Here is a 57671-nt window from a genome sequence, read left to right as displayed (position 1 = left end):
CGCAGGAACGAAACCGGGATCATTTTTCAATTCTTTCACCTTCTTCCTTATTTAAGCGCATTGGAAAATGTGGCTTTACCTCTTTATATCTCAGGCTTGGGAAAATCCAAAGCAAGAGAGATCGCAAAAGAAGCATTGGAGAAAGTGGATCTTACCCATAGATTCAAACATAAACCGGACGAACTTTCCGGTGGAGAACAACAGAGGGTAGCGATCGCAAGAGCACTCGCAAAACGCCCGAGCATTGTTTTGGCGGATGAGCCTACAGGGAATTTAGATACTTACCACGCTCATAAAATTTTAGAACTTCTATTAGAGCTGCAAGAGAAGGAAAAATTTTCTTTGTTCATTGTAACTCACGATAGAGAGATCGGAGAAAAAGGAAAGATCCGACTCAAGATGAAGGACGGATTGATCTTGCCGGAACAAAATCCTGCCTTGGGTCTTGTATGAATTTATACTTTTTATTCTTATACGAATATTTTAAGACACATCTTCCCAGATTCATATTCGCACTTTTAGGAATTTCCTTGGGTGTAGGTCTATTTCTCTCCACTACTAGTAATGCACACAAGGCGGAAAGATCACTTATCGATTTTTCTATGGGATACTTAAAGGGAGATTTTAATTTAAAAGTTTCTCCGAGTAGACCCGGACAAAGTTTGGATTGGCAAATTCTTTCCGAGATACATTCCCATCCGGATCTTAGGGATATTTCCGCAGTCAGACCCAGGATCCAACAAGAAGGGATTTCATCGGACAACCTCAGGGTTCTCTATATGGGAATGGATCTAACCAAAGAATATCTGGGGATCCCTTTAAAAGAAGACATAGATTCAGACACATCCGGTCCATTAGAAAAAACATATGTATCCAAGTCATTAGCGGAAAAATTCAGAGGTGCTCCATTCACACTGTTGCTAAACGGAAAAAACTGGGAGTTTAAAGATTATATCCCGGTGGATATGGAAGGTGGTTTTTTGATCATAGAAGATATTTCTTTGATACAAGAAAAATTCTCCGATATAAGCGGAGCAGATTATCTTCTTTTAAAATCTTCGAATCCTGATCTTTCTCAAACAAAAGAAAATTTACAAAAGATCTTAGGTGCTAACGTCAAAATTGAAACTTCAGAAGAGATCCAGGAAAAATCCGCAAACGCTCTTCGTTCTTTTCAATTAAATCTTCTTATCATTTCTTTCATCTCACTTCTGATCGCATTCTTTATGGTTTCTAATACTATGACCGGCTTGTATTTAAGTAGAGAAAGAGAATTGGGAATCTTAAGAACGTTAGGATTGGATGTAAAATCTTCTATTTTTCTTTTTTTAAGCCAATCAGTTCTGTTAGGAAGTATTGGTACAGTTTTAGGGATCATATTCGGTATATTCTTTTCCAATTTGGATTTTTTCCGCCCTGAATCCGGACTCGTAGATAAAAATCTATTATCAACTTATAGTTCTATTTCTCTTTTTGACTTAGGTCTTGCTGCGGGCCTTGGGATCCTGGGTTCAGTTATTTCCTCCGTATATCCTGCGATCCGAGCAGGAAAGGTCCCTCCCCTTTCTATCCTGAGAGATTCTCAGAAAGAAAAAAGACAGATCCCGAATTCAAGACTGGCGATCTATGGTGGGATCATATTTTTCGCCTCTTTAGGAATTTCTAATCTTCCTTCTCCTTGGAAACTTCCTCTACCAGGTTTACTTGGTGTTGGCGGTGTAACGATTGGGATCACATTCGCTTTTCCTTATTTACTTTCCTTATTCAGTTCGGCTGTTTCTAAAATTTTAGACAGAAGTGATAAAAGTTTTCCTTTTTTCAGAATAGGTTTGGAAGAATTAAAAGAAAATCCAGGAAGGAATACTTTGACGGCAGCAACCGTGATGCTTGCGGTGTCTTTGGTTTTATGCCTCACCATTCTGACGGACAGTTATAAAAAATCTCTAAACGATTGGGTGGATTCGGAATATCCTTCCGATTTTACGATCATCAATGATCGATTCTTTCATTCAGGTATACATGGTGGAGTTCCTAAAGATCTTCCGGAAAAGATCAGAGAATTAGGCGTAAGTTCTTATCTGGACGGATTTTTAGTGAATACTTCTTTTGAAACGGATAAAGGAAATTTTATCATTCACGCTTACGATTTTTCGGTATATCAGGACAAACCCGAAAGAATAGAGAATGAAGTAAAAGAAGAAACGGATGTTTTAATTTCTTCCAATATGGCCCATTTGAAAAATCTGAAAGTGGGAGATGTATTGGTTTCCCAAACTCCTTTCGGTAAAAAGAATTTTCATATCAAAGGGATCAAAGAACATTTCTTCTCGGAAAAAGGAACGGTGATGATGGATATCCGTTCTTATGAAAAAAACTTCGAATTTAAGACCATAAACTCTATTAAACTTTTCTTAAAAAAGGAATATTCCGATGCCTCGGGTATTGAATATTCCAAAAAGAAAATTATGGATTTTCTAAAATCTAATGCTGAATATAAAGATTTGATCTTACTCGATTCGGCGCAACTGAGAGAAATTTATTTATATGAGATCAATAAAGTATTCAGAGTTTTAGATTCTCTCAAGGCGACTGCAATTTTGATCTCAGTCATTTCTCTACTTTCTTCGTTAGTCCATACATTGTATGATAAACGTAGGATCTTGGGTCTTCTAAAATATTTGGGAGCTTCTCAGGGCCAGCTTGGAATTATCCTCAAAACCGAGTCGGTTTATCTGACAGGATTCGGAGCGTTCTTCGGGATTATTTCCTCTCTCATCATGTCTCCAATCATTCTTTACGTAGTGAATAAGAACGCGTTCGGCTGGACCCTAACCTTCTCCTTCTTGCCAGAAACCCCGATCCTTATCCTAATTTTTGCACCGATCTTAGGTTGGATTTCCGCAATTTATCCTCTGCGTTTATTGAGAAAAATGAGCTTCCAGCTCAGTCCGGAATGAGGAAAACTATCTTGATTCCTAACTAGCCCGGAAGTAAGTTATTCCTTCAATGGCTACTCAGCTGGAAATCGCTCTGGAACTTGCCGAAGAGATCAAAAAGATCAACGAGCAAGAAGACAATCGTATCCCTTCCTCCGATTCTTTTTTGAAAGATATGATCGCATTTTTTTCCAGAGATGCACATGAAATCCGCCAGGTCCTGGAAATGCTCCGGGAAGCTAGATATATTTTCATCATCAAGATCGTTCTTCCGGAACAATCCAAGAACGCGAGGGACCAAGACCAGGGAGTGGATGCTTATATCTATGCGGATCTAAAGATCGTAACCGAACTGAAAGGTTTCGCGGAGAAAAAATTGGAGAAGGCCTATGAGGCCACTTATTATAAAAGAAAATCTCCCTTCCAGATCACTAGAGAATTATTTCCTAAGATCAAAGAGCATAATAATACCCCTTTGGGAAGATATATCAATATTGCAGTGATGTTGGAAGAATACCAAAGGGTTCTTACCGCCGCTCCTAACGACTACGACGACAATAGACGCAGGAATTTATTATCCGAATTATTGGAAAGAAGTGGGGCTCCTGTTGCAGTCGCGAGAGATATTCCGGATTATGAGATCACTTCTTTGGGCGGGGGTGGCGGTTCTCCTTTAGGTTTTAAAAGAGCGGCTGACGCAGTTGCATCTAACGAGGTTGCTTTTAATCCGAAAAGCCCTTGGTCCAGACTTACTTCTAAATTTTCCGTGGAATTTTTAGTTCGTATCCATTTGAGAAAATACGAATTCGATACGGTGCGCAAACTGATCTTAGGCGGAAAATTAGTAAGCTTTGATGATCTAAAATATGTGAGAGATAGTGTCCAGACAATGGAGAACCATGTACATCTGGATCCAATCTTACAAAATTTTACGGAAGAGATGACTGAACTTAGAAGACTCGCTCAGAAAAAAATGAATATCCTGAAAGGTATCACCAATTCAGGATCTATCCAAAATTAAACCCACTCGAAATATCGAGCGATAAAAACTAGCAACAATACTACTAAGATAAAGATATATCGTCTTCTTGCAGAATATCCAGTGTCCATTCTATCCTTAGGAAAATAGATCAGGAACAAAAGTGCATTTGCTACAAAAACTATAAATAGAGCGTCTTGTTTTTCTTTCCAATATCCGCTGCCGAAAGCAATTGCCGCTCCGATAGAAGGTAAGAACGCAATTAAAGATTTCCAACTCAAAACCTTAGTATCTTCTTCAAAAACTTTCGCCTTTTTGCCGGACTTCTTCTCCAATTCACTTAAGAACTGATCCATATTTTCTATATTTAATATAGGGATATAAGTCCCTTGTTTGGAGATGAGTAAAATCCTTTCGTAACCGCGAAATCTATCTTTCTCGATACTTTCCAGATCTCGAAATTCGAACTCCATACATTGGCCTTTTGCGTTCCATTGTTTTAAGGAAGAAGAGTCCAATTCTACTTTTGCACCTTCCAATACTTTCAACTGTCTTCTATAATTTTTCAAAAGAAGAAGGATCAGAACCCCGCTCAAGAGTAGATACATGGAAAGAAATGCGGATCTTTTATCCAATTCTACCTGGACAAAACTAACTCCAATGAATATTACAAAAACCGAAAGCACAAGTCCTGTGCGGATCAGTAGTTTTTTCTTAAAAACGGGAGAATCGTATTTGAATACGGACATTAGTCTAAATTTCCGAATTCGGATTTTTTAAACAAAGGGAAAACCTTGATCCCTTCTTCTTCTATCGCTTTTCTTCCGCCTTCTTCTCTGTCCAAAATACAGATACACGCCTTTACTTCTAATCCGGCATCTCTCAAACTTTTGATAGCTTGCAGGGTAGAACCTCCCGTTGTGAGCACATCATCCACTACCACACAGGATTTAACCGCGTTTACTCCGCCTTCTACCAGATTTTTGGTTCCATGGTCCTTGGCTTGTTTTCTTACGATCAATGGAAAGACGTTCTTAGATTGTTTGCGATATTCTAAAGCAATCCCGAAACAGATAGGATCCGCTCCCATTGTAAGACCACCGAAGGCTTCTTCCTCGTCCAGACCGGATTCCGGGAGATGTTTTTCCACAATATACTTACAAAGTAATTCTAATCTTTGAGGATGGAGAGTGATTTCCTTACAATTAAAATAGTGTCTGGATTTTCTACCACTGGCCAGGGTAAACGGTTCCTCTCGGAAACGATAGGCGTGGGTTTGAATAAGTTGAAACAATTCTTCCCTCAAAGCGGATCTCCCTCGGGCATTGCCCGGAACTCCATAATAGTAGGAACTCCTCAGGAAAAAACAGATTTTTGAGCTTTATTGTGGCTATACGGAAAAATTCTAAATTTTTGGATTTTTTCGCAACCTGGGTCCCCGATTTCGCTCTTATCATAAAAACCAAGACGGGAAAGCCGACATGGAACAAACGAAAAAGAAATACGCGTTGAAGACCACAATCTTCTTAATAGCGACTCCGATCATCGGGGTCATTGGGACGGGTGCCTTATTATTTACCAGAGGCATTCCATTAAACACATGGCTTGTGTATCTATTTATGACCGCAGCTACCGGACTTGCGATCACCGGGGGATACCACCGTTTGTTTTCGCATAGAGCTTACAAAGCTTCTTTGCCGGTAAAACTTTTTTATCTTCTCTTCGGAGCGGCTGCGTTCCAACAATCAGTGATCGAATGGAGTTCCGATCATAGAATTCACCACAGATTCGTAGATAAGGAAGAAGATCCTTATGCGATCACAAAAGGATTCTGGTATGCTCATATTCTTTGGTTATTCGAGAATAGGGACCACAGAACTCCTGTTAATGTGAACGATCTTTACGAAGACAAATGGGTAAAATTCCAAGACGATCATTATTATCCGATCGCAATCTTCATGGGATTTCTATTCCCTACTCTTCTTTGTGCTCTTTGGGGAGATGCGTTAGGTGGGTTACTATTAGCAGGTTCTTTAAGAATTGCCGTTAACCACCATATGACATTCTTCATCAATTCTTTGGCTCACTATAAAGGAGATCAACCCTTCTCCGATAAACATACCGCTAAAGACAATTGGCTTATCGCATTATTCACTTTTGGAGAAGGATATCATAACTTCCACCACGAGTTCCAAGCTGATTACAGAAACGGTATTCGTTGGTTCGATTACGATCCGACTAAATGGTTGATCAATACTTTCGCATTCTTTGGTTTAGCAAGCGATAGAAAGACTATCTCTGAAGAACAGATCCTGCGTAAAAAAATGGTGATGGAAGAGAAAGCTTTACGTGACAAACTAGAAGCCAAATCTCAAACATTAAACCAAGGATTCGAAGAAAGATTAGAGGCTCTGCGTAATTCCGTTCAGGAAAGCCAAGCCAGAATGATCAATTTGAAATCTGTGAAAGAAGAAGCAGGCAAAAAGGCCGTCAAAGAAGCCGAGTCCGAATACAAAGTGGCATTAAACACTTGGAAAAGATTCGTTTCCGGAGATCTAGCGCCGGTCTGATATTATTCCCAGTACCTGATCCATTGCCCTCCTTCCGGAGGGCTTTTTTCATCCCACTCCATTCAGCTTGTTGGATCTCCTAACCGAGAAACATCCACTTCTACCTTCAATTTATGTTTTCCTCCTCCAAATAAGATCCCTTTCAAAGGAGAAACATCCGAAAAATCGCGACCCAAAGAAGTATGAATATATTCGTCTGTGATCGCTTTTCCGTTTGTAGGATCAAAATCAAACCAACCTTCTCCCGGGCAATACACTGAGATCCAAGCATGAGTAGCATCACTTCCTCTCAACTTAGGTTTTCCAGGAGGAGGATAAGTTTCAATATAGCCGGATACATATTTGCAAGGAAGACCCAATGAACGGAAGGCGGCCAAGGAAAGATGAGTGAAGTCCTGACAAACTCCCTCTTTTTTTTCCAAGACCTCGTCCAAAGGAGTATAAATATTCGTACTTCCCGCCTTGAACTTAAAATCTTCTCGGAATCGTTTTACATATTCCAAAACGGATTCCAAATAAGGGCGATCCATTGGCAGATATTTTTCTAAAAAATTCTTATAGGAAACGGAACGGGTGACAAAAGCGGAATCTCCTACAAATTCCATCGCTTCCAAATCTTCTTTTTCCGTAACAGTTTTCAATTTCTTTAATACTTCAGAAGCAGTGATCGCAGCCTGGCCTTTTTTCTTCTCCAGTTCAGAAGTGAAAACTTTCGCTTCGGCAGTCACAGAGAGGATATTATGAGGCGTTTCTACTGCGAAAGAATATACAGTATTTCCAAAGTAGTCGGTTCTGAATTCGGTATATTTAGGCTTAGGAAGTATTTCTATTCTAAACTCTCTACATATCTGCCTTTCATTAGATGTAGGACAAAGATGTGCCAAATTCAAACAATGAGAAACTTCCTTCTCATAAGTGTAATGGGTCAGGTGACGAACTGAATACTCAGCCATAAGGTCCTCCCACTCTGACTTGGTTTTCCACGTAGCGGAAGTATTTAGCGGCAACTGCGTCCGACACTGACTTTAATTGGGCGAGAATATCTTCCAACCACCTGCGAAGTCCACCTGCTGGATCCGCATATTCGAAAATACGTTTTGCATCTTCTTCCCCAAATCGAACTAAAACATCAGTGAGTCTCTGTATCTCTTCCGAGATCTCTTCGTCTTTTCCGGAAGAGGAGAATAGAGTATTTTCCCTTAATTTTTCCAATTGGAAAGCAAGTGAGCGAGGATTACTTTCGTCGAAGATAAGAATGTCCACAACTGACTCTGCTTCTATTCTATATTTATAACGTCTTCTGTAAGTGATCCGAATGTCGTTCACATTCAAAAGACTCTCGAACATACTTTTATTATATATAGAAGATCTTTCTATCGTAGCGAGTATAAGTCTCGCGAGAAACTGTGCCCTCTCCAATCTTTTCCCCATATCCAGGAAGAAGTAACCTGTCTCACGGCTCATACTTTCATTTGCAAGTCCGGAGAGAGAAGCAAACAGGTTTACCAATTTTTGTAGGTATTCCAACACTTCATCATAACTAGAATTTCCAGGAGCTTCCGATTCAAATCTAGAAATCAAATAACGTGTATCATCCGAGATCCTGTCTCGGACCGCCTTAGTAGTGCCTACAAAGAAGTTCAGATCGTGACGGATACTTCCGGAAGAATAAGGAGAAGTTGCCAATTGGAATATCTTCTCCCGAACCGAATCCAAAGAATCCAAAGAATCCAATCCGTTCGTTTCGAAAAATCCAAGGCTGTATCCGGAAAGTTGATCCAAGATCCCAAGTAACATCGAGAATTGTTCTTTCTCGTAAGACTCTTCCGCTTCCAAGATCTTGTGCACAGTTTCTCTGAGAAGCCTGGACATATTTTCAGCCCGTTCCGCGTAACGTCCCATCCAGAACATATTGTCTGCGACCCTACTCGGTATCCCGAAACCTTTTCTTTTGATCGGCATCCTTCCGATCTGTCCAGGAAGAAGACTGAATTCCTTCTTCTCTTCAGACGCTAAGATCCAAAGATCTTTGGAAATAGCACCTCTTTGGTTGGTAATGATAAGTTCGTCCGCCTTAGGAGAAACTCGCACAAGTCCTCCAGGCATACATGTATATCCGTTCTCGGAAAGACAGGTAAAAGTTCTCAAGACTGACTTACCGATCAGTAGTTCTTCCGAATCCCCTGAAAAAATAGGACTAGTAGAGCCGGCGAGTATTTCTTGTGCCACATAACGTTCCGGCCTTGTTTCTACCTTCGTTCTTAACTCCATCATTTCCTTTTCTTTCAAAGTAGAAAGGAAAACGGAAGGATCTAAAGGAGAACGAATTGCAGGCTTGATCGTATATTTATGAGGATTAGAGAACACTTCTTTGCGGGATTTTTCGTCTCCCATCCAAAGAGTAGGAACATTCGGAAGGATTAGATCCTCGCCCAAATAAAATTTACATAAGTTAGAAAGATACGCGTGAATGGCACGGTTCTCCAAAAAGCCGGAGCCGATAGGATTTGCTACGGTGACATTCCCTGCTCTCACGGCACCCAAGATGCCCGGAACTCCTAAAAGAGAATCCCCCTTTAATTCGAGAGGATCCATATACCAATCGTCTACACGACGGAAGATCACATCCACTTGTTGCAAACCTTCTATCGTTTTCAAAAATACCTTATTGTCCCTAACTGTCAGATCCTCTGCTTGGGCCAAAATATATCCCAGGTAACCTGCAAGATATGCATGCTCGAAATAAGTTTCGTTTCCGGGGCCTGGAGTAAGTAGAATGGTAAGTGGTTCTCTATCTTTATTCGAAGAAAATGAATTTAATGTTCTTCTTAAAGCTCTAAAATATAAGGCAACCCTATGTACTTGAGAGTCTCGATATAGAGAAGGAAAAATACGAGAGAGGACGATCCGATTTTCTAAAGCGTATCCGGAGCCGGAAGGAGCTTGGACTCGATCTCCTATCACATAAAAATTACCCTGACTGTCCCTGCTGATATCCGTAGCCAAGAATGCTAAACGGAAATTTGTAAAATCATAAACAGGAGCGCAGGCTCTTAAAAATCCACCTGATTGGAATAAGACTTCGTGGGGGATCTTTTTTTCGTATAAGGATCTTTTAGGACCGTAAACATCCTTTAGAATTTCGTTAAGTAGTTCGGATCTTTGGGAGAGACCTCTTTCGATCCCGTCCCATTCTTTGCTATCCATGAGAAGAGGAAAAAGATCAAGCCCCCATGCCCTTTCTCTTTCGTCTCCGTAAACATTATACGTTACACCGCTTTCCTTCAGGATCCGGAGACTATCTTCTTTGCGTCTTCTTAATTCGGCTCCGCCTAGATGATTTAAAGTGCGAAGTAAAAATTCATATTTTTCCCTGGACTTTCCGTCAGGGAGGCATAGCTCGTCATAGACTCCAGGAGCAGGTTTATATCCGGAGAGAAGATTTGCAGCTTGGGAAGTTCTCTGATTCATCTTCCGAGAGACATTTTCATCTCCCGTCCGATTTTAATCCAGCTTTAAAGTAGCTCCGATATTGATTTGTCTGTATGGTCCTTGTTGGATCCCAACAGGAAGTCTTCCGGAAATATATACTCTATCTTCTAAATTTTTTCCGTTTACGAAGATGGACCATCTTCCTCCGGGTGCTTCATACCCGAAGTCAGCATTCCAAATTCCATAAGCGGGAACCACACCTTGGCTTCCATCAGTACTTTGGTTTTTAGTATTCTGCAAATCAGAATATTGTTTATCAAAATACTGATATTCCACTCTGGCGTAAAATCCGGATGGGCTCTTCACTCCGATCGCACCTATAAAAACATTCATCGGAACGTAAGGCAGATAATTTCCGTTTGTGTTTACCTTAATCAGATTCCCTGCGGAGTTAATCGCATACAAAGGTTGATTCGTGATACTTACGGTACCGTCAGCATTTTGTATCGTGCCAACTGGAACGTAAGTGGTAGAGATCGCTTTCGTATAAGAATAAGTAAACTCTAGAGGGATTTCCCATTTAGACTCTGCAAATTTCCCGAAGTCGAAAACAAAATTACTTTCAACACCTCTGTTTACAGACCTTCCTGCGTTGATCGGAACTGCTCCCAATCCGGAACCTGCTTCGTTTGTATTCACAATTTGATTCGAAAAATATAATGCATATGTACTGACTTGAGTGTAGAAGTAGCGGGTAATATTTCCCCTAAAACCTGTCTCATAGTTATTGGATCTTTCAGCGCTGAGTTTATAACCTAAACCTAAAGCAGGGTTTTGAACGGTAGAGAATGTAGGAGGAGAAAATGCGGTATGTGCACCTGCAAACCAGATAAACTTCTCCGTAATATCAAACGTAAGACCTATCCCGGGCAGAACCACTTTAGTATAGGTTTCGTTTGCATCATTTACTAAGATGGATTGCCCAACTGTATTTGCGTATCCCTTAGTCACATCATCCGCAGTCGCAAGTCTTCTATGAGTATAAACACCTTGGAAGATATGTTCGTAACGAACTCCGGGGATCACCTTGAACTTATCAGTAACCTTGATAGAATCTTGCACATACAAAGCATACGCTCTTGCATTACGATTCTGCTGTTGGGTGGTAAGTCCTTTTGTAAGAGTTGGATAAGGAAATACATTATTCGCAGCATTAACCGATTCGTAATGCATTCTTGCACCGAAAGCGATCTCATGATCCAAACCGAATGTATTAAATTTACCTTCTACCTTTGTTTCCAGACCTCCTGTCTTAAAGAAAGAATGTCTGTTCGGAGTGGAATTTAACATGTAAATCACATCTCCCGGTTGGTTCCCTATAATATCCGGAGCATAAACTCCGACCGCATTTTCAGGAGGTCTTGCAGGAAAACCGAATTCTGTCAGATTATTATAAGAATATGATTCTTGGCGAAATAAGAAACCGACATTTGTCCAATACGCTCTTGTGATCATCTTCCAATTTTCATTAAAAGTATGATCGTGACCTATAACTGCAGCTTGCCTATCGATGGACTTTTGGTCGTATCTAGCGGGATTAATCCTTGGATTTTTCCAATACAAACCTTGGGTCAGTCCTAAATAAGTGGATTGAGCCTCTTGTTGGTAGGATTGGTATTTTAGAAAAACTGAATCCTTCTCCCCTAATTTCTGGATCAACTTTAAGTTTAAGTCGTTTACTCTGAAACCTTGGTAATCCCTAAAACCATTTCCTTGGTTCCGCATATATGAAATATCATAACCGGTATTCGTAGTCTGATTGGTTCCACCGTATTGCAAAAGGCTGGAGGCATAACCGTTCATTCCTCCGATCACCTTGGCATTAAACGTAGGTTTTTCAGGAGGTTTACGGGTCACATAGTTGACTATACCACCAAGGGTCGTCGGTCCAAAAAGAATGGAGCCTGAACCTTTTACAACCTCTACCCTTTCCATTCTATCAATATGAGGTACAAAATAACTTTCAGGTTGTCCATAAGGACTCAAAGAAGTGAAAACTCCGTCTTCTAAGATCAAAGTTTTCCGAGATTCTTCGTTACTAACACCTCTGAATGCAATATTCGGAGTAAGTCCCACTGCATCTTGGTAACGGATGGTGGCCCCGGGAACTCTACGCAGAGCTTCCATAGAATCGATTGGATTTGTTTCTTTTAGGATCTTCTTACCGATCACATTCGCGGAACCGGGGATCTTCTTGATATCATCATCCTTGGCACCGATCACATTGATCTGACCGCTTTCTAAAAACCTTCTTTTCTTTTCCGCTATAGTTTCCTCTTGTTTAGAAGCTTCCTGTTCGGTCTCGGAAGAAGTTCCGTTTGTCCCGGTATTTCCGTTAGGCTGGGAGAAAAGGAAAGAATTAGAAAAGATTAAAATACATATAATAAGAGAAGAACGGAATCGTTTTTGAGACATTAATCTCCGTCCCCTCCTGGTCCACCGGAAATGGGACTCGAACCTGTAAGAGCCGCTAACTCAGTATTCAAAATAGTTAATAGTTCGCCTAACTCTTCGATACAAGCTGCGATTGCAGTAAAATTCGCGGCGTTAGAGCTTCCCCAGGCAGTAGTAGGATCGGCAGGAGAAAGAGAAGGAGTAATATCTCCTAAGTGTTCTTCCAGTTCCGCCATCTCTCCTTTGATCTCTGCATCCAAGTCAGGACTATAGAACTTTACATAATCCGAAAGTCCTGCACCGGTCCCATTCCCGGTATAGATCGCTTTAAAAGTACTGAAATTATCTATCAAACTCTGGAAAGATTGGCCTGAAAATCTGAACTCTGCACGATCCGTCTTAGGAACAGAACCATTCCCTCCGCCGGAAAGTCCTGCGGGAATTTCTAATTTTCCATCCTTCATGATGGTCAGAAGCTGGACCGCTCCTGCAAAAACAGCGTCTAACGCGGTATCCGACGTAGGAAATGTAGCAGAAGTTCCGTTACCTGCAGTCGCAAGCTGTGTACCCAAAGGATTTGTTCCGCTTACATCCCAAGCGTCAGTCACATTCTTCACATGCACACTGTAATTAGTTACTAAAGCTCTAAGAAGAGCGGACCTTCCGTTAGGAGCGTTTGTAAAATCAGAACAGCTGGGAGCGGTTCCACGATTCACACCGGCTTGGCTAAAAAGAAGATATTCGATCGCGCCAATACCTTTGGCATCGTTATCAAATCCGGCTATATAAGTTTGAGCATCCAAAAAATCTCCGGAAGGATCAAAAGCATCCAATTCATCCAAATCGCCCGAGCTTGGTGGAGCCTCTGTAAGATAATCGATCAAGAAAGGATCCATTTTGGAAAAAGAAGAAAGAGTCGTTCCAAAACGAAAAGGTTCCACTTTTTTAAGATCTCTTACATGATTAATCCAAGCGGTTTGCGCACTCGCAAGAGTATCCGAAGAGCATACACTGTCCGTCGTAGCCACAAGAGAAAGGCGGCTCGTTTCCAAATTCGCGAAGAGAGGAGGAATGATATTATTTCCTAAATTCTGCAAAAGAGATCTAGGATCGAATGAATTGAACATTCGGTAGAGATACCCGTTCGTATTTGCAGCACCCGACGCGGAGTTTTTATGTGAACAGGAAATAAGAATAGAAAGTAAGGAAATACTTAGAATGATCCAAACAGAGTGGATCAGCATTTTAATCCGGAAAAACCTGCCGAATCGTCTGCTTCTAACAGAATTGTCTTGTCGCATAGTTCCCTCGAAACTGGGCTTCTTTATCTTGAGAATCAGAATTATTTTTCTATGGCAGGACGCAACTGTTTTTGAGATCTGTTCTCACAAACTGAGTTTGATAAATGTTAAGTTATTCGATCCAACGAAGGTCCATTGTATAACCGTTCGTATGTTTCAATCGTTTAGGCTCGGAACCATCAAGGGCAGAATGGCCATCCGCTAAAAATCTAGAGATCCTACGAGACTCCGCTTCATATGAATTCACAGGAAAAGTATCGTAAGCTCTTCCACCAGGATGAGAAACATAATAACGACAACCGCCCAATGGACGAGAAGACCATTTGTCCCAAACATCAAACACTAAAGGAGTGTGAACCGGAAGATTTGGATGCAAAGTGAATACCGGATTCCAAGCCTTGAAACGAATTCCGGAAACAGCTTCCCCTTTTTTGCCGGTATTACGAAGAGGAACCTCGTAACCATTGCAGCTTAGAAGATAACGATCACTCCAACCTTCTACCTTTACTTGCAATCTTTCTAATGCAGAATCCACTGATCTGGAAGTTCCGAAAGAAGAAGATTCTTCTCCTAAGACATTCCAAGGCTCTAAGGCCATTCTAAGTTCCAAGAATACTTCTTCTCTTTGAGTTTTACCATACACTGGAAAACGGAATTCGAAAAATGGTAGGAACTCCTCTTCTTGGAATGCAAATCCGTTCGCTTTTAGATCTTTCAGAACATCTTTAAAATCGCTCCAAACAAAATGAGGAAGAAGAAAACGATCATGTAGCTCGGTTCCCCAATGGATCGGAGCCTGCACATAAGGTTTCTCCCAAAATTTGCAAAGCAAAGATAAGACCAGAACTTGCTGTACAACACTCATCTTATAATGAGGAGGCATTTCGAATCCTCTTAACTCCACAAGTCCCAAACGAGAACCCGAAGGTGGATAAAGTTTATCGATAGAAATTTCCGCTCTATGAGTATTACCCGTCAGATCCACAAGTAGATTTCGGAAAAGACGATCCACAAGCCAAGGATGGTGTTCTTTAATTTTATCTAATTGAGCAGAAGCTAATTCGTATTCGTATAATATTTCATCCCTTCCCTCATCCAAACGAGGAGCCTGAGAAGTAGGACCGATAAATAAACCTGAAAAAAGATAGGAAAGAGAAGGATGATGTTGCCAATAACTCACCAAGCTACGCAGAAGGTCCGGTCTTCGCAGGAATGGACTGTCTTCGGGCGACATAGCGCCCACGGTGATATGATTTCCCCCACCCGTTCCTGTATGTCTTCCATCGATCAGGAATTTTTCCGCACTTAAGCCGACTTCCTTTGCTTCTTCGTATAAGATACGAGTCTTCTCTTCCAGCTCTTGGAAATTAGAAGAAGGGTGTAAATTTACTTCTAAAACTCCAGGATCTGGCGTAATCCGAAATAGACCTAATCTAGAATCAGAAGGAGGTTCATATCCTTCTAAAACGATCTGAACTCCCGATTTTTCGGAGGCAAATTCCAAAGAAGAAATTAGATCCAACCAAGGTTCCAAACCCTCTACCGGAGGTAAGAATACATGGATGGAGCCAAGTCTTGGCTCAATGACCAAAGTGGTACGGATCGGAAGATCTTTTCCTGCCGGAAAAAATTTGGATTCTTTAGAAGATCTTTTATCTAAGATCGAATCTAAATTTTTTCGAGGACTTAATTTTTTACTCTTAGATAGATCCGTAAGAACTGCATTCGCCCTGAAATTTTCGGAGATAGAAGAAAAAGGCAGTCTAAAACCGGCGGGACTGTCTCCTGGGATCAAATACAATCTTTCTCTTTTATATTTCCATTCGGAACTTTCCCATTCCGATCTTGCATAATTAAATTGTAATGGAATAGCAATCGCTTTTTTAAGTTTAAAGTCTCTATCTACAAGTGAGAGAACCTTCTTCCTTTCCAAAGCCTCGAAAGAAAAATCCTCCGGATTAAAATCTTCGCCTTTAGGGTCTTTCCATTCGGGAAGCTGACCTTCTTTCCATAAATAATAAAAACCGTCCTCGTATAAAGGAACAATATGTTTGGGTGAAATCCCTAAGGTTTTACAAACTTCTTCCGCGAATACATCCGAGGATCTTAAGTCCTGATCCAAATCCCGTTTTTCTTTTTCCGAGGAAGAAGAGAATAATCCTTCGTTTTTCCATAAAGGTTCTCCGTCCTTTCTCCAGAAAACATTCAAAGACCAACGAGGCAGAGGTTCTCCAGGATACCATTTACCTTGCGTGACCTGGACCAAAGAACCGTGTGAAAATTTTTTACTAAGCCTAGTAAGAAGAGTTTCGCCTAACTCTAGTTTTTCTTGTCCAAGAGCAAGAGTATCCCATTGAGGATCCTGCCTGGAAGTATCCGAAATAAAAGTGGGCTCTCCACCGATAGATACACGAATATCATTTTTTCTGCATCTAGCATCCAGATCTTTTCCGAGTTTTAGAACTCTATCCCAAGCCGAGTCCGTATAAGGTTTAGTGACGCGAGGAGATTCTTGGAATCGTTTTACTTCCATTCTGAATCCAAACTTCGACTCTGCGGGATCTGAATATCCAAACACTGGAGAGGCGCTTCCTGGCTCAGGAACAGCTGCTAAAGGAATATGACCTTCTCCCGCAAATAATCCGGAAGTAGGATCCAAACCCACCCAGCCCGCGCCTGGTAGGAACACCTCCGCCCAAGCATGAAGGTCGGTAAAATCTTCCTTAGCACCGGAAGGTCCGTGGATCGAGACCTCGTCGGGTTTCAATTGTATTAGATAACCGGAAACAAATCTGGATGCGAGACCGATATGCCTTAAGATCTGAACGAGTAAAAATGCGGAGTCTCTGCAAGAACCGGATCTTCTTTCTAAGGTTTCCGTGCAAGTTTGGACACCTGGCTCCATTCGTATCACATAGGAAATGTCCTGATACACTCTTTGGTTGAGGCCCACCAAAAAATCCACGGTACGTTTTGATCTTAAGATTCCGTCCTTTCTTAAACTTGAAATATAATTAGCGAGTGCGTTACTCCCATCGGTTGCGCTCAAGTAAGGAAGAAGTTCCTTTCTCAGAGCATCCGAATAAATAAAAGGAGCCTCTTCCGCATCAGGTTCCAGGAAAAAATCGAACGGATTGATAACTTGTATCTCCGCTACCAGATCCACTAGTATTTTTAATTTTTCAGTTTTCTTAGGAAATACTAATCTTGCTTGGTAATTCCCGAACGGATCTTGTTGCCAGTTCAAAAATTGTTCGGAAGGTTCCACCAAAAGAGAATAAGAAACAATCCTAGTCCTAGAATGAGGAGCAGGTCTCAATCGAATGATATGAGGAGATAACGCAACCGGCCTATCGTATTCGTAAGAAGTTTCGTGAGTGAGAGAGACGAGTAAAGACATGATCAATTCCTAAAATAGGTCTCGTCCAATTGAGCGGCGATCCCGTTCAATCTCACTTGCAATTGATCCAAATACTCATGCATTCCTGAAGAAAAAATTTCGTCTATCGAGGCGTAATTCATCTCCGAAAGTAGAACGCCTACTCTCTTCTCCGTTTCGTCACCATAAGTGTCTCTATCCGTTCCGCTTAAAATTTTCAAACTATCGAACGCTTTAGAAAGACAAAAACGTATCGCTCTCGGGAAAATTTTATCCAAGATCAAGAACTCCGCTATATTCTTAGGAGTGATCCTAGTATAAAAACGGTTAAACATCTCATGAGCGCTTGCGGATTTTAAAAGAGAAAGCCATTGGATCAGATCCAATGTGGATCCGACTTCTTCTCTAGCGGGAAGAAGTATAAAATATTTCATGTCCAAGATACGAGTAGTCTTGTCCGCTCTTTCCAATAATCTTCCGAGCAACGCAAAATGCCAAACCTCGTCATGAGAGATTGTGGCTTCTTGGCAACCGTAGAATAATAAACACTGATTTCGGATCGCTTTGAAAAATTCAGCAATACCAGGCATATCGGATTCTTCAAATTTTCTTTTGGATTTAATAGTAAGATAGAATTCGTTGATCACTTCCCACATAGGAGTGGAAATATTTTCTCGGATGGTCCTTGCATTCTCCCTGGCTCGGATCAAACAATTCATGATAGAATTCGGATTTTCAGTATCCAAACTCATGAAGTGGATCACATTCTCTTTGCTAGGAGTATTATACTTTTTGGAAAACAATTCATTGTCTCCGGTGGTATAAACCAAAGGCATCCATTGTCTGTTGGAGTCCTCGTTCAAATCTAAGGAAAGTTGAAAATTCACATCCAAAAAGCGTGAATAATTCTCGGCCCTTTCCATATAACGATTCATCCAGTATACGGATTCAGCGACTCGGCTTAGCATTAGGAAACCTCTCTAGTTTTGTGATATTTTTCGGTTCCGCTTGGGCATTTTCCCCTGATTGTATTTCTTCTACTTTTTTGATATTAACCCATCACCCAAGTATCTTTAGAACCGCCACCTTGGGAAGAATTCACTACTAAGGAACCTCTTCTCAATGCGACTCTGGTTAAGCCACCGGGCATCACGTAGATCTCTTCTCCGTATAAGATAAAAGGTCTAAGATCCACATGTCTTCCTTCTAACTTATCCTCTATCAATGTAGGGATCCTGGATAAACTTAAAACAGGTTGAGCAATATAATTTCGAGGATCCGCTTTAACTTTTCCTACAAATTCCTCTTTTTCTTTTTCGCTCGCAACAGGCCCTATGATCATTCCGTATCCACCTGCTCCGTTAGCCGCTTTTACAACTAGATTCCCAATATTCTCGCAGACATATTTCAGGTCCTTCTCCCTAGAACATAGATACGTAGGAACGTTAGGAATAATTGGCTCTTCTCCCAGATAATACTTAATAAAATCAGGAACATAAGAATAGATGACCTTATCGTCGGCCACTCCTGTGCCTGGAGCGTTCGCAAGCGCAACATTACCTTTTTTAAATACTTCGAATATACCGGGAACACCCAAAAGAGAATCTTTACGGAAGGCTTTAGGATCCATGAATGTATCGTCGATCCTTCTATAAAGAACATCCACCTGCTTCAGGCCTTTGGTGGTTCTCATATATAATTTATTATCTCTTACGGTGAGATCCGTTCCTTCTACCAAAGGAACTCCCATACGAGAAGCAAGAAAACTATGCTCGTAGTATGCGGAGTTATAGATCCCAGGAGTTAAAACTCCGATATTCGGATTCGGTTTGTCGGAAAGATGTTCGAGCATCCCGCGAAGCCTGATCGGATAATCGTAGATAGGCTTGACAGACAAACTTGCAAAAAGTTCCGGGAAGGTCTTTTTCATTACTTCACGATTTTCTAATACGTAGGAAACACCGGAAGGACAACGAAGATTATCCTCGAGGACAAGCATCTGCCCGTCCCCATCGCGAACGAGATCTGTTCCGGTAATATGGATCCAAATTCCTTTAGGAGGTTTGATCCCTTTACATTCTTTTAAATAACCTGAACTGCTATAGACAATCTCGGCCGGGATCACTCCGTCCTTGATAATCTTCTCATCTCCATAGATGTCTTGGATGAAAAGATTTAAGGCACGGATCCTTTGCTTGAGACCTTCTTCCATTTTTTTCCATTCGAAAGAAGTTACGATCCGAGGAATGATATCGAAAGGCATGATCCTTTCTTCTTCCTCTTCGTCTCCATACACATTAAAAGTGATGCCCAAGGAAAGAAGAGCCTTCTCCGCCGAAGCCTTCCGCTTCAGAAGCTCCTTTTCATCCATTCCTTCGATCCTGGATTTTAGAATATGATAACTTTGTCGAATCCCGCCCTCCTCAGAGAACATTTCGTCGTAAAAGGAATCCGTTTGGTAATTTGTCAGGAGCATAGAATCCTCCTCCCATCTATCTGAATAAGACTGATTTTGCCATTAATAAACAAGCAGAATTTAAATTAGGCGCTTATTTTTTATACTGATTATATTGTTATGTTTAAATATTAGTCATTTTGAAAAAATGTTAATCTAAGTGTTGGGAAAGGGATCGGGTTTTAGCGGGGAAATGGGGAATTGGAGGTCTGGAAGCCGGCTTTGCGTAATTGCGGACATGTGCAAGGCGGCGGAGTGGCTTTGCGAATGTTCGCCCATGCAGCGGGGCTAAGCTGGCTTGACTGACGGACTTGCAACCATGCTCAACGTTATGAGAAATGTCGTAAAATTAAAGGAAATCCAAAATGTCGAAAATTGTATTTGTTTTAGGAGCTGGAGCTTCGGCCGAATCGGGAGCCCCCTTGATGTCTGATTTCATGTATAAGGCGGAAAAAATATATAACAATTTAGATTTCAATTTGGATAGAAACATATACGAATTAGTAACTAAGGGCCAAGGAATTCTTCAAAATGCAATAGCGAAGTCCGCAATCGATATTTATAATATTGAGCATCTATTTACTGCTTTTGAAATGGCGTCTCTTTTTGGACGGCTCGGGGATTTAACTCAAAAGGAAGTTTCTAACCTTCCACATGCAATGAAGCGATTTATTGTTGATACAATCGAATGTAGCATTGCCTTTCCTACTGTAAACGGCTACTTAGGGCCAACGGATTCATATCAGAAAATGGCGACATATCTTCAAAAGCTAAAGAATGAAAGCTATATAACAAACTGGAGTGATATATCAATAATTACTTTTAATTATGATCTTTGCATAGAAATTGCACTGACCTCGCTTGGCATTCCATTTAGTTATCATATAACTGATTCAAGCAAAGATAAAGTAAGTTTATTTAAACTTCATGGTTCATTCAATTGGGAATATAGTGTTGAAAGCGGGTTAAAAGAAAAAGTATCTGTTACCGAAATAATGCGTAATCTACAACCATACAACGATAGCAAAAAGCCGCTTAGGTTACATACAATTATCGGCGATCCGTACATAGTTCCTCCGAGCTGGAACAAACTATATTATCATGAAAAGTTAGAAAGAATTTGGTCCGAGGCATGCAAAGCATTTGTAGACGCAAGAAATATAATAGTCTTAGGTTATTCATTTCCTCCTTCTGACCTTTTGTTCCAATATTTATATGCGATTGGATCTATGGGAGTTTCAGTTATTAAAAATTTTTATTATTTCGATCCTAGCGTTCAGGATTTGCCTAAGAAGTTAGAACCAATATTGGGTTCGTCAGTTTTACAAAGAGCAAAGCCAATGAATCTTCACTTTGGACGGGTTTTTGATACTTTGGAGACGGAACACTATTTATCTCAGCTATGAAATACGACACTTCGCATAACTATCGGGTAGGAATTCCGCTTCGGGATCGCTACGCAACCCTCGCTTCCCGCCTATGGCACATTTGCTTCTATCTTTTTCGTCTAAGATTACGATGAATATGGAAGTGTTTAATAAATGCGTTCAATATATTGTTTTTATTGATAGATCATTCATTCTTTCAAAGCAATTGATCGAAGAATTGTCAGGCAAAAAGATTAAAAATGACCTCATTTATCATCAGGTCCTTTTATCTAACTATGGATTAATTGCGTATCTGTGCAGTTTCACCGAAACGACTATTTTGGGTGAGTTGATTAATTGTTTAAAGAATAATCGGAATCTGCTTTTAAAGAATTCAAAGAAATTCTCCAATGACAATCCAGAAATACAATATACATCTGAACAGCTTGCCTTTGATCGCCAGAAGGTGATTATACTAGAAAAGCAATTTGATAAGATATTCCAGGCACACTTTCCTTGTTCTGTCGCAGAAGGGAGATATAATCTAAAAGATCAAGATTTTGAGTTATTAAAAGACAAAATCAAATGTGCTTATATCGGTATAAAAGCCATACGCGATAAATCAGTTGCGCATTGGGATAAAAAGCAGCCTGAATTTTCGTTTGCACTGATAGATGATTATGTGGCTTATTTAAAGGATATGATTTCCGATTTAATGTATCTTGTAAATTTATCAGATCAGTCCTTTAACTTATTGGGAGAAATAAGCAATATTAATGATACTAAAGAATATCTATATCAATCTATAGTTTCTAAGTAAATTGGTGTATAATTTCTATTGAATACAAAACAACGCCTAACTATCAATTCTTCCGCTACGCTTCGGGCTCGCTACGCGACCTTCGCTCCAGGATTCGCCATATTTTCGCTTTGTTGTTATGCGTAATTTCGCAAATTTATCTATAAAGGAGATTAAATGAAAAAGATTACTATTGGGCTCCTATTTTTCAGCTTTTCTATTTTATTTTCAGAAGATGCTAAGACGCTAAATGAAGCTAAAGCCGAACTAAACTTTATTAAAGCCCTAAAATCAAAAGACGTAAAGTTTTTCGAAGATTCATTTGCGCCATCAGTATTCTTTCAGTATGTCGTTAAGGGTAAGCAATTTTCCGAAGCTGATTATAAGAACTTTGCATTAAAGAAAGGCATCCTTTATGACCTTTTCTTTAACTCAGACTATGTAAAAAAGAATATTAATTCAAATTCGGTAAGTTTTGCAGATGCATTTAATGGTTCCTTTGGAATTGCAATACATGCTAACTCTGATGATAGATTCATTCTTTCAAGTATTACAACTATTCATAATGGTCTTTGTTATGATGTGATTCTAAATTGCGGGGACGATGCAAAAATTTGTGAAATCTCTGGATTGAACATTTCTGGTTGTAGCGGATTAGATAATATACTGCTAAGTAAACTACCTTCCGAGGAAATAAAGCTTCAAAGATTAAAGAGAAAGAAATACTTGAAAGAAAGCCGTGAATGGATTTCTTCTGGGTTACAATTATTAGAGATTTTTGATGAGAAGAGAAAGGCTATTTATGGTCCAAATGCTTTATTTGATTCAATTTTTACAGGAATAGAAGATGGTTATGGTGGAGTCGCATACTTACTGGTTAAAACAAAGAAAGAATCTGATTTCCTATTATTTTACAGACATTTAACGTCAATAAATGAGAAAATAATGGATAGTAAAACTTCTTTAAATCCAGGAACATTTATAGGAAATAATGAGAGGAAAGTTGGAATCCAGTTAACAAATGAGCCACCTAAAATTACAATTGATGGTCGCACCATTTCTGGTAATCCAATTACCAGTGCATTAACCATACAATTACTAAAAGGCAACCTTTAGAAGGCGAAACTACGCTTAACTTTCGCCTATTGCAATCCCCCCTACCTCTTCTCCAACTCCTTAGCGATCATACACTCTTTCGGGATCCATTCCTTCTCCACTTGTTGCTGTCGAACATAACCAACTACATGCCCCGTACTGGCAGCAACTGCAAGAATGGAATAAGAATATAAAAGTGCGTAAGGAGAACTTGGAAGTAAGTCCGATATCCCGCCAGCCACATAAGAACCGTAAGCGGGATACAATGTGCGATATGCGGTCATCTCTTCCGTTTTGTCACAACGATATCTGAAATACCGGATTGCATCGTCTGAGGCTCTTGCTTCCGGGTAGAAGGCCCCAAGGATCGGAACTGCATAGCCGAGCGCATACCAAGAACGATATTCCCTTTGAGCAAAGTCTTTGGAGTGACCGCCTTCGTGTATCACTACTGCAGGAATATCAGAATATACATGAATGGTATTGGAATATGGATTATAATGGTCTCCGCCGAAAATACGACCTACTAAAAGTACATCGTTCATCACATAAGCGAATAAACCTATCGTCCATTTTAAAAGTGGATTTACCGATTTAGAATCCCAAAGTCTTTTGAAATCATTTCCTGGAGAATATTGATTGAATCGCACCTTAACATCTTTCAGGTTATTGTCTCGGATATAATCCATGAGATACTTCTTTGTTTCGAAAGAAAACTCGTGGTTTTGCATCCTTCTATCCCATATCATGATTTTTGAGAGTAGACTTTCGATCCAGATCCAACTTCCTATAAAGTCTATAACTGAATAAGGTTTTCCTTCTTCGAACTGAGGATTTTCCTCGTCGAAATACATTTCGTCATTCGGCTGGTATGGTTGAGCTACAGTGTATCTTTTTTCTGTTGAATAATAACAAGATTGGAACACAACACAAGTAAGTAAGAATATTAGAATTTTCTGTTTCATCTTACTTATTTCCTTTTATTCGGAGTTCGTTTAGTATCTGTAGAATGTTTTTTGATCTCTTCCATAAAATCCAGAAGAGCCACCCTGCCCATTTGGTTTACCTGATCTTCTCTGTTCCCTCTATGCCCCATATAAGGAAGGTGTATAATCCATCCGAGTAAAATTGGAAGCGTTGCAAGAGTCGCTATACAATCGGTAACCCTGGACTCGATCCCATCCTTGAATTGATAATGCCAGGTTTTTCCGGAAGAAATTATATCGGCTTCCATCTCTACGTTCACTTGGTTGTAACTACAATGATCCACCGATTCCAATCTGAACTTTTGGATGATGATCTTATGTTTTCCCGGATATTCTTCCTTGTGATCGTTCAATTCCTTTCGGATCAGCTTGGAAATCGGCCCGTATAAATTCGTATAATCTTTTCCCCATCCGGTCCAAGAAGTGAATCCGTCCTCAAAATATACGAATCGCTCGGGATCTTCGTTCGGATATTCAATCTCGATATCCGGATCCTTGGAATCGTAATCGGGGGCGCCTGATCTCACCTCCATCCAATGTTCTTGGACTTCGTGAGCGCCAGAAAGAGTTTTGGGAACATGCACCTTGATAGAAGTGCAACCATAAAGAAATATTAGAAAAATTGATAATACAAATAGGCGAAAATAAGACATCATAGATCGCTTTGTAATCTAAAAGTGTGGAGAAGAATGTAAAGAATAAATTCTAAATCGAAAGAAAGAGACTTCTATTCAATTTGAAATATCTTTCCATTTAGATCCTGGAATTTCTAAAACGAATTCGGAACCGAATGCAAGACTTGGGGTCTTAAATCCTTTTCCTCCTTTTCCGGAAAGCACCTTGGAAACCGCGGCGAGGGAAGATTCCACTGTGAATTCGTACCCTTCTTTACATTCTAAAACTTTGGTGGATTTTTTTCCTTCTTCCGATCGGACTTCTCCCCATACTGTCGTTTTGACTAAGGTCCTCGTTCTTTCTCCTGGGCCCTTGATCGTTTTTCCTACCAAGGCTTGCACTCCTTTTAATATGAAAGGAATTTTTAATAAAGAGATGATCGGCTTAAAATAGCGTAACGCATTTACCTGTCCGGAAGGAATATCAGTATACACATCGATATTCGGGATACCTGTCGAAATATAAGCAGTGAATACATCTCCCCATGGAATTCCATACACCTTGTAGGTTTTCCCACCTGCGACTACTTCTCTAGTTCTACTCAAATGAGGAACTCCGACCATCTGCCCGTCCCTTCTGATCTTGGAACCATAAGGCAGTTGTGCGAGCGCACTTTTCATCGTTCCTGGAGAAACTTCACTTAGTCCCACAAATGCAAGTTCCAAAAACTTAGGTTTAGAAAGAGATTCTTTCAAAGAAGAAGCAAGACAATCTGTTGGAACAATATCAAATCCCACTCCAGGTAAAAGAAGGACTCCCGCATTCTCTGCTTCTTTTCCTAACGCTTGCAAAGATTCATATACTGGAATTTCTCCGGTGATATCCAGATAATTTACTTTTTTAGAAATGCATGCCTTTGCCATCGGAACGGAAGTTTGAATGAACGGTCCCGCGCAATGTAAAACTAACTGAAACCCTTGGATATTCGAACCGATCTCGTTCGGATTGTTTAAATCGAAAATTTTATATTCTAAACGCAGTTCGTTTGCGAGCTCTTCTATTTTGCCTTTGCTTCTTCCTGCGAGCACAGGTTTTAAACCGCGAGACACTGCTCTTCTTGCGATCAGTTCTCCTGTGTAACCGTTCGCTCCATAGATCATCCACTTAGATACTGCCATAAGGTAGGAACTACGACATCGCTTCCGATTTAGTCAACCTGCATACCGCGAACGAGTTAGTTTTTTTCAAACAATTGATAGGTAAAGATTTTTCGATTTGGAGTACGTTTTAGTTTTAGATTGACCTAGTTCGTAAACGAGGAATGATAGAGGTTAACCGGCTTGTATTATGGAAAAAATAAATCTTATCACAATCGCAATTCCATTCTTCTTTTTACTGATCGGGTTAGAGCTCGCTTTCTCCTGGTATCATAAAAGAAAACTTTATCGTCTAAACGATTCTATTAACGATCTCAGTGCTGGGATCTCTAGTCAGATTTTCGGGATCATTTTTAAGACGATCACATTCTTTGCATATCTTTGGGTATATGAGAATTGGAAAATATTCAATCTTCCTTCATGGCCGAGCGAACCGGTTTCATGGATGCCTTCTTCCGAAGTATTAGGACTTTCCGCTTCTACTTGGTCTTGGACAATTGTTATAGCAGTTTGGGTCGCCTGCTTCGTGTTATACGATCTAGCTTATTATTGGTTGCATAGATTGAGCCATGAAGTTAATTTCCTTTGGGCAGGACATGTCGTCCATCACCAAAGTGAAGAATACAATCTCACAGTTGCATTACGTCAGGCAAGCTTTCATGGATTATTCACTTGGATCTTCTATATTCCATTAGCAATTTTAGGATTTTCTCCTATCGTGATGGTTCTGAACGGACAATTAAATTTGATCTATCAATTCTGGATCCATACAAAAGCAATAGATAAATTCCCGAAATGGTTCGAAGCAGTGTTCAACACTCCTTCTCACCATAGAGTTCACCATGGTATCAATCCTAAATACATTGATAAAAACCATGGCGGAACATTGATCGTCTTTGATAGATGGTTCGGAACTTTCCAAGCAGAAGAAGAAACTCCTGTTTATGGAACAGTTAAACCTCTTCGTAGCTTCAACCCATTATGGGCAAACGTTCATTACTGGGTCGAAATGTGGGAGCAAGCAAAACAAAGCCCTCGTTGGTCGGATAAGATCAAAGCATTCTTGGCAATGCCAGGATGGAGACCTCAGCAGTTAGGAGGACAATATCCTATCCCTGAAGTGAATGAGAAAACATTCAAAAAATATGATGTAAATCTTTCTAAAAGTTTAACTGCATACGCAGTGACATGGTTTGTTCTTACATTGGTCGGAACATTCTCAATGCTCGTAAAAGTAAATTCTATCCCGACGGGACTCTTGTATCTAATCTTCTTCTTCAGTATATTCTCCTTAACAACTGTGGGAGGAATTTTAGATCTGAAACGTTGGACCTTATACTTAGAGCCGATCCGGATCGCACTCTTGGTAGGAACTACTTTCCTATTAGGATTTTCTACAGGAACGGCGTTTATCGCAGCCGGATTCGGCGCGCTTTCACTTGCATGGTTTTTGTCCCAGAGACATTTATTTGCAGAATGGAAGGATATTGATCCGGTAAAAGAGATCCGTAGCAAAGCCGCTTAAAACTGTAATGCTTTTCCAGTCTCAAGTAAACTTTTGAGACTGGAAAAGATAGCAGGCCAACCGTTATTCAGTCCCACAAACGTATCCGGATTTTCTATAAAATCCTCAGGCAAAAGATCTTCGTGCAAAAGTGTAAGTCTTGTAAGATCTTTCATTTGTTTTAAGCTATAAGTCACTCGAGTCGGTTCCTTAGATTTATCCAGTCTCGCCTTCAGCTCCGGCGGAATGGATTTGAAAGTTGGCGGAAGTTCCCAAGTATAAGAAAGTAAAAACGGTTTTTCGTATTTCAAGATTTTACCTATTACTAAAAGTTCACCATTCGGATCCAGAAACTTGAATCCGCCTCCTACTCTCCAGTCCCCTTCTATCTTACTTCCGAACCAATACTTTTGAGCATATTCTGAACTGGTCAGAGCTTCCCAAACTTTTTCAGGACTGGCTTCGATATATGTAGTATAAACGAATTTGATATCTGATCCCTGTTTCATTTTTCAAATCCTCTCTGCTTTCCAGATATGTAATAGAGTAAAAATTGGCTCCGGGCAATAAAAAACCCCCGGATCTCGGGGGTTTTTAGACAGAAGAAAATGGATGAGATCAGATGATTAAAATCCGTAACCGGTGAGATCTTTAAATGTGACAGATGAGGTCAATCCTTGGATCGTCGCCTGGGTCAAATCATCCCACTTCACTCCTTTCAAATCTCCACTTCCTGATTTTCCGGTCGTTCCGATTCTCTGGTATAATTTAGAAACTCTTGTTGCATTAATATGATCATAAGTAGGAACACTCGCTAATGCGACATGATCTTTTACAAATCCGCTCATATTAAAAATTCCATAATTTATAGAACCGTAACTACATATTTGGTCATCTGCGGGAGAAACAACTTGAGTCACTCCTCCTTCTTCCCAACCGGATTTAGCAATTACCTCTAAATTACCAGTGAGTTCCTGACTATATGCTAACTTATAATACTCGTCTGCATTTCCAGAATTACAGAACGCTTGGTTCGCCGGCAAAAGAGGACTTAAAGAAGAAAAGTCTGCAGTTCCGTTTATGCTCACTACTGTTTTAAAGCAAAATACCGCGCCACCATCCATTTCTTCCAATATTACTCTTCCTGATTTTACCGATTGAGCTAAAGTGTCTGTACCGAGAGGGCCAGCCCAGGAATATGTTTGCACCAACCCTTGATCCACAAGAATAATATTGGGATCATATTTTGGATCTGTAGTATCAGGGCTATACACATAGCTTTCGATTGTAGCAGTAGCAGTCCATTTATTAGGGGCCAAAAGATTCAGGTTGTAAAACAAGATGGCTCCGTCTTGGCTAGGATCTCTTGGATCATCATCCCAGAAGAATTGAAGGGCAACATTGCTAGTTCCTGCAACTTTCAACTGAAAACAATTATCATAGTCTTTAGACGTAGCAAAGACAGAAGAAGAAGGAACTGTAAAAGGAGTTGGGCTCGTATTATCCTTCAAACGTAATTTGATATCAAAAACTCCTCCCTCATCGCCCATTGGGACATTAGTAGCTGATACGATTTGGGTATGAGCAAGGGCAGTAAGCATTTGGTTAGCTTGAATACCTGCAATGATATCATCCATAAAAAGAGAATTTCCTCTAGCCCAAGTAGCGGATTGACGAACAAATCCCCAATCGTCCGCACTTGCATGCAATGGCTCTTGAAGAAGTTTAAATTTTAATGATAAAGGGAAGCTGCTTGTTCGTCCTCTGTCGGAACGAAAGCCCACACTGAAACCAAAAAATATTACTAAGATCAATGCGATCTTTTTAAATACATTCTTCACTGTGCAATTCCTTTTGGAACGATGATAAAAAATCCAGTTTTGCTTTTCTCTAATTGGTATCCGAGATTGAAGAGAGGAATGAATGGGTCTTTTCCTCCTGGTGCACAGGCGGTCCCGACGAGTCCAGTCAGGATGATCCCTAAGCTAATAAGTAGAATTCCTCTTTTTAGATTTAAGATCATAAGTAATCTCCTTATAGAATAATGAACATTTGAGATTGAATTTTTTTCACATTGATTTGAATTCTAAGAGCTTGTTCTAATTATTATTTCATCGTATCAATTGATAGCTTTATTTCGGTAAATCCTTGGAAAAAACGTCCCCCAAGGAATAGATGCCGTAAGATCATAACATCCCGGAGATAAAAATGAAAGGTCCGATCTTGAATATATTTCTGAAAAATCCAGTCCCGGGAAAAGTTAAGACACGTTTAGCTAAGGACATAGGAGAAGAAGCTGCCTTGGAAGTATATCAGGCCTTGGTCGAAAAAACTAGATCTGCCTGCAACGACTTGGATGTTCCTAAAGTTTTATGGTTCGATTCTTATCTTCCAAATCCTTCTGATATAGGAAGTTGGGGACATTCTCCCTTGCTCATCCGCAAACAAGAAGGAAAGGATCTAGGCGAGAAGATGAGAAACGCGTTCTTATATTGTTTCCAAAACGGATCTTGTCCCGCAATCCTCATAGGAAGTGATTGCCCTGAGTTAGATTTGTTACATCTGAAAGAAGCATTTCATGTTCTGGATCACAAAGATGTAGTTTTGGGACCTGCGAAAGATGGAGGCTATTATCTAGTAGGACTCAAATCTGACACTCCTGAACTTTTTCATGGAATAGAATGGAGCACTGAAACTGTTTTTGCCAGAAGTTTGGAAAAACTACAGTGGGCCAGAAAACAAGTAGGACTTCTTCCCATACTATCCGACCTGGATGACGTCCAAGATCTGGAATATTTCGAATCCAACGGGATCTTGGACTGGAACAAGAACGGTTCCTGATCTCGAAGTCACATTATATACCTCAGATCGCCTACATTATAAAATCAGAATATATCCTATAGACTTCGGTCTCGACCCATGTATGAAGAAGGATTTAACATTTTCTTCTCCATTACGTAATTATTTGCCTACTTAAGAAAAACTTCAGGTCTCATATATGTAATTGCTTGATTACATATATGAGCAGTAAAACTAACTTTGTTCTTCTGAAATTTTTGGCGCTTGCCTTCTCCGCTTATTTTTTATCCTTTATTTCTCCTTTGAGAGCTTTCGGGAAGAAGGGCCCGCATACTCATACTAGCATAACTCAAAAGGCTTTTTTCGAATTTGCGGATAAGACCGGTTGGGAATGGCCCTGCATACCACTCAAATTTTAGTGGAACAATATAAGGCGAAACATCCTCTGATCTTAAGTTGCCTAACACCGAAAGTTTTATCATTTTCTTGTGGAAGCCAGGCCTACGATTTTCTCCGCCAGAATTAAGTCTAATTTCCGTTGACTTAAGCCTTCCCCTTCCATTACTGTAAATTTATCCGGCCAGTACGCAGTCTGTTTTTTACATGATTGTAAAATTCCCGGATCGATCCTTCCTTAGGTAATAATCTGTGAAACTATTTCAAATTTTATTGTTCTGTTTACTTTCCTCGGGTTTTCTTTTTGCCCAGGATCCCCAAACTACGAATGAACCCCAAAACACTTCTCCGGAAGTTTCGCCTGAAGAGCAGACGTTATCCGCCGTTAAAAAATTGATCGGCTTTATCCGTTATAAAAAGAACGATAAGGCATTGGCTTTGGTCCATGTAGGAAAATTCTCCGAAAAACTCATCGGTGATCATAAAATTTCCGCCGCAGAAAGAAAGGAATTCGAGGACGCGATCTCCGAATATATCGTGAACAAAGCGTTCCCAATCGCATTAAAATATTTTGATAAGATCGATATCACTTACGACAAACCTTCCATGAATGGTAAACAAGCAAGGATCGGCTCTTCGATCCTTTATAAAGGTTCCGATCAAATCAAATTCGCTTGGATACTTTCCGAATCGGAAGGCGCTTGGTACATTAGCGATTTCGAAACAGAAGGTAAACTCGCCACAGAGATCAACCGCACTAAAAATATAGAGCCGTCTATTAAGAAAAACGGAATCAAGGGGACCATTTCCCTAATACAAAAAGCAGCCAAGAACTGATGAGAAAATTTCTTTCTAAAGCGACCGAGTTGGTGTTAACCAAACCGGCCGCTTCTTCCGCAATCCTATTTATTTTTCTGGTGATCTCAGGCTTTTTAGCCACCAGACTTTCCATTAACAGCGATAACCTACAACTTCTTCCTTCCGATAACCCTTCTGTTGTCCAAACAAAACGTGTGATCGAAATGATCGGCGGAAGCGGATTTTATACTGTTGCTCTCAAGTTCAAAGACGACAAAGGAATGACGGAACATCTTACCAAGGCATTCCAAGCCAAACGTAACGGTGATCCTGAGACCCAAAAGAAAGAATTGGAATTAGCTGACGAGGCCAAACGTAAGAACATCGCTTATTATAAAGCCAGAGAGATCGCACTTAAAAGGGCCTCCGATAAACTGGCTACGGAAGCTTTAAAAGACAAAGAATTAGTACGTTATGTTTCTTATAGATATAATGTTTCCTTTTTACAAGACAGGCTTCCTTTATTCTTAAAAACGGAAGACTTAAAAGAAGTCCGAAAAAGAGTAAAACGTAAGATCGATGACGAAATAGAAAAAGCGAACCCATTCTTCATCAAACTTACGAACGAAGAATACAATCCCGACTTCACTGATATCATCTCCAAATACCAAAAACTCGCCAAAAGAGATATATTCGACGAATATAATATTTCTCCCGAAAAAGGAATGTTGATCGTTTTGATCAAACCGACAGGTTCCTTTGTAGACATCGAGTTCTTGGAAAAAATAGACAAGAAAGTCCAAGGTTTAGTAAAAACCTTAAAATTGGAAGAAGACGGAATTTACGCTGGTTATACCGGGGCCTATAAACTCAATCAAGACGATTATGAAACCTTAATTAAGGCATTAAAACCTATCGGGATCGCTTCTTTCTTGGGAATAGGACTTCTACTTTTATTATTTTTCCGTAATCCACTTTTCATTGTTATTCTACTATTCTCCCTACTCAGCGGACTACTCATGACCTTCGGGTTAACCGGACTCGTCATAGGACAATTGAATAGTATCACAAGTATCATCGGCTCCATTCTTATGGGACTCGGGATAGACTATGGGATCCAATTTTTATATAGATTTAGAGAAGAATTTACTAAAAAACAAGATATCGTAAGAGCGATCAAAGACACGATCTATCATACAGGGATCGCTTCATTTAGCTCTGCGTTAACTACCACTTCCGCATTCGTTGTTCTTTCCTTCTCGGAATTTAGAGGATTTAGCGAGTTCGGCATTATTGCAACATACGGGATCGTTATGATCGCAATTGCAATGTATGGTGTGACCGCTTTACAGATTGCTCTACTTTTAAAATGGTTCCCCTCCCTTTCCAAAGCCTTTATCCTAAATGAAGACCAACAAACTCCTTCGAGTTTATTAAGAAAATTTTATTCTAAACCTGGAATTCTATCCGTAATCGTTTTAGTCCTCGTTTTACTTTTCGGAGTTTTCGCTCCAAAAGTCCAATTCGACGTAAATGGAAGAAACCTTTTAGTAGAAAATTTAGAATCCGTAAACTTATACGATGAGATCGCGGACCGTTTCGATATTTCTTCCGATCCTCAAGCGATCGTAGTAAAAAGTCTGGAAGAATCGGAAGCTGTATTCGATTATTTGAATCCGGTTCCGGAATCAATCGCAGGTTCGGTAGATCAGGTAGTTTCTCTCTGGAACTTTGTTCCACCTTATTCTCAACAATTAGAAAACCGTAAAGTTCTAGATCAGCTCGCGAAGGATATGAAACCTATAAAGGCTTCCTTCTTAAAACCGGAACAAAGAAAATATTTGCCTAAGGCAAAGTTATTCTTATCCGTTAAACCTTACGATTACACCGCTGTTCCGGATTATTTTTCCTCTCAGTTCAAGGAAGTTGCAAGTTCCAAAGAAAAAGGACATCTGTTATTCCTATATCCTAAGGTTGCCTTATGGCATGGTGGAAAATTATTAGAATTTTTCGCCGCAATAGGAAGATTGGAAGTTCCTAAAATTTCCAGAAGGACCTTAAATACGATCTTATACTCCACGGGAACTCAAAAAGAATCTGAAATTGATCCTGTTAAAGAGAAGTATTCTGCTGTGGAAAGTAAAACTTTATTAAACGCGCTGAACACATACTCTAAGGAAAAATTTCTCTCCATAAAGATCCTACCTGGAACGGTAGATACGATCATTGAGCATAGACCTTATAAGGATATTGCCCAGGCCAGATCATATACTTTCCAAACGGATACGGCGGGAAGTTTGATGTTGTTTGCTCAGCTTATCATGATCGTAAAAAGAGAAGGAGTAGCCGCATTCTTTATCACCTTGGTATTAGTGATTATAGTTCTGATACTATTTTATAGGGCATTCTTACCTGCATTACTTTCATTGATCCCTCTCTTGTTAGGGATCTTAGTCACAGTAGGAGTGATGTCCATCATCGATCTTAAATTAAATTTTATGAATGTTCTGGTATTCCCGGTCATCATAGGATACGGAATTCAGAATGGGATCTATATCTATTATAGATTCAGAGAAGATCATGATATAGTAAAGGCAATGGCAATGGTCGGACCGGCGGTGATCGCATCCACATTGACCACACTCGTAGGATGGAGCGCATTACTTCTCGCAGATCAAAGAGGCCTACATTCCATCGGAAAAGTGGCAACCATCGGAATTGGCGCTTGTTTACTTATCGCACTCACTCTGCTTCCTGCGATTTTAGAATTAGCGTATAGAAGCCGCAAACAAGAAGAGTCTGAAGCAATTCCGTTGGGCTTAGGACCAGACGAAGAAGGTCCCGAAACAAATTCTGAATTTGTAATGGAGGAACCTTCCACTAAGCCTAAGGCCAAAAAAGCGGCTAAGAAAAAAGTAGCTCCTAAAAAGAAAACCGGAAAGAAAAAATGAGATCTAAACTAATACTTCTATTTTTAATTTCTATATCCTTTGCAAATTGTGCGGTAAAACAAATCAAGATCGCGCCGAATTTTGAATCATCTCTAGACAGATTCAAAAGACTAACTGTTGCGATCGATTCCAGTTCTAAAGTAAATCAAGTAGAAGCCTCCCTAGTAAAATCTATGGCCGAACAAGAATTGGCCCACCATAAGGAATTTATCGTTTATCCGGATCCTTCCAGCAAAAACCAAAACTGTAAATCCCCGGTAGGAAAATCCCAAGGAGTTCTTACACTTAAATTAGAGGAGATCTTGAACGGGACCACACCTTCTTTTCTAGTTTGGTTGAGTCCCGCAACATTCGGGCCTTCTTCCAATGGGATCAAAATTTCTATCCAAGCTCAGATCCAAAAATGTGATACAAAAGAAATTCTTTGGGAAGGAAATGCTTCTTCTTCTTACTTCATGGGAGGAGATGAAGAAGCCACACTAAGGACCAGCTACGAGAATAAGTTCGGAAAATCAGTCGGACCCAAGGTGCTTCCATATTACGATATTCTAAAGTCTCTTTTAGATAAAATTACAAGTCCTGTCTTAAACGAATCGGAACAAGACGAGAAGATAGAAGTAGAATCCGGCTCCTGAGGCAAAAGCGACTCTCGCCGATCCTAACTTCTTCTTGACCAAATCCTGTGTATCAGTTGCTATACTCGGAATCGATATTTCGAGGGGAAAGAATGAATCTAGTGAATAATATATCCAAGGCTTCCACTGCCGCATTTTGGCTTTTATGGTTGGGAGTATTAAGCGGAGTCGTCCAACTCATTAATTTACATCCAAGTCTGGACGGGATCATTCTCACTCTAGGTTGGGTAATTTTAGGGATCCATGTCTTAGAAGTTGGGATCTATTCTTTGCGCGCAGGAGACAGAGGCGGATTCAAAATTTCAGACGCTCTTCAAGTTTTTGTGTTCGGTGTATTCCACCTAATTCCTGTAAGTTTCTCGGATAAGAAGTAAAAGTTACAAAAAACCCCCGAAACCGGGGGTTAAATCTTAAACTGGTCTTGGCAGCTTATTTATGATATCCACATATTCTGCAGCCATTCCCCTTACGACATCTCCCGCAGGGATGATAGAATCAATCTGAGCCACTCCGTGACCGGCTGACCAAATATCTCTCCAACGTTTGAATTCCTGGTCTATATCCCCACTGCCTTCATTGTGAAAATTATCTCCCGCTCTTTCTACGGAACGTTTTAGCCAGTTTGCAGGGATCCCAGAAATTTTTTCAGTATAAACGATCTCTTCCGGTGCAGACTCAACGATCATCTCCTTATACTCTTGAGAAGCAGCAGCTTCCTTAGTGGCGATTAGTCTTGTTCCGATATAAACAGCATCAGCGCCTAATGACATTGCAGCTGCCATTTGTGCTCCACCACTGATCGCCCCGGCCGCAAGAACAGGAAGACCGATCTCTTTTTTCAGATAAGGGAAAAGGCTGAAAGGAGAAATATTTCCAGCATGTCCTCCCGCACCTTGGGCAACCGCAACAAGAGCGTCCGCTCCGGACTTAGCAACTAAATTCGCATGTCTTAATGTAGTTACGTCGCAGAAAACTTTTGTGCCTACCGATTTTGCCTCATTGATAATGGAACGAGGACTTCCTAAACTAGTGATGATCAATTCTACTTTGAATTCTAAAAGTATTTCTAAGTGTTTTGCCCAGTTCGGGTTATGAGCCTTATGTAAAATTAAGTTAACACCGATCGGCTTTTTGGTCCGAGATCTGATATCTTCCAAACCTCTTCTCAATTCCTCTAAGGTCCTGTAGTTTTGAGAGGGGAATGTTCCAAGCCCACCGGCTTCGGAGACTGCGACAACTAGATCAGGATATGAAACGAGAAACATGGGAGCCCCGATGATGGGCAGATCGATTCCAAGCATCTCCGTTACGGGAGTTTTTATTTTCATAAGGGAAAAGCTTTCATTCCGATCCGATTCCATCTATCTTTTTTTTCTGGCAGAAGAAAATCGGATATTGAAACTAGGGACTATGATCGTTACAGTCTCCTCTTACAAAATACTTCCGGAAAGGATCCAAGAATTTCTGGAAATCAGCAGTGAACTTTCCAAAGAATCTCTCAAAGAGAACGGTGTTCTTAGATTCGATCTGCTTCAAAACGATGGAGACGAAGGCAGATTTGTAATTATAGAAGCTTATGAAAGCGAATCCAAACGCAAGTCTCATTTGGAAACCCCTCATTTTGTGAATTGGAGAAGGACAGTGCCTGAGATGTTCTCACAAGGAACTACTACTGTTTATTATAAACCTGTATCACCAAAGCCGGAAGATTGGAAAAAGTAATTAGGATATAAGCCTTGAATGACAAGATCAATTTGTTCAAGGAATCATTTCATTTTTTCTAAACCACTCCGTTCTTTTGGGGACATTATTTTTGGACACGGAGTCCAAAAATATTATGGTACTACTTACAAATACAAGCGCGGATTTTATTTCTTCATTAGGGAATAACTCTCATCCTAATAATCATTCTGAACCGAGCGAGGCGGAAATTTTAGACGCCTATTCCAAATCTGTGATAAACGCAGTGGACTCTGTCGGTCCAAGTGTAGTTCATCTGCAAGTCACAAACAAAAAAGGAGAAGGAGGAAGCGGTTCCGGATTTTTTCTCACTCCAGACGGATTCATCGCAACTAATAGCCATGTGGTGGATGGTGCAGTTAAAATTAAGGCAAATCTCTCAGACGGTTCTAGTAAAGAAGCGGAACTAGTAGGAAACGATCCACATACGGATGTTGCCGTCTTAAAAGTTCACGGAGGATTATTTCCTCATTCCAGCTTTACGGACTCCAAAAAACTGAAAGTGGGACAGCTAGTGGTCGCGATCGGAAATCCTTACGGTTTCGAATCCACAGTCACTGCAGGAGTAGTTAGTGCGCTCGGAAGAACATTAAGATCTCGTAATGGACGTCTCATAGACAATGTGATCCAAACGGACGCTGCCTTAAATCCGGGGAATTCGGGAGGTCCGCTTGTAGATTTCCAAGGGAGAGTTGTAGGAATTAATACTGCGATCATTCTTCCTGCACAAGGCATCTGTTTTGCAGTCGCCTCAAATACTGCAGAATATGTGATTACTCGTTTAATTACAAATGGCGCTGTCAAAAGAGGATATTTAGGGATCGCTGGCCAAAACCAAAAGATCCCAACACTTACCAAAACGCTAAATAAGATAGGCTCAGAATCCGGGATCTTGGTTTTATCTTTGGAAACCGGTTCACCGGCGGACCTTGCGGGAATAAGAAACGGAGATTTAATCATCAACCTGGATGATCAAGAGATCCATACGATCGACGATCTTCATAAGATCTTAGATGAGACTTCGATAGGAAGAAAATTAGGAATTCGTTTATTAAGAGATGGGTCGATCAGAAGTTTTTTCATCGAACCCGGGGAATTAAAATAAGAGCCGCTAAGTTTTTTCGCACAGAGAACACGGAGATTACGGAGAAAAGGTGTAGAAACTCCCACAGTTCCTCTATAAGCCTCTTCGTGAACTCTGTGCACTCCGTGCGAAGCTCTACTTACTGGATCTCAGGAACATCCATTAGAAGAAGTTCAGAATCCTCTAAAGCGTTAACCTTAAGAAGGTCCGTTCTTGGAAAACCCGCACCATCTCGAGGTGAGAGCTCTGTCCCGTTAATATTCACTTTTCCTGATATTAGAAAAGCGTAAACTCCCCCGTTCTTATTCCTGGACTCATACTGTAGTTCTTTTCCTGCTTCTGCATTCCCTAAAGAGAACCATGCATTTTGATTGATCCAGAGACCCTCCGCAGATTCTTTAGGAGACACAACCACTTGGAACCTATTCTTCCGGTCTTCCGGAAGGAATTTTTTCTGGTCGTATCTAGGTTGGGCTCCCCTTTTATCAGGTATCACCCAAATCTGTAAGAAGTTCACTAGATCCGTTTCGGAATGATTGTACTCCGAATGAACGATTCCAGTTCCTGCTGACATTACCTGGACTTCTCCGGATGTGATCACTCCTGAAGTTCCGATACTGTCCTTATGTTCTATGGCACCTTCGATCGGTATAGAGATGATTTCCATATCTTGGTGAGGATGCGGATCGAAACCTCTGCCCGGAGCAACGATATCGTCGTTCAATACACGCAAAGAACCGAATCTGATCCTTTCCGGATTCATATAGCTTCCGAAAGAAAATGTATGGTTCGATTTCAACCAACCGAAATCCACTCTTCCTCTCGTATTTGCCTTATGAACTACCGCTTCCATTTTTATCTCCTTTCCCCTCTTTCGGGGCGAATACATTTTAGACCGACGCTATCCCAGATAGTTCAAATTTAAAGTATTTCGTCCAAGTTTAAAACCTAAGCGGATAGAACATTTTCGAACCTTAATCGAAGCTTGGAGTCCCGGATACTACGATGCAGCGGAACAAAAAGATGGGAGGAAGATACAAACCTTTTGTATATACTTCTCCATTTGCAATCGATTGGGTTCCGGCAGGAGCTTTATCTATCGCATGGTTGTATGCGCTTTGCAAATCCGGAACATATCTCGCAAACATAAAAGGAAAAATTTGTACTACGCAATCTTCTCCTTCTACTCTTTTAGGTGAGAAGACTGGTCTTTCTTTGGCAGGCACTAATCTTTCTACACGATAGATCATTGTTTCGGCGCCGCTGCAATAAATGAATGAAAATAGGAAAAGGAAGAAGATCCCGTGTAAAACTTTCATTGAGAGATCTCCAAACCATAATAAAGTCGATAACATGTATCAGACATTCCTTGGTCATACTGGAAAATCTCCAGGTCTCGGATATGAGTGGCAGTCGGATTTTTTTCAGGAATTCTCTGGAGAATCGTACGGATCTTTTCTCCACATCCCTTTTCATTCTGTTTGTATAAACTTTGTTCAACCTGAGGGGGAAGAGGCCTCATTCGGAGGTTTTGGAAGAAGAAAATAGTCCTCGAATAACATCCGCTAAATACTACACAAAGTAGAAGAATACAAATCCGCTTTAGTTCCATGATCCTGAATACAAAACATCTACCTGCAAATTATGCAAGAGATTATAATCCTAATTTTCCTTCGAATAATAAGACGATACATCCTATCGCAGATCCAACTAAAAAACCTAATAAACTTCCGTTGATCCTGATCTTCTCCAGAACTCTTCTGGTCTTAAGTTCTAAATTTTCTCTGAATTGTTTGGGTTCCAATAATTTCAGCCCCTTAGAGATCTGTTCTCCTACGTATTCAGAAACGGATTCGTTCGTTTTAGAACTTAAAAATTGCAGGAAGGAGCGAATAGGCCCATATTCTCTCAGATTTTCCAATTTGGAAATTTCTTCCTTATGAGTAAGGACCACTTCGCTGATCAGCCTATTCAATTGTTCTCTACCGAAATCCGCCAAGGCACGAACTGCCTCTTCTCTTCTAGAAACTGGCAATTCGTTCCAAGAACCGATATATAATTCTACACATTCGGAGAATATAGAATACAGTTCGAATAGTACCTCTTCTTCTTCCGTTTCAAAATCTTTTCCTTCTTTCAGACCTTCTCCAAACTCTTTGATCCTTTTTTGTGGATCGATAAGCCAGATCAAAGGTTTTGCGAGAAAAGAAAGTCCCTTTGTGATCCTTTGCACCCTTTCTCCAAAGTCCTGATGATCAGAAACCTTCATCAAAGTTTCTCCAACTAAAAATCGAACCGTAGATAGTATTTCCTTTCGACTATTCAATTCATGTAAGATCTGTTTGTCCGCACCGGAGAATTTAAAATTAGAAACATATAATACGATATCTTCCTCTATTTTGTCCCAGATCAGGTTTAGGAATTCCCTGACTTCTTTTTCTCCTTTTATATGTTTGTCTAAAAGTTCTCGGATCGCTTGGATATTTTCAGGGTCATCCAAGATGCCGTCCAGGTAGGATTTTAATTTATGTTCGCTGATCAGGTCGGAAGATACCCAGCGACCTATTTCTTCCGCGATAATCTCACTTTCGGATTCTACTGCCTTATAGGTTTTCCATACTGCAAACCAATCACAAATCGCTCCGACGAGTCCACCTTCTAAACCGTGAATGAAAATATTTCCCCAAATATAAAGGCCCCACTTTTGCCAGAGCCCCCAAAGAAGAAAACTTCCGAACAACACTAAAAGTGAATTCGAAAAGAATTGAAGTTTGGAGTACGGTTTATTGCCGTACAGCCCCATTAACGGAAAAACCACCTTCCTTTCACAAAGGAGGAAAATATAAAAAATGCGGGCAGAAGAAAAAGAATGATGGTCAGGAAGACTGAATTCCCTTTAGCAAATTTCAGATCAGAATTTTGTTTCCGGGAACAGACCAGAATTTCATTCCTTTGGGTCTGAAATAAGATCCCACCCTCCGAATCTTCCCAGCTAGGAAAAAAGGATCTTCGAACCAGTTTACAATTATGATTTTCTAATGTAGATCGTTCCGAATTTTCTAAAGAAGAAACTTCAGGACCTACAAAAACTTCTTCATCCGAAAAAATACGAGGTAAGATCGGAAGTTCCGAAAGTAATACCGGCTCTTTAGGTTTTTCTTTTACTGGAAAAAATCTGCCTAAAAATTCATTTCTATCGGAGAAAGAAAGATCCCCGTACTTGGATTTGAATTCTTCCTTCCAAGCGTTATCTTCTTTCGGAACATTCAACACAAGTAAACCTTGGAACCATTTATTAAAGTTAGGCCCAATTGCCTCTATTTCCTTTTTGCCAATCCGGGCGAATACAATCCCTGCATCTAATCCTTCATGCAAGATCGCCTCGTTCGTATTGTATAAGAATCTTTTAGGACGAAGCGATTTTCCTCCACTCAGTTCCTTATAATCGGCGACCCCCCAAGGTTTTTCCGTAAGGACCGCAATATCTGCTCCCGGGTTTTTCACCTTGAACAGAAATAAGAAAGATTTATTCTCCAATTCTTTTTCATACGTTTCAGAAGGAGAATCATTCGTACGTAGTCCTTCTCGATTCACCCAACCTTTTAATAATTCAAAACGAGTCGGATTTAACTTTAGGATTTTATAAAGTTTTTCGGTAGAACCTATAATATAAGAAGTTCCGTTTACCTGTAAAAATCGGTGCAATCCTATACCTGCATCTTCAAGTGAAAGTTCCTCTTCGTAACCTGGATTTTTTTTCCAAGCAGTCCAAGGCAGATAACGACTTAAATAAGGCTGAAGCGCAAGAGAAGTCAGAGATGCATCCGCTTCCATTCCCAATAAGTTTCGATGCCCCGCCCTCCTGATCAAAAGTCCAAGAGTAAAAGGACTATCTCCCCATTTTCTATGAGAATCTATTTCCGGAAAAATTTTAGAATCTTTAGGAAGTTCCGAAAGTGCGACTTCAACATCTTTCATTTCCATAGCGGAGAAACTGTCTTTTAAGAATGTAGTATTCTCCTTCCATTCTAATTCAGGATGCCATAAGAAGAATCTTACTAATGCAAAGAATAGAAGTGCGGAGACCGAATATTGCGCGATCAAAGAAGAAGTTTTATTCTTCAATAAATGGACTGCAGTTTCCAAACCTGAAAAGGTTAAGAACAATAAAGAAAGATCTAATGCCCTATACCAAGGAAATCCTAAACCTGGAAAAAATTTAGAAAGGGAGGTATCCACTCCGATCCAATAAAAGATTAAACTGGCAAAGAATACGAATCTGGAAGCGGGGGGAAAAATTTTACGTTTTAGAATGGAACGAATTCCTAATAGAAAGAGAGCCGGGAATATTACCTGTATCCAATGAAGCCCTATCATAAAATTCCATAAGAAAGCGATAACTCCACTTCCTTCCCAAATCGGTTTTAAAGCCCCTGAACCTAATATGGAGATCAACCCTGGAGTAGTATCCATAGGGAAAGTTTCCGCGCGGTACGAAGAGTATTTCAGAAAATTCCACCAAACCGGTGTTGCCACAAGTAGCGGAATGAAGAACGCCATAGAGAACGCTCTTTTTCCCAACTCTTCTCCCAAGAATAGAAAGTAGATCAAAAGTGAGATTAGATAAAATAAAGAAGAAGGAAGATCGGAATAATAAACGCAGGCACTTACTACCAAATATTTAGAAAGAGAGGATAACTTTCCTGTAGTCCTATATTTCTCTAAATAATAAAAACCTAATAAACTCCAGCCAAGTCCGAAAAATCCGGTAACAGAACCGCTAAATAGTCCTACTAAGGAAAGCCCGAATGGCTCTTCCCCGGCACATAAAAAGAAGAACAAAAGTCCGGACATAGCGAGCATCACGGTGTTCGCTCTATGGTTCGTCTCACTTAAGAGCAAAAGACTGAACTTAATAAATGCATACGTAAAAAGTAATATAGAAAGAAGAACTCCTATATTGAAAGAAAGGGAAAGTGAGGACCAGAAGAATACTGTTTTATGAAGGACAGCGACCATGAAATAAAAGAATGGAGGCTGGAAGTAGAAGACAGGCATTCCGGAAAACCAACGGCTATCATAACCCAAAGACTGGCCGTTATTCAAAAATGAATCGTAAATTTCCGCTAAGTGAGTTTGAGCATGAAGGCTCCAACCGGAGAGAGTATCCTCGCTGAATAAAAATCTGAATTTGATGATAAGAACTAAGAATGAGGCGAGTAGTAATAAAGGCCTTCGCCAAGCCGGAGCAAGTCTCCATTTTTTCTGAAAAAAAGGCATGCCGAGAGGGTACGGAAAACCCCCGGAATTGACAAGCAAAAGAGGACTTTAAGCGGGAAGGATTCGCCCCGCTAAGTCGGGGCGAAAAGAGGAAGACTATTCCTCTTTTACATTCTCCTGAACGTACTTTCTAAATTCAGCTTCGCTCATCTTGTCCGCATACAATGGATAAAGAGCCGTAATCAACTCTTCCAGAGTGGGGAATTTTGCCCCGTCGAGCTTGAATGCCATAGGGTCCTCTTGCAAGGTAACGATTTCGGGATCCATTCTAAAAGTTTGAACCCGTTCACCTTCTCTCTAACCATGATTTTCGGGGTCCAATACAATAAAACTAGAAAACGTTCCGACTTTTCCGAAAGAAGAAATGTTTTGTTAACTTAGGAACGTTGACCTTCTATTCCCAAGACTAGTATATCGTCTTTGGGTTCCGAACTTCCTAAAAATCTGAATAGATCCTCTTGGATGCTGTTTAATAATTCTTCTAAATTTTGAGAGTCTCCAGTTCGGACAGAGGCCAATACTCTTTCTATTCCGTAAAAATCTCCAGGTAACCTGGAAGATTCAGTAAGTCCGTCCGTAAAACAAAGTATTCTAAACCCTGGAGTAAGTATGATCTCCTTATCTTCGAAATGAAAATTTTCCAAAAGACCCACTAACGGGTTTTCACATTCAATTATATGTTCTTCGTCTTCGTTCTTAACTAAGACGGGAGGAGATCCTGCCAAAGAAAGAGTGAGTTTTTTCCCGTCAGGAGAAATTTCCAAAATGGACGCGGAGAAGAATGTGGACACATTTCCGTACTTACCATGAAACTGGGAGCCTATCGCAGAGAGCAATTTTCCGGGACTTTCTTCTTTTAATCTAAAATCCTCATATACACTTCGGATCAGGATCGTGATGAGTGCCGCTTGTATTCCGTGACCTGTTGCATCTGCTAAGAAGATGCGGATCTTTCCGTCTGGAAGTTCAGCGATATCGTAGAGATCTCCGCCTACTTCCGCCAAAGGTTTATGCAAGATACCGAATTTGATCTTTCCAATCTTCTTTTCAGTTACCTCTTCTAAATTTAAGAGTCCCTTTTGGACCTCTCTAGCAACATTCAGATCGTTTTGGATGAGACGAAGTGCATTCCTGAGTTGTTTGGTCCTTTCTTCCACCCTTCTTTCCAAATTTCGTGAAAGATCCAAAAGTCTGTCCAAACTTTCAGAACTTCTAATAGATAAGAATACGGACTGAGCCACTATAAATACGAATGCACCTATATTCGTAAAATATCCGGTGTCCAGATAGAACGTCGCGTATAATATATCATGGATCATAGCGGCATACACGAATACGAATCCGGCAAGGATAATGAGTGCACCTTTTCTTCTTCTTAAAGCCGCCTTAGTAAGGGAGAATAATCCAAGTGTTCCCGCAAGGAACGCCACCAAATAATAGATAGTAATCGTAAATGTGAATATTCTGACCGGGAATACAAGAACTACAAGACAAGCTCCGATTGCAATCCACCAAACTAGATCCACGAGGATCCGTTTTAATTCTCTGGGAAAGACGGAAAGTATATAACTTAAAAAGACAGGAATTGCAAGGTAGAATGTAACGTATTCTATTCTGACATAGTGTTGGTATTTTAGAAAATCAATATATTCTGAAATGATCCTTGTTCCTGAAAAAAGACCTCTCGCCGCCATGATCACACAAAATGTGCCGAAATATATGGAGGCGGATTCCCCTCTTCTGACCACAGCATATATAAGATGCAGCAGTCCGATACAGAAAAGTCCTCCCGCCAAAAACAGATCCAAAAATCTTTCCGCATTCCAGGTCTTTTCCAGACTGGAAGAAGTCCCGAATCGGATTGGAGCCCAAAAACCTCCCAGCCTATGGTCTTTGTTCGCGATCTGCATATCTATCTTCAAGTCATCTCCGTCAGGGGTGAACTTCACAAGCTGATTACACCAAGCAGGTTTTACTTCGAAGATGGTGATATCGGAATGAGAAGGAAATTCAACTTCTCCACAGGAAGCTATAAGTTTGCCGTTCACATATAGAAAGTAGGAAGAACTTTGCTCCTGTAGAGCAAATGCAAGTTCTCCGTAATTTCGATTTAGTTTTACGTTAAGTTCGTAGGTTCCGTAACCTTCTCCCAATCTGGATCCGTTTTTCCCATTCCAAGAAGAAGGTACGCTAACTATCTCGTACGAATTCTGGTTTTCTAATCCTGAACTTTTCCAATACAACCATCTGAATTTCCAAAGTCCGGAAAGTAAAATTGGACCTTGTTCTTCTAGATCATAATTTTTTAACTCAAGGACTCCCTGGACGATAGCGGGATGTTCTAGTTTTACAGAAGATTCGGAACATCCCGAAAAGATGAATGGGAGAAAGATTAGGATTAAGAAGGTGATGGCCTTTTTCATTTTCTGGAAAATCCGCTTTAAACGAATTCTGAGGGATAGAATCAAAAAAGCGTTCAAAATAGGAAAAAAATGTTCTAAAATATAAAACCCTTCTTGACAAAAAGAAAGCCATTCTGACTATAACAGATAAATATCCAATTTATTGGATAAAAATTCCGAGTTAATGTCGGAAGGGACGTAAAAGTGAACCTTATGAAAGCAAAATCTAATAATTCTGTGCTCCGATCAATTGCCCAAGGAATCGGCGCTCTGGTCTTAACCGGTATCTTCTCCTTATCCGCTTATGCGAATGATACTCTATTAAACGTCTCCTTCGACCCAACTCGGGAGCTTTACGAAGAAATTAACAAAAAGTTTGTAGAAGCTTGGAAGAAGAAGTCCGGCAAAAACCTTAGCATCCAACAATCACACGGCGGGTCCGGAAAACAAGCTAGAGCGGTGATTGACGGATTGGAAGCGGATGTAGTAACTCTTGCACTTGCTTATGATATCGATAGTATTGTTACTAACGGAGGATCCGTTTCCAAAGATTGGGAGAAGGCATTCCCGAACCATTCTACTCCATACTACTCGACCATCGTTTTCTTAGTTAGAAAAGGAAATCCTAAGGCAATCAAAGATTGGGATGATGTTGTAAAACCAGGGATTGGAGTGATCACACCAAATCCTAAAACTTCCGGTGGAGCTCGCTGGAACTATTTAGCCGCTTGGGGATTCGCTAAGAAACAATACAAAACGGAAGAAAAAGCGATCGAGTTCGTAAGAAACCTTTATAAGAACACTTCCGTTCTGGACACAGGTGCCAGAGGATCCACTACTACTTTCGTTCAAAGAGGGATCGGTGATGTTCTTCTTGCTTGGGAAAATGAAGCAGAACTTGCTCTATCCGAGTCCAGAAAAGCAAACGGTGGAGTCGCTGGGTTCGAAGTGGTTTACCCAAGCACCAGTATCCTTGCCGAAACTCCTGTAGCAATCGTTGAAAAAGTGGCTGCTAAAAAAGGAACCACTGAAGTAGCAAAAGCTTACTTGGAATTCTTATATACCAAAGAAGGACAAGAAATCATCGCAAAACATTTCTTCCGTCCGAATGATGCGACTATCCTAAAAGCGAATGTAGCAAAATTCCCTAAACTTCATTTATTCGATGTAAGAAGTATTGAAGGTTCCTGGGCTGCAGCTCATAAAAAACATTTCGCTGACGGCGGTCTTTTCGACTCCATCTACGGCGAAGCAAAGAAGTAAGTAGGAAGCCATTTACTGAACGGAGCCGCTCTTCAGGCGGCTCTTGGTTTGACGAAATAGAGCGTTTCTCAAGAATCGACTCGGGAGGGCTTTCCCGATTGAAACTGATTTTTCGTCCTTATTCAAAAACAAGCTTTGGTCTATCCTTAGGACTCACAGTCTTCTACCTTAGCCTTCTAGTCATCATTCCATTATCCGCATTATTTTTCAAATCTGCGACCTTAGGTGTTTCCGGACTCTGGGAAGTTCTTACAGAAAATCGGATCCAACAGGCCTTGTATTTAAGTTTCGGAGCAGGTGGAGTTGCAGCTATTATCAATCTATTCGTTGGATTTTTATTTGCATGGGTTTTAGTAAGATATGATTTCCCCGGCAAAAAGATCTTGGATTCACTTGTAGATCTTCCATTCACTCTTCCTACTGCAGTTGCCGGTATCGCGTTGACCACAATCTACGCTCCTAACGGCTTTATCGGAAAATATCTTACTCCTTATGGGATCAAGATCGCATACACTCCGATCGGGATTGTGATCGCTTTAGTATTTATCGGATTTCCATTCGTGGTTAGAACAGTCCAACCTATCTTGGAAGATCTTCCAAAAGAATTGGAAGAAAGTGCTTATTGTTTAGGAGCTAGCAGATTCCAAACATTCACTAAAGTAATTTTACCTGAGTTGATCCCTTCTCTACTCGCCGGGACCAGTATGGCATTTGCAAGAGGAATTGGAGAATACGGTTCAGTCGTTTTTATTTCAGGAAACCTTCCGGGAAAAACTGAAATTCTTCCATTACTTATAGTTACTAAATTGGAACAGTACGAATATGCAAAGGCAACAGGGATTGCGGTTTTGATGTTGGTTCTCTCCTTTACGATCATGTTCGGGATCAACTATCTGCAAAACAGAGCCTCTAGGAGACTAGGATGAAAGAAACAGAATCCGTTTGGATCAGATTTGCTTTGATCTTTTCGGTCTTAGCTCTTGCATTCATTATCCTGATCCTACCGATCACAGTAGTTTTTTTAGAAGCATTCGCGCAAGGTTGGGAAGCTTATCTACAGGGATTACAAGACAGCGATACGATCGCCGCGATGTTAATGACATTGAAGGTCGCAGGTATTGCAGTTCCTTTGAATACTGCGTTCGGACTAGTTGCGGCATTTCTATTAACCAGGTTTGAATTCCCTGGCAAAAATATTCTACTCACCATCATAGACTCTCCTTTTGCAGTTTCCCCGGTAATCTCCGGTCTGATCTTCCTATTACTTTTTGGAAAACAAGGATGGATGGGAAATATATTAGAAGAATGGAATATTAAGATCGTATTTAATACTCCCGGCCTCGTGATCGCAACCGTATTTATCACACTTCCTTTTGTTGCAAGAGAACTAATTCCACTCATGCAAAGCCAGGGAAAAGAAGAAGAGGAAGCCGGCATTCTACTCGGAGCTTCTCTCTACCAAACATTCATTAAAATTATTATCCCGAATATCAAATGGGGACTTTTATACGGGCTTATACTTTGTAATGCAAGAGCTATGGGAGAATTCGGAGCAGTATCCGTATTATCAGGACATATCCGAGGGAAGACCAATACATTACCTCTACAAATCGAAATGTTATATAATGAGTATAATTCGGTAGGGGCATTTTCAGCCGCATCGGTGCTCGTATTTCTTTCCTTACTTACCCTACTCTTAAAAACGATCTTAGAAAAAAATCTTCATCGCAAAGAAGAAATAGAGATCCCGGAAACGACTGGCCTCGGGAAAGAAAAAAATACAAATGTTCAGGTTTCCAAATCCTAGGAGAATAGAATGTCTATTGAAATTCGAAATGTAAGCAAACGATTTGGAAAATTCCAGGCCTTAGATCACGTGGACCTGACTATCCCGGATGGAAATCTAGTCGCATTACTTGGACCTTCCGGAAGCGGAAAAACTACTCTTCTTAGGATCATCGCAGGATTAGACACTCCAGACGAGGGAGAAGTATTATTCAATGGAGAAAGGTCCAAGACTAAAAGTTCTAAGGACAGAGGAGTAGGATTCGTATTTCAACATTATGCACTCTTCCGTCATATGACGATTTTTGAAAATATAGCATTTGGTTTGAAAGTCCGTCCTAGATCCACAAGACCTTCTAAAGAAGAAATCCAAGAAAAAGTATTCCAACTTTTGAAACTGGTTCAGTTGGAAAATTTCCATGCAAGATTTCCTTTCGAATTATCTGGAGGACAAAGACAAAGGGTAGCTTTAGCAAGAGCTTTGGCGATAGAACCTAAGTTTTTACTTTTGGACGAACCTTTTGGAGCCTTGGATGCAAAGGTAAGAAAGGAATTACGCACCTGGCTCAGAAGACTACACGATGAGATCCATATCACGAGCGTATTCGTAACTCACGACCAAGAAGAGGCACTGGAAGTAAGCGATTCTATAGTAATCTTAAGATCCGGAAAAATAGAACAGATCGGTACTCCTGACGAAGTTTACAATAAACCTAAGACACCTTTCGTTTTTCACTTTTTAGGAGATGTAAACCTTTTCCATGGAAGGATCCACGAAGGGACGGCAAAGATAGGCGATCTGGATGTGGCAACTCCGGAACATTCAGACGTAGTAGATAAGGAAGGAGTCGCTTACGTTAGACCTTATGATGTGGAAATTTCCAGAACTTCTACCCAAGGAATTCCTGCAGAGATACAATACATCCATTCTACAGGTAGAAATGTAAGAATAGAATTAAAACGTTTGGATTCAGGAACTTTAATCGAATCCTTATTGGATCAATCTAGTTTTAAAGAATTAAATCTATTGCCCGGTGAAACTGTGTATCTCAGGATTAAAAAAGCAAAAGTATATGTAGAATATATGGAAGATTTTTCGATCTAGTAGAAAAAATCCCCGCATTCACGGGGATTTTTCATATCAAAAGATCTTATTTGGTTAGGATCTCAGTACCTGTTCCGTTTCCCCAAGTACCTTCTAATCGATTGCCACCATTCTTGACCGTATAGATCACTGGATATGTATCACCCCAATCCACAGTTAAGGTACTTCCACTCAAAGTACCTGTTCCGGAAAAACTATTTCCTACAGACCATTCGAAATTGTAAGACCCATCCTCGTTCAAAGTGATTGTAACACTTCCTTTGTATTTACTTCCATTAGGATTTGTACCTGTCACTTTGTAAGTTCCGTAAACGTTTAAAGTTTGAGCGCTTAAATAAGAGAAGGAAACGGTCAAAGCGATCACGGTGAATAAAGCTATAATTTTTGCTTTAGGATTTCTAAACATGAATACCCCCAGGTGAGGGGAAAATGAAAACACAGATCCGGATCTAATCAAGATTTTTACGCTAACTCAGAAAACATTTATTTCCAACTGGAATCTCTCTAAATACAGGAATCATAACCTCTCAAGATCCATTTTCTGGATTCTTCCGGGTCGATCACTGCGTCAATTTCCAGATAAGAAGCCATATTGATCGCCTTACCTCTTTCATAAGCCTCAGCAACCAGACGTTCGAATAAAATTTGTCTCTCTTTCCAATCTTTTACTTCTGAAAGTTCCTTTTGATATCCTGTTCTGATTTCTCCCTCTATACCCATCGCACCGAATTCGCCCGTTGGCCAAGAGATTGTGAATACAGGAGAATGAAAACTGCCTGCAGCCATAGCCATAGCGCCCAAGCCGTAACCTTTCCTGAGAACGATCGTGAACACAGGAACCTGTAAGGAAGCTCCCGCCTCGAAAAGTTTAGCGGCCTTACGCACCAAGCCCTTCTTCTCAGTCTCCGGTCCCACCATGAATCCAGGTGTATCGCAAAGAAATAATAGTGGAAGTTTGTTTAGATTGCAGAATTCCGCGAACTCGGAAGCTTTCTCTGCTCCTTCCGCATCGATTGCTCCACCAAGATGATTCGGATTATTTGCGATCAGACCTAATGGCTTTCCTTCTATTCTGATCAGAGAAGTTACAATCCCTTTTGCAAAATCTTTTCTGAATTCCAAAACGGAATCAGTATCCGACAAAGAAGAAATGATGGATCGAATCTCATAAGATCTCAAACGATTTTCAGGGATGAGAGTTCTTAAAATTTTTTGATCTTTATATTCAAATTTTTCGATCTTTCCTTGGAAATATGAAAGTGCTTTTTTCGCTGTGTAGACCGCCTCTTCTTCATTTTTTACTAATATATCGATTACACCGTTTTTGGTTTGGACTTCCGCAGGGCCGATCTCCTCTGCGGAAAAATTCCCGAGACCTCCGCCCTTAACCATCACAGGCCCCCCCATTCCAATATTAGAATCTTCTGTTGCAATCCTAATATCACTTGCACCGAATAATGCGGCATTCCCAGCAAAACATCGACCCGCAGCGATCGCGATCCTTAGGCATTTCCCTTTTAAGCCGGCATATTTTCGAAAAGTATGAAGATCCAAACCTGCAACTGCCGGCACATCTACTTCTCCAGGGCGGCCTCCTCCTCCTTCCGTAAAAAATACAAGGGGAAGTTTTTGGCTTTCTACCATTTCTAAAAATCGATCCGTTTTTTTATGACCTATTGCACCTTGCGTCCCCATAAAAACCGTATAATCATAAGCTAATACAGAAATTCTAGATATATGAGGCGCAAATAATTCGGCATTCACTGTGCCAAGACCAGCGATCAGTCCGTCTGCCGGGCTAAGCTTGATCAATTCTTCTAAGGACCTTCTTCTTCTCTGGGCAGCAATGGCGAGGCTTCCATATTCCACGAAACTTCCTGGATCACAAAGATCCGCCACATTTTCTCTCGCAGTCCTTTGTCCTCTTTTATGACGTTTAGAAACTGCCTGAGGTCTGGAAACATCTTCATTCAAAAGCAAACGATCCAAAACTTCCTTTAGATCGGGACGAATTTGATTCGGATCGATTTCCTCTGAATGATGAAAAGAAGAATGTTCTAAATCTTCCGACCGGATCCAAACAAGTGTGTCTCCTTCCGAAATAACCTTTCCTGGCTCTATCAAAACTTTTTCTATAATTCCCGTAATCTCTGAATGTAATAGATGTTCCATCTTCATGGAAGAAAGTAGCGCAATCTTCTCTCCCTTTCGAATAGGCTCTCCTTCTTTTGGATAAATTTCGATAAGGCTTCCAGTCATTGGAGAATGGAAAGGATCCAATCCTTCCGGAATTTCTACTTTCGTTTTAGAATTTTCTAAATTATCATTTTGCGCAGATTCAAAATTATATTTTTTATGTTCTATTCGCGAAGAAGGGAGAAGTTCGGAAATATTCTCCTCAATAAATTTGGTCCAAACAGAATATGATCCCAGTTCTTTCCTTTTGAATACATTTAGAAGAAGAGAGAGATTTGTTCCAATACCTTCTACCCTAAATTCGGATAATGCACGGTATGCAGAATGAACCAGTCTGGAAAATGAAAGACTTTTAGAATGAACGATTAATTTTGCAAGCAAGGAATCAAAATTGGGACTGACCTCATAGCCTGAATATGCAGAACTATCCACTCGAATCCCAGGGCCGGAACTAGGCTCGAACACTTTGATTTTTCCGGAAGAAGGAATGATCTCTCCTTTTTTGTCCAGAGTTTCAGAGTTAATCCTGATCTGGATCGCATAACTTTTCGGAGATTCTATATTTTTCTGATCCAATCCAATCTCATGGAAAGATTTTCCGGAAGCAATCTCCAACTGAGCTTCCACAAGATCTACTCCTGTGATCTCCTCAGTGATCGTGTGTTCCACCTGCAACCTAGGATTAGATTCTATAAAATAGATCTCAGAGTCAGGACTGATCAGAAATTCGAAAGTGCCTAAACTTTTGTAAGAAAGATGGGAAGCCATCTGTAAAGAATAAGAAATGATCTTTTCTCTAAGTTTTGGATCCAAAAAAGGAGCAGGCGCAATCTCTACTAATTTTTGATTTTTTCTTTGGAGAGAACAATCCCTGTCCCAAAAGTGCAAAATCTTACCGGAACCATCTCCCAAAACCTGTACCTCTACATGTCTTGCGACGGGTAGATATTTTTCCGCATATAAATTAGGATTTCCGAATGAATGTAAAGCTTCTTCCGAACAACTCTTGAACTTTACTTCTAATTCTTCGACGTTGTTTATGATGCGGATCCCTCTTCCTCCTCCTCCAGCAATCGCTTTTAATAGGAATATTCCATTTTTAGAATAGAATTCTTTGGCTTCTTTTAGATCGATTACCTTGCGAAGACCAGGTAAGATAGGAACTCCTAAGGATTCTGCTAATAATACCGCTTTTAATTTATCTCCCAAGATCTCAAGTGTCTTGGAATCAGGACCCACGAATTGGATATTTAAATCTTCACATCTTTTTGCGAAGTCCGGATTCTCGCTTAGAAATCCGTAACCTGGATGGATCGAGTCGCAACCTTCTCTGAGTGCGATGGAAAGTATTTCCTCCTGGTCTAAATATGCTTTCGCACCTCTTCCTTTCAGGGGACTGGAAACATCGGTCGCTAATCTATGCCTGGAATTTGTATCGTCTTCCGAATAGATTGAGACGGTAGGAACTCCTAACGCTGAAGCAGCTCTCGCAATTCGGATGGAAACTTCTCCCCGATTCGCTATTAATAATTTGGATAATTTCATAAGCAGGAGGAAGTTTTATGACAAAGTCCCTAAGGTCGATCCAGTTTCTAAGACACCTCTAAATTTTGAACAAATGCACAATATAATGTGTATCTGCATAAATCATTATCCACAATAACGACTTTTATTCTAATATATTAGATATACAAATCGAAGCAGATCTATGGCTTCGCTGAAATGGTTTTAAGAGGAACCAATATGTCTGCTGTTCGAACTTCGGTAGAAATTTCCAAAAATCTAATAAAGGGTCTAGACCTTCCTATCGTTTATTCCCCTTCTTCTCCTGAGAAAGCAGACCTAAAACATCTCACGAATTGGATCAAGAAGAACCATAAGGAAATACAAAGGGATCTGTTGATCTATGGTGCCATTCTATTCAGAGGTTTTAATATAGATTCTTCCGAGAATTTCGAAAAGGTTGCTTTGGGTTTGGATCCTAATTTATCGGAAGCATATCTGGGAACTTCTCCCAGAGATAAAAAAACTAAGTTTGTTCATACAGCGAGTGAACTTCCTTCCGCTTATCCGATCATGCAACACGCGGAGATGAGCTTCTTAAATAAACCTCCTAAAAAACTTTTCTTTTATGCAAAGTTAGCTCCTTCTAAAAACGGAGAAACACCTATCACTGATCTAAGAACTGTGTTGAGAGATATGCCGGATCATATTTCTGAAAAAGTTGAAAAACAAGGGATCAAATACATTCGTCATTATGACGGTCCTGGAGCTTCGCGTTATAGTCTTTGGAAAACGAAACCATGGAACGAAATGTTCAAGACTGAAAATAAAAAAGAAGCGGAGAAGGAGATAAAAAAGCAGAATTTCGACCACGAATGGTTGCCTGGAAATAAATTAAGATTAATCAATTCTCAAGTAGGCGTAAGAAAACATCCTATCGCAGGATCCAAGGCTTGGCATAACCATAGCCAAACGTTTCATATAGATTCTCCTAGATTAGAATATAAATATATTTTCAAAAGGCAGAAAACTTTAAGAGGACTCGGAGTTTATCTGATCTTGAACCTATTGACTGGGATCAAAAAACTATTCAGTAAATCGGAAGATCTGGATGTTCACGCGACCTACGGTGACGGATCAGAAATTTCTAATAAAGATATCAAGACTATCGTAAATGTTTTCTGGAAGAATATACAAATATTCTCGTGGCAGAAAGATGATATTCTTTATATCGACAATTATTCAGTTTCTCACGGAAGACTTCCATTTGTAGGTCCGAGAGAAATCCAGGTGGCCTGGACGGAATAGAAAACTATTCGTTTCAATCTTCGGTGATAGTTGAATTTATGAATCTATACTATAGCCGGCGATTTTATATTTCTCGTCTTAAAGCCTCATAAGATCGATGAGGCATTCCGCATGTTTATTTTTGATAAAACTACTTTCGGATACAAAACTTAAAAAAGTTTTTAAAGAAGGATTTTGATTTTCCGGAATATAAAAAACAGATACCGGCAAATACAATTGTTTGATCGGAACAAATTTAGTATCTGCAGGTGCAAAATTCTGTGCACCTAAAATTGTCAAAGAAACCCCTTTGCCGGTAGCAACCAAGATAGGACAGCTTTCCCTTTCATTCTTTATATAAACCTTGGGTTTGATCCCGCTTTGTTTAAAAAGAGAAGAGATAGTATCGTAAAAACTACCTGAATCCTTTTTAGGATGTAATATGATAGTCTCATCCTTTAATTCTTTAAATTCGATCTCTTCTCTTTTAGCAAGAGGGTGTTTTTTAGGGACAAGAACACCAAGCACTTCATCATGAACCGGATGTTTTTCCAGACGCGGATCAGAAACTTCCCCTTCTAAAAAACAAATATCGAATTGAGCTGATTTTAAACCTTTAATGATCCGATTTCGGGTTTCCTGTTGAAGCTGCAATTTGATCCGAGGAAATCGATCTTGAAATTCGTTAATGATCTGCGGCAAGCTCGCCATAAAAGTAGTCGTGGAAAAACCTATACTAAGACCGCCCGATTTGAGTTTGCCGATAGAGCGGACTTCTTTTTCTATTTTTTCCGCTTTTGCGATGATCTCTCGTCCTTCCTTCAGGAGATGAACTCCGGCTCCGGTAAGTTTTACATGTCGAGTAGATCTCTCGAATAATTTGGTGGAAAGTTCCTCTTCAAAAGAAGAGATCAATCTTGTAAGAGGAGGTTGGGACATTCCCAAAATTTCAGCGCTCTTTCTGAAATTCAGCTCCTCTGCAACGACTATAAAAGATCTTAATTTAGATAAGTCCATACAAGATTGATACCTATTTAGTATCAATAAATCAACTAAATTCGCAATAAAATCAAAAAATTCCAAATTTATACCAAATGTATTTACAACTTTTGGGACCGTAAAATTTAAATAATTATCATCAAAAGATCCTTACAGGAGGACGAAAATGAAATTCGATTATGAAGTATTGATCACAGGCGGCGGTCCGGCAGGGCTAAGCGCTGCACTGGCTTTAGGAAGAATGAGTAGAACCGCCTTAATCTGCGACGATAGCCGCCCAAGGAATGCAGCTTCTTCTCATTTGAATAATTTTCCGACTAGAGATGGGATCCATCCCGCAGAATGGAGAAAATTAGCAAGAAAAGATTTAGAAAAATATAATACGATCAGTCTTTTCGAAGGAAGTGTTCTTTCCGTGGAAAAATCAGGACCTGGTTTTGTCGCAAAATTATCTTCAGACAAAACGTTTCATTTTAAGAAGATCATTCTTGCATATGGGGTAGAAGATAAATTTTTACCGGTCCCAGGTTATAAAGAACTTTGGGGTAAGTCCATTTTCCATTGTCCCTATTGCCATGGTTTCGAAGTAAGAAATGCCAAACTAGGCCTGATCGGGAACGGAGACACATTATTCTTTATGCTTCCTCTTATTTATGATCTAGCATCGGACCTAGTAATTTTTACGAATGGAAAAGCAGAATTCAAAGAAGAACAAAGGGCTTTATTGCATAAGAAAAAAATCCCCTTCACAGAAAATACGATCACTGGTTTTATATATGAAGGAGAAAAACTCAAAAGTGTCAGTTTTGAGAATGGAGAAAATGTAGAAAGAGACGGCCTTTATGCACTTCCCACTTTTCCTTTTAAGTTAAAATCAACAATAGGGGAAGAACTTGGCTGCGAAAAAGATCATTTTGGCTTCTACAAAGTTGGAGAAAGAGGAAAGACAAGTGTAGATGGAGTTTATGCCTGCGGGGATAATGCAAGTGGTGCTCATTCCGTTTTATTAGCTGCTGCCTCAGGAGGAATGGCAGGTGCAGGGGTTGTTCACGAATTATTAAGTGAGAAGCTATTAGAGTAGATTTGTTGGAATTCCTACATGAGTTTAAGGCTGAAATTACCTAAATACGGATATTTTCTTTAAAAGTAAAAAATTTTTCTATTAGAGAATTTTATTTTCTGAAAGAAATTTTTCTCAAACTTATTCGGGAAAAGTCGGTTAATGCCATGAAAAAAATTTTGCTACTTCTTCTCCCCTTCATTCTTTGTTGGAACTGTTTTACCGTTGCCGTATTAGGTAAACATGACTTAGACATAGGATGGAAGAGAGATGCCCTTCCTTATCTATCGGAAAGCGTATATGAAATTGCGGAGGTGAAAAGATCCGATACCAAAATGATTGTTTCGTATAAAACCGGCCTATACGCAGAGAAAGATGGTAAATTCAAATATAACGACCAAAGACTAGTCTGCACACTAATTAAATCTCTGGGAGCAAATTCTTATAGCTACGCAGACATTTCTCCCTCGGATTATTCAATTTGTGATAAATCCCCATATGCTTCCTCAGAGCCTTTGTTATTGGAGGAAATCAAAGAGTTCAAAAATGGAATTTGGCTTCAGGATCTAAATATCATTTTATCTTCCGAAAAAGGTTTGGACACTATTACAAATCATCTTCCCTCTCCTCATCAATTCTCAAAGATGATCTATCTTCGAAAAAAGTGGAGATATAAAAATGTAAATTTCTTAAAACATTATAAAAGTTTAAAAATAGAAGGCTCCGAACTTTGCTATGGATCATACTTCTCCCATAGATATCTGCGCTTAGTCACTGATAAAAAGGAGACAATGATCCTTGCAAGCAGAGGAGGCGCTTTCGAAATAGAATTTGACGATAACGGCATTCCAATTTCCGAATTTTCTAAATATGCAGAGATCGTGAAATGTGAACCTTTAGAAGTCTTACAATTTACATTACCAAAAGAAAATAGAGTGATCGCAATTCAATTCGCAGTACCGGATGAAACAGGAGAATGGAAAACAAAAACCAAAGCTTACAGAATAAAAGGTAATTTGGAAAGGTTCCCGAAAGGAATCATTGCTATTTCAAAACCCTCGAATTACAGAAAGAAGGATGAAAGAACTTCAGTTTGGAGCGCTTATCCAATCCTATATCCGTTTTCCATAAGTTTAGACATTGTCACTTCCCCATTACAAGCTGTTTCAATTTTAATAATGGGCTTTGACAATCATATAATGTTCTGGAGCTGCCTACTGGGTGGAAGATGTATTAGCCCGTTAGGATAATTGGAATGATTTGGAATTAGAAAGAAGAGAAAGCCTCTTCGAAAACATATAGAGTAGCGTGACTTAACCGAAGTTGTTACACCCCCAGCCCTTGCAAGCAAGGACTGGG

Annotated in this window: 48 protein-coding genes (1 of these 48 running past the window's edge); 22 read left to right on the top strand and 26 right to left on the bottom strand. The window is 40.1% G+C overall.

Features of this window, described 5'->3' with window-relative positions:
* The 3 genes in view from CH352_RS13505 to CH352_RS13495 are tightly spaced (at most 49 nt apart) and all read left to right on the top strand, a layout consistent with a single transcriptional unit that may run on beyond the window.
* Positions 1–453, top strand: partial view of an ABC transporter ATP-binding protein gene (locus CH352_RS13505; RefSeq protein ID WP_100707764.1) — the 3' portion only. The gene continues 255 nt to the left of window position 1, outside the view; the window shows 453 of its 708 coding nt (coding positions 256–708); the start codon falls outside the window, past its left edge; the stop codon is at positions 451–453.
* Positions 450–2957, top strand: coding sequence for an FtsX-like permease family protein (locus CH352_RS13500; protein WP_100707765.1), 2508 nt, complete (start codon positions 450–452; stop codon positions 2955–2957). The genes CH352_RS13505 and CH352_RS13500 overlap by 4 nt, the downstream gene beginning before the upstream one ends.
* Positions 2958–3006: 49 nt before the next feature.
* Positions 3007–3957, top strand: coding sequence for a hypothetical protein (locus CH352_RS13495; RefSeq protein ID WP_100707766.1), 951 nt, complete (start codon positions 3007–3009; stop codon positions 3955–3957).
* Here CH352_RS13495 and CH352_RS13490 read toward each other — a convergent pair.
* The gene (locus CH352_RS13490; protein ID WP_100707767.1) at positions 3954–4664 is read right to left on the bottom strand and encodes a hypothetical protein; all 711 of its coding nucleotides are present in this window, start codon (positions 4662–4664) and stop codon (positions 3954–3956) included. The genes CH352_RS13495 and CH352_RS13490 overlap by 4 nt on opposite strands.
* Entirely contained in the window at positions 4664–5221 is a 558-nt protein-coding gene (gene pyrE, locus CH352_RS13485) for an orotate phosphoribosyltransferase (RefSeq protein ID WP_100707768.1), read from the bottom strand. The genes CH352_RS13490 and pyrE overlap by 1 nt, the downstream gene beginning before the upstream one ends.
* Positions 5222–5396: 175 nt before the next feature.
* On the opposite strand from pyrE, the gene CH352_RS13480 reads away from it, so the two are divergent.
* Positions 5397–6485, top strand: coding sequence for a fatty acid desaturase (locus CH352_RS13480; RefSeq protein WP_100707769.1), 1089 nt, complete (start codon positions 5397–5399; stop codon positions 6483–6485).
* A gap of 62 nt (positions 6486–6547) precedes the next feature.
* Here CH352_RS13480 and CH352_RS13475 read toward each other — a convergent pair whose 3' ends face one another.
* From CH352_RS13475 to CH352_RS13445, 7 genes are all read right to left on the bottom strand, one after another.
* Positions 6548–7438: a transglutaminase family protein gene (locus tag CH352_RS13475; protein WP_100707770.1), complete on the bottom strand. Its 891-nt coding sequence runs from the start codon at positions 7436–7438 to the stop codon at positions 6548–6550.
* Positions 7431–9956: a circularly permuted type 2 ATP-grasp protein gene (locus CH352_RS13470; RefSeq protein WP_100707771.1), complete on the bottom strand. Its 2526-nt coding sequence runs from the start codon at positions 9954–9956 to the stop codon at positions 7431–7433. Before CH352_RS13470 ends, CH352_RS13475 begins: the two co-directional genes overlap by 8 nt.
* 33 nt (positions 9957–9989) lie before the next feature.
* Positions 9990–12392 (bottom strand): TonB-dependent receptor family protein, encoded by a 2403-nt coding sequence (locus CH352_RS13465; protein WP_100707772.1) that lies wholly within the window; start codon positions 12390–12392, stop codon positions 9990–9992.
* Positions 12392–13615: an imelysin family protein gene (locus CH352_RS13460; RefSeq protein WP_243396410.1), complete on the bottom strand. Its 1224-nt coding sequence runs from the start codon at positions 13613–13615 to the stop codon at positions 12392–12394. Before CH352_RS13460 ends, CH352_RS13465 begins: the two co-directional genes overlap by 1 nt.
* A gap of 169 nt (positions 13616–13784) precedes the next feature.
* Complete coding sequence (locus tag CH352_RS13455) at positions 13785–17072, bottom strand: transglutaminase family protein (RefSeq protein ID WP_100707774.1); 3288 nt, start codon at positions 17070–17072, stop codon at positions 13785–13787.
* A gap of 2 nt (positions 17073–17074) precedes the next feature.
* Positions 17075–18019, bottom strand: a complete 945-nt coding sequence (locus tag CH352_RS13450) for an alpha-E domain-containing protein (protein WP_100707775.1) — start codon at positions 18017–18019, stop codon at positions 17075–17077.
* An 83-nt stretch (positions 18020–18102) separates the two neighbouring features.
* Positions 18103–19527: a circularly permuted type 2 ATP-grasp protein gene (locus tag CH352_RS13445; protein WP_100707776.1), complete on the bottom strand. Its 1425-nt coding sequence runs from the start codon at positions 19525–19527 to the stop codon at positions 18103–18105.
* Between the two features lie 344 nt (positions 19528–19871).
* Here CH352_RS13445 and CH352_RS13440 point away from each other — a divergent pair, with 344 nt between their 5' ends.
* The 3 genes from CH352_RS13440 to CH352_RS13430 all read left to right on the top strand — a co-directional run bounded on the left by CH352_RS13440 (position 19872) and on the right by CH352_RS13430 (position 22788).
* On the top strand, positions 19872–20912 hold the full coding sequence (locus tag CH352_RS13440; RefSeq protein ID WP_100707777.1) for an SIR2 family protein: 1041 nt from the start codon (positions 19872–19874) through the stop codon (positions 20910–20912).
* A gap of 118 nt (positions 20913–21030) precedes the next feature.
* The gene (locus tag CH352_RS13435; protein WP_125169485.1) at positions 21031–21693 is read left to right on the top strand and encodes a hypothetical protein; all 663 of its coding nucleotides are present in this window, start codon (positions 21031–21033) and stop codon (positions 21691–21693) included.
* A gap of 156 nt (positions 21694–21849) precedes the next feature.
* Positions 21850–22788, top strand: a complete 939-nt coding sequence (locus CH352_RS13430; RefSeq protein ID WP_100707779.1) for a hypothetical protein — start codon at positions 21850–21852, stop codon at positions 22786–22788.
* A 41-nt stretch (positions 22789–22829) separates the two neighbouring features.
* Here the strand turns inward: CH352_RS13430 and CH352_RS13425 are convergent, their stop codons facing one another.
* The 3 genes from CH352_RS13425 to CH352_RS13415 all read right to left on the bottom strand — a co-directional run bounded on the left by CH352_RS13425 (position 22830) and on the right by CH352_RS13415 (position 25546).
* On the bottom strand, positions 22830–23732 hold the full coding sequence (locus tag CH352_RS13425; protein ID WP_207766715.1) for a hypothetical protein: 903 nt from the start codon (positions 23730–23732) through the stop codon (positions 22830–22832).
* 5 nt (positions 23733–23737) lie between these two features.
* Positions 23738–24409 carry a hypothetical protein gene (locus tag CH352_RS13420; protein ID WP_243396411.1) on the bottom strand — a complete coding sequence of 224 codons (672 nt, stop codon included), beginning with the start codon at positions 24407–24409 and terminating at the stop codon, positions 23738–23740.
* Between the two features lie 75 nt (positions 24410–24484).
* Entirely contained in the window at positions 24485–25546 is a 1062-nt protein-coding gene (locus tag CH352_RS13415) for a saccharopine dehydrogenase family protein (RefSeq protein ID WP_100707780.1), read from the bottom strand.
* A gap of 169 nt (positions 25547–25715) precedes the next feature.
* Between CH352_RS13415 and CH352_RS13410 the strand changes: the two genes are divergently transcribed.
* Positions 25716–27050, top strand: a complete 1335-nt coding sequence (locus CH352_RS13410) for a sterol desaturase family protein (protein ID WP_100707781.1) — start codon at positions 25716–25718, stop codon at positions 27048–27050.
* Here the strand turns inward: CH352_RS13410 and CH352_RS13405 are convergent.
* The 3 genes from CH352_RS13405 to CH352_RS13395 all read right to left on the bottom strand — a co-directional run bounded on the left by CH352_RS13405 (position 27047) and on the right by CH352_RS13395 (position 29052).
* A complete protein-coding gene (locus CH352_RS13405) occupies positions 27047–27538 on the bottom strand; it encodes an SRPBCC family protein (protein WP_100707782.1) in 492 nt (163 codons plus the stop codon). The two genes, CH352_RS13410 and CH352_RS13405, sit on opposite strands and share 4 nt — an antisense overlap.
* Positions 27539–27655: 117 nt before the next feature.
* Entirely contained in the window at positions 27656–28870 is a 1215-nt protein-coding gene (locus tag CH352_RS13400) for an LIC_12337 family protein (protein ID WP_100707783.1), read from the bottom strand.
* A complete protein-coding gene (locus CH352_RS13395) occupies positions 28867–29052 on the bottom strand; it encodes a hypothetical protein (protein ID WP_100707784.1) in 186 nt (61 codons plus the stop codon). The genes CH352_RS13400 and CH352_RS13395 overlap by 4 nt, the downstream gene beginning before the upstream one ends.
* Positions 29053–29237: 185 nt before the next feature.
* Between CH352_RS13395 and CH352_RS13390 the strand changes: the two genes are divergently transcribed.
* The 5 genes from CH352_RS13390 to CH352_RS13365 all read left to right on the top strand — a co-directional run bounded on the left by CH352_RS13390 (position 29238) and on the right by CH352_RS13365 (position 34982).
* On the top strand, positions 29238–29870 hold the full coding sequence (locus CH352_RS13390; protein WP_100707785.1) for a TIGR04282 family arsenosugar biosynthesis glycosyltransferase: 633 nt from the start codon (positions 29238–29240) through the stop codon (positions 29868–29870).
* A 606-nt stretch (positions 29871–30476) separates the two neighbouring features.
* Entirely contained in the window at positions 30477–31061 is a 585-nt protein-coding gene (locus CH352_RS13380; protein WP_100707786.1) for an ABC transporter substrate-binding protein, read from the top strand.
* The gene (locus CH352_RS13375) at positions 31061–33973 is read left to right on the top strand and encodes an MMPL family transporter (protein WP_100707787.1); all 2913 of its coding nucleotides are present in this window, start codon (positions 31061–31063) and stop codon (positions 33971–33973) included. Before CH352_RS13380 ends, CH352_RS13375 begins: the two co-directional genes overlap by 1 nt.
* Complete coding sequence (locus CH352_RS13370; protein ID WP_100707788.1) at positions 33970–34608, top strand: MXAN_6521/LA_1396 family lipoprotein; 639 nt, start codon at positions 33970–33972, stop codon at positions 34606–34608. Before CH352_RS13375 ends, CH352_RS13370 begins: the two co-directional genes overlap by 4 nt.
* Before the next feature lie 92 nt (positions 34609–34700).
* Entirely contained in the window at positions 34701–34982 is a 282-nt protein-coding gene (locus tag CH352_RS13365) for a hypothetical protein (RefSeq protein ID WP_100707789.1), read from the top strand.
* A gap of 36 nt (positions 34983–35018) precedes the next feature.
* Here the strand turns inward: CH352_RS13365 and CH352_RS13360 are convergent, their stop codons facing one another.
* Entirely contained in the window at positions 35019–35936 is a 918-nt protein-coding gene (locus tag CH352_RS13360) for an NAD(P)H-dependent flavin oxidoreductase (protein ID WP_207766716.1), read from the bottom strand.
* Positions 35937–36018: 82 nt separating this feature from the next.
* On the opposite strand from CH352_RS13360, the gene CH352_RS13355 reads away from it, so the two are divergent.
* Together CH352_RS13355 and CH352_RS13350 are read left to right on the top strand one after the other, a co-directional pair.
* A complete protein-coding gene (locus CH352_RS13355) occupies positions 36019–36330 on the top strand; it encodes a putative quinol monooxygenase (protein WP_100707791.1) in 312 nt (103 codons plus the stop codon).
* A gap of 115 nt (positions 36331–36445) precedes the next feature.
* Positions 36446–37453: a S1C family serine protease gene (locus tag CH352_RS13350; protein WP_100707792.1), complete on the top strand. Its 1008-nt coding sequence runs from the start codon at positions 36446–36448 to the stop codon at positions 37451–37453.
* Positions 37454–37571: 118 nt separating this feature from the next.
* On the opposite strand, the gene CH352_RS13345 is transcribed toward CH352_RS13350, so the two are convergent.
* From CH352_RS13345 to CH352_RS13315, 7 genes are all read right to left on the bottom strand, one after another.
* Positions 37572–38285: a pirin family protein gene (locus CH352_RS13345; RefSeq protein WP_100707793.1), complete on the bottom strand. Its 714-nt coding sequence runs from the start codon at positions 38283–38285 to the stop codon at positions 37572–37574.
* Positions 38286–38406: 121 nt separating this feature from the next.
* On the bottom strand, positions 38407–38751 hold the full coding sequence (locus CH352_RS13340) for a hypothetical protein (protein WP_100707794.1): 345 nt from the start codon (positions 38749–38751) through the stop codon (positions 38407–38409).
* Complete coding sequence (locus CH352_RS13335) at positions 38748–38954, bottom strand: hypothetical protein (protein ID WP_243396412.1); 207 nt, start codon at positions 38952–38954, stop codon at positions 38748–38750. The genes CH352_RS13340 and CH352_RS13335 overlap by 4 nt, the downstream gene beginning before the upstream one ends.
* A gap of 132 nt (positions 38955–39086) precedes the next feature.
* On the bottom strand, positions 39087–40235 hold the full coding sequence (locus CH352_RS13330; protein WP_100707796.1) for a DUF445 family protein: 1149 nt from the start codon (positions 40233–40235) through the stop codon (positions 39087–39089).
* Positions 40235–42712: a hypothetical protein gene (locus CH352_RS13325; protein ID WP_100707797.1), complete on the bottom strand. Its 2478-nt coding sequence runs from the start codon at positions 42710–42712 to the stop codon at positions 40235–40237. Before CH352_RS13325 ends, CH352_RS13330 begins: the two co-directional genes overlap by 1 nt.
* Before the next feature lie 96 nt (positions 42713–42808).
* A complete protein-coding gene (locus tag CH352_RS19205) occupies positions 42809–42943 on the bottom strand; it encodes a hypothetical protein (protein WP_008589440.1) in 135 nt (44 codons plus the stop codon).
* A 146-nt stretch (positions 42944–43089) separates the two neighbouring features.
* Entirely contained in the window at positions 43090–45135 is a 2046-nt protein-coding gene (locus CH352_RS13315) for a PP2C family protein-serine/threonine phosphatase (protein ID WP_243396413.1), read from the bottom strand.
* A 192-nt stretch (positions 45136–45327) separates the two neighbouring features.
* Here CH352_RS13315 and CH352_RS13310 point away from each other — a divergent pair, with 192 nt between their 5' ends.
* The 4 genes from CH352_RS13310 to CH352_RS13295 all read left to right on the top strand — a co-directional run bounded on the left by CH352_RS13310 (position 45328) and on the right by CH352_RS13295 (position 49267).
* Positions 45328–46377: a sulfate ABC transporter substrate-binding protein gene (locus CH352_RS13310; protein WP_100707799.1), complete on the top strand. Its 1050-nt coding sequence runs from the start codon at positions 45328–45330 to the stop codon at positions 46375–46377.
* 98 nt (positions 46378–46475) lie between these two features.
* On the top strand, positions 46476–47303 hold the full coding sequence (gene cysT / locus CH352_RS13305; protein WP_100707800.1) for a sulfate ABC transporter permease subunit CysT: 828 nt from the start codon (positions 46476–46478) through the stop codon (positions 47301–47303).
* Positions 47300–48184: a sulfate ABC transporter permease subunit CysW gene (gene cysW / locus CH352_RS13300; RefSeq protein ID WP_100707801.1), complete on the top strand. Its 885-nt coding sequence runs from the start codon at positions 47300–47302 to the stop codon at positions 48182–48184. The genes cysT and cysW overlap by 4 nt, the downstream gene beginning before the upstream one ends.
* 9 nt (positions 48185–48193) lie before the next feature.
* On the top strand, positions 48194–49267 hold the full coding sequence (locus CH352_RS13295) for a sulfate/molybdate ABC transporter ATP-binding protein (RefSeq protein ID WP_100707802.1): 1074 nt from the start codon (positions 48194–48196) through the stop codon (positions 49265–49267).
* Positions 49268–49313: 46 nt separating this feature from the next.
* On the opposite strand, the gene lfb1 is transcribed toward CH352_RS13295, so the two are convergent.
* Positions 49314–49673: an LIC10280 family protein gene (lfb1, locus tag CH352_RS13290; protein ID WP_100707803.1), complete on the bottom strand. Its 360-nt coding sequence runs from the start codon at positions 49671–49673 to the stop codon at positions 49314–49316.
* A 98-nt stretch (positions 49674–49771) separates the two neighbouring features.
* Complete coding sequence (locus CH352_RS13285) at positions 49772–53008, bottom strand: carboxyl transferase domain-containing protein (RefSeq protein ID WP_100707804.1); 3237 nt, start codon at positions 53006–53008, stop codon at positions 49772–49774.
* 198 nt (positions 53009–53206) lie between these two features.
* Between CH352_RS13285 and CH352_RS13280 the strand changes: the two genes are divergently transcribed.
* Positions 53207–54274, top strand: a complete 1068-nt coding sequence (locus CH352_RS13280) for a TauD/TfdA family dioxygenase (protein WP_100707805.1) — start codon at positions 53207–53209, stop codon at positions 54272–54274.
* Positions 54275–54352: 78 nt separating this feature from the next.
* Here the strand turns inward: CH352_RS13280 and CH352_RS13275 are convergent, their stop codons facing one another.
* On the bottom strand, positions 54353–55270 hold the full coding sequence (locus CH352_RS13275) for a LysR family transcriptional regulator (protein WP_100707806.1): 918 nt from the start codon (positions 55268–55270) through the stop codon (positions 54353–54355).
* A gap of 148 nt (positions 55271–55418) precedes the next feature.
* Here CH352_RS13275 and CH352_RS13270 point away from each other — a divergent pair, with 148 nt between their 5' ends.
* Both CH352_RS13270 and CH352_RS13265 read left to right on the top strand, forming a co-directional pair.
* Complete coding sequence (locus tag CH352_RS13270) at positions 55419–56333, top strand: NAD(P)/FAD-dependent oxidoreductase (protein WP_100707807.1); 915 nt, start codon at positions 55419–55421, stop codon at positions 56331–56333.
* A gap of 146 nt (positions 56334–56479) precedes the next feature.
* Positions 56480–57562: a hypothetical protein gene (locus tag CH352_RS13265; RefSeq protein WP_100707808.1), complete on the top strand. Its 1083-nt coding sequence runs from the start codon at positions 56480–56482 to the stop codon at positions 57560–57562.
* The last annotated feature ends 109 nt before the right edge of the window (positions 57563–57671 follow it).

Source organism: Leptospira hartskeerlii, assembly GCF_002811475.1.
Classification (GTDB): domain Bacteria; phylum Spirochaetota; class Leptospiria; order Leptospirales; family Leptospiraceae; genus Leptospira_B; species Leptospira_B hartskeerlii.
The sequence above is the reverse complement of the archived record's forward strand: the minus strand, read 5'-3'. Positions and strand labels throughout refer to the sequence as shown.

Excerpts from the sequence above, each read along its gene's own strand:
- CH352_RS13490 (WP_100707767.1), bottom strand. The coding sequence starts at position 4,664 with ATGTCCGTATTCAAATACGATTCTCCCGTTTTTAAGAAAAAACTACTG.
- CH352_RS13420 (WP_243396411.1), bottom strand. The coding sequence starts at position 24,409 with ATGATGTCTTATTTTCGCCTATTTGTATTATCAATTTTTCTAATATTT.
- CH352_RS13440 (WP_100707777.1), top strand. The coding sequence starts at position 19,872 with ATGTCGAAAATTGTATTTGTTTTAGGAGCTGGAGCTTCGGCCGAATCG.
- CH352_RS13265 (WP_100707808.1), top strand. The coding sequence starts at position 56,480 with ATGAAAAAAATTTTGCTACTTCTTCTCCCCTTCATTCTTTGTTGGAAC.
- CH352_RS13360 (WP_207766716.1), bottom strand. The coding sequence starts at position 35,936 with ATGAAAATAAAAACTCCCGTAACGGAGATGCTTGGAATCGATCTGCCC.
- CH352_RS13450 (WP_100707775.1), bottom strand. The coding sequence starts at position 18,019 with ATGCTAAGCCGAGTCGCTGAATCCGTATACTGGATGAATCGTTATATG.
- CH352_RS13430 (WP_100707779.1), top strand. The coding sequence starts at position 21,850 with ATGAAAAAGATTACTATTGGGCTCCTATTTTTCAGCTTTTCTATTTTA.
- CH352_RS19205 (WP_008589440.1), bottom strand. The coding sequence starts at position 42,943 with ATGGCATTCAAGCTCGACGGGGCAAAATTCCCCACTCTGGAAGAGTTG.
- CH352_RS13285 (WP_100707804.1), bottom strand. The coding sequence starts at position 53,008 with ATGAAATTATCCAAATTATTAATAGCGAATCGGGGAGAAGTTTCCATC.
- CH352_RS13345 (WP_100707793.1), bottom strand. The coding sequence starts at position 38,285 with ATGGAAGCGGTAGTTCATAAGGCAAATACGAGAGGAAGAGTGGATTTC.
- CH352_RS13390 (WP_100707785.1), top strand. The coding sequence starts at position 29,238 with ATGAAAGGTCCGATCTTGAATATATTTCTGAAAAATCCAGTCCCGGGA.
- CH352_RS13465 (WP_100707772.1), bottom strand. The coding sequence starts at position 12,392 with ATGTCTCAAAAACGATTCCGTTCTTCTCTTATTATATGTATTTTAATC.
- CH352_RS13395 (WP_100707784.1), bottom strand. The coding sequence starts at position 29,052 with ATGATCTTAAATCTAAAAAGAGGAATTCTACTTATTAGCTTAGGGATC.
- CH352_RS13460 (WP_243396410.1), bottom strand. The coding sequence starts at position 13,615 with ATGCTGATCCACTCTGTTTGGATCATTCTAAGTATTTCCTTACTTTCT.
- CH352_RS13295 (WP_100707802.1), top strand. The coding sequence starts at position 48,194 with ATGTCTATTGAAATTCGAAATGTAAGCAAACGATTTGGAAAATTCCAG.
- CH352_RS13495 (WP_100707766.1), top strand. The coding sequence starts at position 3,007 with ATGGCTACTCAGCTGGAAATCGCTCTGGAACTTGCCGAAGAGATCAAA.
- lfb1 (WP_100707803.1), bottom strand. The coding sequence starts at position 49,673 with ATGTTTAGAAATCCTAAAGCAAAAATTATAGCTTTATTCACCGTGATC.
- CH352_RS13375 (WP_100707787.1), top strand. The coding sequence starts at position 31,061 with ATGAGAAAATTTCTTTCTAAAGCGACCGAGTTGGTGTTAACCAAACCG.
- CH352_RS13370 (WP_100707788.1), top strand. The coding sequence starts at position 33,970 with ATGAGATCTAAACTAATACTTCTATTTTTAATTTCTATATCCTTTGCA.
- CH352_RS13480 (WP_100707769.1), top strand. The coding sequence starts at position 5,397 with ATGGAACAAACGAAAAAGAAATACGCGTTGAAGACCACAATCTTCTTA.
- CH352_RS13445 (WP_100707776.1), bottom strand. The coding sequence starts at position 19,527 with ATGCTCCTGACAAATTACCAAACGGATTCCTTTTACGACGAAATGTTC.
- CH352_RS13330 (WP_100707796.1), bottom strand. The coding sequence starts at position 40,235 with ATGGGGCTGTACGGCAATAAACCGTACTCCAAACTTCAATTCTTTTCG.
- CH352_RS13405 (WP_100707782.1), bottom strand. The coding sequence starts at position 27,538 with ATGAAACAGGGATCAGATATCAAATTCGTTTATACTACATATATCGAA.
- CH352_RS13335 (WP_243396412.1), bottom strand. The coding sequence starts at position 38,954 with ATGAGGCCTCTTCCCCCTCAGGTTGAACAAAGTTTATACAAACAGAAT.
- CH352_RS13270 (WP_100707807.1), top strand. The coding sequence starts at position 55,419 with ATGAAATTCGATTATGAAGTATTGATCACAGGCGGCGGTCCGGCAGGG.
- CH352_RS13340 (WP_100707794.1), bottom strand. The coding sequence starts at position 38,751 with ATGAAAGTTTTACACGGGATCTTCTTCCTTTTCCTATTTTCATTCATT.
- CH352_RS13435 (WP_125169485.1), top strand. The coding sequence starts at position 21,031 with ATGGAAGTGTTTAATAAATGCGTTCAATATATTGTTTTTATTGATAGA.
- CH352_RS13325 (WP_100707797.1), bottom strand. The coding sequence starts at position 42,712 with ATGCCTTTTTTTCAGAAAAAATGGAGACTTGCTCCGGCTTGGCGAAGG.
- CH352_RS13350 (WP_100707792.1), top strand. The coding sequence starts at position 36,446 with ATGGTACTACTTACAAATACAAGCGCGGATTTTATTTCTTCATTAGGG.
- CH352_RS13425 (WP_207766715.1), bottom strand. The coding sequence starts at position 23,732 with ATGAAACAGAAAATTCTAATATTCTTACTTACTTGTGTTGTGTTCCAA.
- CH352_RS13275 (WP_100707806.1), bottom strand. The coding sequence starts at position 55,270 with ATGGACTTATCTAAATTAAGATCTTTTATAGTCGTTGCAGAGGAGCTG.
- CH352_RS13315 (WP_243396413.1), bottom strand. The coding sequence starts at position 45,135 with ATGAAAAAGGCCATCACCTTCTTAATCCTAATCTTTCTCCCATTCATC.
- CH352_RS13475 (WP_100707770.1), bottom strand. The coding sequence starts at position 7,438 with ATGGCTGAGTATTCAGTTCGTCACCTGACCCATTACACTTATGAGAAG.
- CH352_RS13455 (WP_100707774.1), bottom strand. The coding sequence starts at position 17,072 with ATGTCTTTACTCGTCTCTCTCACTCACGAAACTTCTTACGAATACGAT.
- CH352_RS13470 (WP_100707771.1), bottom strand. The coding sequence starts at position 9,956 with ATGAATCAGAGAACTTCCCAAGCTGCAAATCTTCTCTCCGGATATAAA.
- CH352_RS13415 (WP_100707780.1), bottom strand. The coding sequence starts at position 25,546 with ATGGCAGTATCTAAGTGGATGATCTATGGAGCGAACGGTTACACAGGA.
- CH352_RS13365 (WP_100707789.1), top strand. The coding sequence starts at position 34,701 with ATGAATCTAGTGAATAATATATCCAAGGCTTCCACTGCCGCATTTTGG.
- CH352_RS13410 (WP_100707781.1), top strand. The coding sequence starts at position 25,716 with ATGGAAAAAATAAATCTTATCACAATCGCAATTCCATTCTTCTTTTTA.
- CH352_RS13500 (WP_100707765.1), top strand. The coding sequence starts at position 450 with ATGAATTTATACTTTTTATTCTTATACGAATATTTTAAGACACATCTT.
- CH352_RS13280 (WP_100707805.1), top strand. The coding sequence starts at position 53,207 with ATGTCTGCTGTTCGAACTTCGGTAGAAATTTCCAAAAATCTAATAAAG.
- CH352_RS13355 (WP_100707791.1), top strand. The coding sequence starts at position 36,019 with ATGATCGTTACAGTCTCCTCTTACAAAATACTTCCGGAAAGGATCCAA.
- CH352_RS13310 (WP_100707799.1), top strand. The coding sequence starts at position 45,328 with ATGAAAGCAAAATCTAATAATTCTGTGCTCCGATCAATTGCCCAAGGA.
- cysW (WP_100707801.1), top strand. The coding sequence starts at position 47,300 with ATGAAAGAAACAGAATCCGTTTGGATCAGATTTGCTTTGATCTTTTCG.